This window comes from Mesorhizobium sp. M7D.F.Ca.US.004.01.2.1, assembly GCF_003997785.1.
In the GTDB taxonomy this organism is placed as follows: domain Bacteria; phylum Pseudomonadota; class Alphaproteobacteria; order Rhizobiales; family Rhizobiaceae; genus Mesorhizobium; species Mesorhizobium loti.
Genome location: NZ_RZRQ01000005.1, coordinates 1 through 55,155, shown reverse-complemented (window position 1 = coordinate 55,155; position 55,155 = coordinate 1). Strand labels below are relative to the sequence as shown.

At 63.9% G+C, this 55,155-nt stretch carries 55 protein-coding genes and 1 pseudogene (1 of these 56 only partly in view); 31 read left to right on the top strand and 25 right to left on the bottom strand.

The genetic code is table 11. The features are described from left to right. Together EN993_RS02570 and EN993_RS02565 are read left to right on the top strand one after the other, a co-directional pair. Positions 1-805 carry the 3' portion of an ABC transporter substrate-binding protein gene (locus tag EN993_RS02570; protein ID WP_109661782.1) on the top strand. It extends 455 nt beyond the left edge of the window, so 805 of the gene's 1,260 nt are visible here — the last part of the coding sequence; its start codon lies beyond the left edge, outside the window; it ends in the stop codon at positions 803-805. Between the two features lie 142 nt (positions 806-947). After that, the gene (locus EN993_RS02565; RefSeq protein WP_109661784.1) at positions 948-2,351 is read left to right on the top strand and encodes an FAD-binding oxidoreductase; all 1,404 of its coding nucleotides are present in this window, start codon (positions 948-950) and stop codon (positions 2,349-2,351) included. A 13-nt stretch (positions 2,352-2,364) separates the two neighbouring features. Here the strand turns inward: EN993_RS02565 and EN993_RS02560 are convergent, their stop codons facing one another. The 8 genes from EN993_RS02560 to EN993_RS02525 form a co-directional block, all read right to left on the bottom strand. Then, positions 2,365-3,165: an ABC transporter permease gene (locus EN993_RS02560; RefSeq protein WP_127262300.1), complete on the bottom strand. Its 801-nt coding sequence runs from the start codon at positions 3,163-3,165 to the stop codon at positions 2,365-2,367. After that, on the bottom strand, positions 3,162-4,034 hold the full coding sequence (locus tag EN993_RS02555) for an ABC transporter permease (protein WP_127262299.1): 873 nt from the start codon (positions 4,032-4,034) through the stop codon (positions 3,162-3,164). Before EN993_RS02555 ends, EN993_RS02560 begins: the two co-directional genes overlap by 4 nt. Continuing rightward, positions 4,031-5,134 carry an ABC transporter ATP-binding protein gene (locus tag EN993_RS02550; RefSeq protein WP_127262298.1) on the bottom strand — a complete coding sequence of 368 codons (1,104 nt, stop codon included), beginning with the start codon at positions 5,132-5,134 and terminating at the stop codon, positions 4,031-4,033. Before EN993_RS02550 ends, EN993_RS02555 begins: the two co-directional genes overlap by 4 nt. A 76-nt stretch (positions 5,135-5,210) precedes the next feature. Further along, positions 5,211-6,236 (bottom strand): ABC transporter substrate-binding protein, encoded by a 1,026-nt coding sequence (locus tag EN993_RS02545; RefSeq protein ID WP_127262297.1) that lies wholly within the window; start codon positions 6,234-6,236, stop codon positions 5,211-5,213. Between the two features lie 52 nt (positions 6,237-6,288). After that, the gene (araD1, locus tag EN993_RS02540) at positions 6,289-7,287 is read right to left on the bottom strand and encodes an AraD1 family protein (RefSeq protein ID WP_127262296.1); all 999 of its coding nucleotides are present in this window, start codon (positions 7,285-7,287) and stop codon (positions 6,289-6,291) included. Positions 7,288-7,319: 32 nt separating this feature from the next. After that, a complete protein-coding gene (locus EN993_RS02535) occupies positions 7,320-8,096 on the bottom strand; it encodes an SDR family oxidoreductase (RefSeq protein ID WP_127262295.1) in 777 nt (258 codons plus the stop codon). A gap of 11 nt (positions 8,097-8,107) precedes the next feature. Then, on the bottom strand, positions 8,108-9,835 hold the full coding sequence (locus EN993_RS02530) for an IlvD/Edd family dehydratase (RefSeq protein ID WP_127262294.1): 1,728 nt from the start codon (positions 9,833-9,835) through the stop codon (positions 8,108-8,110). Beyond that, on the bottom strand, positions 9,832-10,575 hold the full coding sequence (locus EN993_RS02525; RefSeq protein WP_126071050.1) for a FadR/GntR family transcriptional regulator: 744 nt from the start codon (positions 10,573-10,575) through the stop codon (positions 9,832-9,834). Before EN993_RS02525 ends, EN993_RS02530 begins: the two co-directional genes overlap by 4 nt. A gap of 109 nt (positions 10,576-10,684) precedes the next feature. Here EN993_RS02525 and EN993_RS02520 point away from each other — a divergent pair, with 109 nt between their 5' ends. Next, on the top strand, positions 10,685-11,614 hold the full coding sequence (locus EN993_RS02520) for an aldose 1-epimerase (RefSeq protein ID WP_127262293.1): 930 nt from the start codon (positions 10,685-10,687) through the stop codon (positions 11,612-11,614). A 34-nt stretch (positions 11,615-11,648) separates the two neighbouring features. Here the strand turns inward: EN993_RS02520 and EN993_RS02515 are convergent, their stop codons facing one another. From EN993_RS02515 to pcaQ, 8 genes are all read right to left on the bottom strand, one after another. Beyond that, entirely contained in the window at positions 11,649-13,094 is a 1,446-nt protein-coding gene (locus EN993_RS02515) for an aldehyde dehydrogenase (RefSeq protein ID WP_127262292.1), read from the bottom strand. Positions 13,095-13,128: 34 nt separating this feature from the next. Next, a complete protein-coding gene (locus tag EN993_RS02510) occupies positions 13,129-13,914 on the bottom strand; it encodes a coniferyl-alcohol dehydrogenase (protein WP_126071051.1) in 786 nt (261 codons plus the stop codon). Positions 13,915-13,916: 2 nt separating this feature from the next. Then, on the bottom strand, positions 13,917-14,978 hold the full coding sequence (locus tag EN993_RS02505) for a branched-chain amino acid ABC transporter permease (RefSeq protein WP_127262291.1): 1,062 nt from the start codon (positions 14,976-14,978) through the stop codon (positions 13,917-13,919). Further along, positions 14,975-15,871, bottom strand: coding sequence for a branched-chain amino acid ABC transporter permease (locus tag EN993_RS02500; protein WP_127262290.1), 897 nt, complete (start codon positions 15,869-15,871; stop codon positions 14,975-14,977). Before EN993_RS02500 ends, EN993_RS02505 begins: the two co-directional genes overlap by 4 nt. Continuing rightward, positions 15,868-16,596, bottom strand: coding sequence for an ABC transporter ATP-binding protein (locus tag EN993_RS02495; RefSeq protein WP_127262289.1), 729 nt, complete (start codon positions 16,594-16,596; stop codon positions 15,868-15,870). Before EN993_RS02495 ends, EN993_RS02500 begins: the two co-directional genes overlap by 4 nt. Beyond that, on the bottom strand, positions 16,593-17,336 hold the full coding sequence (locus EN993_RS02490) for an ABC transporter ATP-binding protein (protein WP_127262288.1): 744 nt from the start codon (positions 17,334-17,336) through the stop codon (positions 16,593-16,595). The genes EN993_RS02495 and EN993_RS02490 overlap by 4 nt, the downstream gene beginning before the upstream one ends. Positions 17,337-17,357: 21 nt before the next feature. Then, on the bottom strand, positions 17,358-18,674 hold the full coding sequence (locus tag EN993_RS02485) for an ABC transporter substrate-binding protein (RefSeq protein WP_127262287.1): 1,317 nt from the start codon (positions 18,672-18,674) through the stop codon (positions 17,358-17,360). A gap of 142 nt (positions 18,675-18,816) precedes the next feature. Next, the gene (gene pcaQ / locus EN993_RS02480) at positions 18,817-19,734 is read right to left on the bottom strand and encodes a pca operon transcription factor PcaQ (RefSeq protein WP_127262286.1); all 918 of its coding nucleotides are present in this window, start codon (positions 19,732-19,734) and stop codon (positions 18,817-18,819) included. Between the two features lie 93 nt (positions 19,735-19,827). On the opposite strand from pcaQ, the gene pcaD reads away from it, so the two are divergent. The 6 genes from pcaD to pobA are packed head-to-tail and all read left to right on the top strand — an operon-like array spanning position 19,828 to position 24,640. Continuing rightward, positions 19,828-20,637 (top strand): 3-oxoadipate enol-lactonase, encoded by an 810-nt coding sequence (pcaD, locus tag EN993_RS02475; protein WP_127262285.1) that lies wholly within the window; start codon positions 19,828-19,830, stop codon positions 20,635-20,637. After that, positions 20,630-21,037: a 4-carboxymuconolactone decarboxylase gene (gene pcaC / locus EN993_RS02470; protein WP_109661814.1), complete on the top strand. Its 408-nt coding sequence runs from the start codon at positions 20,630-20,632 to the stop codon at positions 21,035-21,037. The genes pcaD and pcaC overlap by 8 nt, the downstream gene beginning before the upstream one ends. Next, positions 21,027-21,782, top strand: coding sequence for a protocatechuate 3,4-dioxygenase subunit beta (gene pcaH, locus EN993_RS02465; RefSeq protein WP_127262284.1), 756 nt, complete (start codon positions 21,027-21,029; stop codon positions 21,780-21,782). The genes pcaC and pcaH overlap by 11 nt, the downstream gene beginning before the upstream one ends. Further along, positions 21,782-22,396 carry a protocatechuate 3,4-dioxygenase subunit alpha gene (gene pcaG / locus EN993_RS02460; protein WP_127262283.1) on the top strand — a complete coding sequence of 205 codons (615 nt, stop codon included), beginning with the start codon at positions 21,782-21,784 and terminating at the stop codon, positions 22,394-22,396. The genes pcaH and pcaG overlap by 1 nt, the downstream gene beginning before the upstream one ends. Positions 22,397-22,415: 19 nt before the next feature. Beyond that, on the top strand, positions 22,416-23,468 hold the full coding sequence (locus EN993_RS02455) for a 3-carboxy-cis,cis-muconate cycloisomerase (RefSeq protein WP_127262282.1): 1,053 nt from the start codon (positions 22,416-22,418) through the stop codon (positions 23,466-23,468). Then, a complete protein-coding gene (gene pobA / locus EN993_RS02450; protein ID WP_127262281.1) occupies positions 23,468-24,640 on the top strand; it encodes a 4-hydroxybenzoate 3-monooxygenase in 1,173 nt (390 codons plus the stop codon). The genes EN993_RS02455 and pobA overlap by 1 nt, the downstream gene beginning before the upstream one ends. A 10-nt stretch (positions 24,641-24,650) precedes the next feature. On the opposite strand, the gene EN993_RS02445 is transcribed toward pobA, so the two are convergent. After that, a complete protein-coding gene (locus EN993_RS02445) occupies positions 24,651-25,121 on the bottom strand; it encodes an NUDIX domain-containing protein (protein ID WP_127262280.1) in 471 nt (156 codons plus the stop codon). Between the two features lie 172 nt (positions 25,122-25,293). On the opposite strand from EN993_RS02445, the gene EN993_RS02440 reads away from it, so the two are divergent. After that, positions 25,294-25,827, top strand: coding sequence for a sterol desaturase family protein (locus EN993_RS02440; protein ID WP_127262279.1), 534 nt, complete (start codon positions 25,294-25,296; stop codon positions 25,825-25,827). Between the two features lie 21 nt (positions 25,828-25,848). Here EN993_RS02440 and rsgA read toward each other — a convergent pair whose 3' ends face one another. From rsgA to EN993_RS02420, 4 genes are all read right to left on the bottom strand, one after another. Then, positions 25,849-26,886, bottom strand: a complete 1,038-nt coding sequence (rsgA, locus tag EN993_RS02435; protein WP_127262278.1) for a ribosome small subunit-dependent GTPase A — start codon at positions 26,884-26,886, stop codon at positions 25,849-25,851. A 144-nt stretch (positions 26,887-27,030) separates the two neighbouring features. After that, positions 27,031-27,906, bottom strand: a complete 876-nt coding sequence (locus EN993_RS02430) for a carbohydrate ABC transporter permease (protein ID WP_127262277.1) — start codon at positions 27,904-27,906, stop codon at positions 27,031-27,033. Next, positions 27,903-28,793: a sugar ABC transporter permease gene (locus tag EN993_RS02425; RefSeq protein WP_127262276.1), complete on the bottom strand. Its 891-nt coding sequence runs from the start codon at positions 28,791-28,793 to the stop codon at positions 27,903-27,905. Before EN993_RS02425 ends, EN993_RS02430 begins: the two co-directional genes overlap by 4 nt. Before the next feature lie 9 nt (positions 28,794-28,802). Next, on the bottom strand, positions 28,803-30,095 hold the full coding sequence (locus tag EN993_RS02420) for a sugar ABC transporter substrate-binding protein (protein ID WP_127262275.1): 1,293 nt from the start codon (positions 30,093-30,095) through the stop codon (positions 28,803-28,805). Positions 30,096-30,417: 322 nt separating this feature from the next. On the opposite strand from EN993_RS02420, the gene EN993_RS02415 reads away from it, so the two are divergent. From EN993_RS02415 to EN993_RS02380, 8 genes are all read left to right on the top strand, one after another. Further along, the gene (locus EN993_RS02415; protein ID WP_127262274.1) at positions 30,418-31,689 is read left to right on the top strand and encodes an extracellular solute-binding protein; all 1,272 of its coding nucleotides are present in this window, start codon (positions 30,418-30,420) and stop codon (positions 31,687-31,689) included. 50 nt (positions 31,690-31,739) lie between these two features. After that, on the top strand, positions 31,740-32,672 hold the full coding sequence (locus tag EN993_RS02410) for a sugar ABC transporter permease (protein ID WP_127262273.1): 933 nt from the start codon (positions 31,740-31,742) through the stop codon (positions 32,670-32,672). Further along, positions 32,669-33,526 (top strand): carbohydrate ABC transporter permease, encoded by an 858-nt coding sequence (locus EN993_RS02405; RefSeq protein ID WP_127262272.1) that lies wholly within the window; start codon positions 32,669-32,671, stop codon positions 33,524-33,526. The genes EN993_RS02410 and EN993_RS02405 overlap by 4 nt, the downstream gene beginning before the upstream one ends. Continuing rightward, positions 33,523-34,263, top strand: a complete 741-nt coding sequence (locus EN993_RS02400; protein WP_127262271.1) for a PIG-L family deacetylase — start codon at positions 33,523-33,525, stop codon at positions 34,261-34,263. Before EN993_RS02405 ends, EN993_RS02400 begins: the two co-directional genes overlap by 4 nt. After that, positions 34,260-35,135: an ROK family protein gene (locus EN993_RS02395; RefSeq protein WP_127262270.1), complete on the top strand. Its 876-nt coding sequence runs from the start codon at positions 34,260-34,262 to the stop codon at positions 35,133-35,135. Before EN993_RS02400 ends, EN993_RS02395 begins: the two co-directional genes overlap by 4 nt. Beyond that, complete coding sequence (locus EN993_RS02390) at positions 35,132-35,902, top strand: GntR family transcriptional regulator (RefSeq protein WP_109661848.1); 771 nt, start codon at positions 35,132-35,134, stop codon at positions 35,900-35,902. Before EN993_RS02395 ends, EN993_RS02390 begins: the two co-directional genes overlap by 4 nt. A gap of 36 nt (positions 35,903-35,938) precedes the next feature. Next, a complete protein-coding gene (locus tag EN993_RS02385) occupies positions 35,939-36,730 on the top strand; it encodes an SIS domain-containing protein (protein ID WP_109661851.1) in 792 nt (263 codons plus the stop codon). Positions 36,731-37,180: 450 nt separating this feature from the next. Further along, positions 37,181-38,215, top strand: coding sequence for a LacI family DNA-binding transcriptional regulator (locus EN993_RS02380; RefSeq protein ID WP_126068252.1), 1,035 nt, complete (start codon positions 37,181-37,183; stop codon positions 38,213-38,215). Positions 38,216-38,218: 3 nt separating this feature from the next. On the opposite strand, the gene EN993_RS02375 is transcribed toward EN993_RS02380, so the two are convergent. The 3 genes from EN993_RS02375 to EN993_RS02365 form a co-directional block, all read right to left on the bottom strand. Then, positions 38,219-39,163 (bottom strand): alpha/beta hydrolase, encoded by a 945-nt coding sequence (locus EN993_RS02375; RefSeq protein WP_127262269.1) that lies wholly within the window; start codon positions 39,161-39,163, stop codon positions 38,219-38,221. A 10-nt stretch (positions 39,164-39,173) separates the two neighbouring features. Further along, on the bottom strand, positions 39,174-40,322 hold the full coding sequence (locus EN993_RS02370; protein ID WP_127262268.1) for a Gfo/Idh/MocA family oxidoreductase: 1,149 nt from the start codon (positions 40,320-40,322) through the stop codon (positions 39,174-39,176). A 268-nt stretch (positions 40,323-40,590) separates the two neighbouring features. Continuing rightward, entirely contained in the window at positions 40,591-41,352 is a 762-nt protein-coding gene (locus EN993_RS02365) for a DeoR/GlpR family DNA-binding transcription regulator (protein WP_126068254.1), read from the bottom strand. Between the two features lie 162 nt (positions 41,353-41,514). Between EN993_RS02365 and EN993_RS02360 the strand changes: the two genes are divergently transcribed. The 12 genes from EN993_RS02360 to EN993_RS02305 all read left to right on the top strand — a co-directional run bounded on the left by EN993_RS02360 (position 41,515) and on the right by EN993_RS02305 (position 53,113). Beyond that, entirely contained in the window at positions 41,515-42,315 is an 801-nt protein-coding gene (locus EN993_RS02360; RefSeq protein ID WP_023756676.1) for a class I fructose-bisphosphate aldolase, read from the top strand. Positions 42,316-42,318: 3 nt separating this feature from the next. Beyond that, complete coding sequence (locus EN993_RS02355; RefSeq protein WP_127262267.1) at positions 42,319-43,302, top strand: PfkB family carbohydrate kinase; 984 nt, start codon at positions 42,319-42,321, stop codon at positions 43,300-43,302. Between the two features lie 56 nt (positions 43,303-43,358). Then, on the top strand, positions 43,359-44,504 hold the full coding sequence (locus EN993_RS02350; protein WP_127262266.1) for an ABC transporter ATP-binding protein: 1,146 nt from the start codon (positions 43,359-43,361) through the stop codon (positions 44,502-44,504). A 110-nt stretch (positions 44,505-44,614) separates the two neighbouring features. Beyond that, complete coding sequence (locus EN993_RS02345; RefSeq protein ID WP_127262265.1) at positions 44,615-45,862, top strand: sugar ABC transporter substrate-binding protein; 1,248 nt, start codon at positions 44,615-44,617, stop codon at positions 45,860-45,862. A 138-nt stretch (positions 45,863-46,000) separates the two neighbouring features. Further along, positions 46,001-46,897: a sugar ABC transporter permease gene (locus EN993_RS02340; protein ID WP_109661869.1), complete on the top strand. Its 897-nt coding sequence runs from the start codon at positions 46,001-46,003 to the stop codon at positions 46,895-46,897. Between the two features lie 5 nt (positions 46,898-46,902). Then, positions 46,903-47,745 carry a carbohydrate ABC transporter permease gene (locus tag EN993_RS02335; RefSeq protein ID WP_109661871.1) on the top strand — a complete coding sequence of 281 codons (843 nt, stop codon included), beginning with the start codon at positions 46,903-46,905 and terminating at the stop codon, positions 47,743-47,745. 63 nt (positions 47,746-47,808) lie between these two features. Next, positions 47,809-48,630: a sugar phosphate isomerase/epimerase gene (locus tag EN993_RS02330; RefSeq protein ID WP_127262264.1), complete on the top strand. Its 822-nt coding sequence runs from the start codon at positions 47,809-47,811 to the stop codon at positions 48,628-48,630. 11 nt (positions 48,631-48,641) lie between these two features. Then, on the top strand, positions 48,642-49,718 hold the full coding sequence (locus EN993_RS02325) for a Gfo/Idh/MocA family oxidoreductase (RefSeq protein ID WP_127262263.1): 1,077 nt from the start codon (positions 48,642-48,644) through the stop codon (positions 49,716-49,718). Then, positions 49,718-50,536, top strand: coding sequence for a sugar phosphate isomerase/epimerase (locus EN993_RS02320; RefSeq protein WP_127262262.1), 819 nt, complete (start codon positions 49,718-49,720; stop codon positions 50,534-50,536). The genes EN993_RS02325 and EN993_RS02320 overlap by 1 nt, the downstream gene beginning before the upstream one ends. Beyond that, positions 50,536-51,369, top strand: coding sequence for an alpha/beta hydrolase (locus EN993_RS02315; protein WP_127262261.1), 834 nt, complete (start codon positions 50,536-50,538; stop codon positions 51,367-51,369). Before EN993_RS02320 ends, EN993_RS02315 begins: the two co-directional genes overlap by 1 nt. Then, the gene (locus EN993_RS02310; RefSeq protein ID WP_109661881.1) at positions 51,366-52,088 is read left to right on the top strand and encodes a ribulose-phosphate 3-epimerase; all 723 of its coding nucleotides are present in this window, start codon (positions 51,366-51,368) and stop codon (positions 52,086-52,088) included. The genes EN993_RS02315 and EN993_RS02310 overlap by 4 nt, the downstream gene beginning before the upstream one ends. Next, positions 52,085-53,113 carry an ROK family protein gene (locus EN993_RS02305; RefSeq protein ID WP_127262260.1) on the top strand — a complete coding sequence of 343 codons (1,029 nt, stop codon included), beginning with the start codon at positions 52,085-52,087 and terminating at the stop codon, positions 53,111-53,113. The genes EN993_RS02310 and EN993_RS02305 overlap by 4 nt, the downstream gene beginning before the upstream one ends. Positions 53,114-53,181: 68 nt before the next feature. Here the strand turns inward: EN993_RS02305 and EN993_RS02300 are convergent, their stop codons facing one another. Next, positions 53,182-54,510, bottom strand: coding sequence for a dicarboxylate/amino acid:cation symporter (locus tag EN993_RS02300; protein ID WP_109661885.1), 1,329 nt, complete (start codon positions 54,508-54,510; stop codon positions 53,182-53,184). 310 nt (positions 54,511-54,820) lie between these two features. On the opposite strand from EN993_RS02300, the pseudogene EN993_RS02295 reads away from it, so the two are divergent. Further along, a pseudogene (locus EN993_RS02295) lies at positions 54,821-55,155 on the top strand (sensor histidine kinase); the annotation flags it as partial.

The following is a 55,155-nucleotide window of genomic DNA, read 5'->3' as shown; positions in this document are numbered from 1 at the left end:
GGACGCGCTGCAGGGCGTCGCCGCCGCCAAATATGCCGTCGACAAGGGCTTCAAGAAGCTGTCGATCATCCACGTCAACAACGACTTCGGCGTCAACATGGTGGCCGAATTCTCGCGCGCCTACAAAGCGCTCGGCGGCACCATCGTGTCCGACACGCCTTACAATGAGAAGCAGTCGAGCTATGCATCGGAAGTCACGGCGGCGATGGCCGGCGAACCGGACGGGCTCTATCTCGTCAGCACGCCGGTCGACGGCGCCACGGTTGCCCGCACCTGGATCTCGCAGGGCGGCGTGCAGAAATTCCTGCTCAATGACGGCATGAACAGCCCGGACTTCATTGAATCTGTCGGCGCCGATTATCTGAAGGAAGCCTACGGCACGTCGTCCGGCACCAGCCCGACGGCCTCGACGGAGTATTTCACCAAGAACTACAAGGAATTCTCCGGCATCGAACCGACCAATCCAGCGGCCGACCGTTCCTATGACGCCGGCGCGATTGTTGGTCTCGCCATCGCCATTGCCGGTTCGGAGGATCCGGCCAAGATCAAGGACGCCATGTACAAGGCGGTCGATCCGGCCGGCACGCCGATCTTTGCTGGCAAGGAAGAGTTCGCCAAAGCGCTCGGCCTGATCAAGGACGGCAAGCCGATCCGCTACGAAGGCGTCATCGGCCCGGTCGCCTTCGACAAATATGGCGACATCACCGGCCCCTTCCGCCTGTGGAAGATCGTCGACGGCAAGGTGGCGACCGACGGCGAAATGACCACCGACGACGTCAACGCCCTGCAAGCGAAGCTTCAGTAAAACGACTTGTCGTCCGGCGTCGATCCGATCTCATCGCGATCGATGCCGGACGGTCGGCCAGCCCCACATTGTCACGACCGATCATGCGGCGTTTGCACCGATCAGAGTTTGACCAGAAGCCGATCATGAATAGGATTGGCCGATGTCACCCGAAACACAACAACTTCTATCTGCTCTCGACAGTCGGCTGGGCGCCGGCGGCTTGCTCGCCGGTCCGGAGGTGGACCAGCGCTATCGCGACGATCCCGACGGCATGCTCGGCGCGCTTCCCGAAGCGGTGCTGCGCCCGCGTGATACAGAAGGTGTCGCGGCAGCACTTGCCGCATGCAACGATCTCGGTCAGCCAATTGTCGTCCAGGGTGGACGCACCAGCCTGGCAGGCGCCGCGCGTGTGCAGCCGGGTGAGGTGGTGCTGTCGCTGGAGCGCATGACCGGCCTTGCCGTTCCGGATCGCCAGGCTGCCAGCATCGTCGCCGAAGCGGGCGCGACATTGCAGGCGGTACAGGAGGCAGCCGACGGCGCCGGGCTGATGTTCGGCGTCGATATCGGCGCACGCGGTTCGGCCACGATCGGCGGCAATGTCGCCACCAATGCCGGCGGCATCCGTGTGCTGCGCTACGGCATGTACCGGGCGCAGGTTCTGGGGCTGGAAGCCGTGCTTGCCGACGGCAGCGTGCTGACGTCGCTCAAGGGCCTGCCCAAGGACAATTCCGGCTACGACCTCAGCCAGCTCTTCATCGGCACGGAAGGAACCCTCGGCGTCGTCACCCGCGCCGCGCTCAGGCTGCATCCCAAGCCGGCGTCCGAGGTCAACGCTTTCTGCGCGCTCTCCTCGCTCGACGCGGCGATCGCCCTGCTTGGGCTCCTGCGGCAAAAGCTCGGTCCACTCCTGTCCGCCTATGAGGTCAACTTCGCACCGCTCTATGACCTCATGGTCGCCAGCATGGCAATGCCGGCGCCGCTGCCGGCGGGCTCGCCCGTCTATGTGCTGGCCGAGATCCAGGGCAACGAGCCGGAACGCGACGGCGAGCGCTTCGCCGAGGTGTTGATGCAGGCGGTCGAGGATGGCGTCATCGACGATGTGGTGGTCTCGCAGTCGCCGCGCGAATTCCGTGCCCTCTGGGACGTGCGGGAGGACGCCAATCGCGTCCTGTTTTCGATCAAGGGTCTGATCGGCGTGGACATCAGCATCCCGCTGGCGCGCATGGGAACGTTCCTGGAAGAGGCGGACGCTGCCATCCATGCCATCGACCCTGGCGCCGACATCTATGTCTTCGGCCATCTCGGCGATGGCAATCTGCACTATCAGGTCCTGACGGTCGATCCGGCGGCGGCCTATGACATCGTCTATCGCGGCGTGGCGGCGGCCGGAGGTGGTGTTTCGGCCGAACATGGTATCGGCCTCGACAAGAAGAAGTGGCTGCATCTGGTGCGCAGCGATGCCGAGATCGCCACCATGCGGCGGCTGAAGGCAGCCCTTGACCCCAGGAACATCCTCAATAGGGGACGGGTCTTCGACCTCGGTCCATCAGCCTTGCCTCGATGATATCTGCCTGCACTCAAGTCCGTTCGGTCGCGACTTGCCTGGGGATGAGAAACCGGGCGGCGAGCACGCAGAGCAGCACGGTGAACATCAGGATCAGTGCCACCAGCGCATTGATGTCGGGTGAGAAGCCAAGCCGCATCATCGCCCACAGCCTGACCGGCAGCGTACTCTGGGTGCCGGTGACCAGGATGGTGATCATCGTCTCGTCGAACGACAGCGCGAAGGCCAGGATGGCGCCGCCAACCATGGCGCTCGACAGGTTCGGCAGGATGATGCGCCAGAACGTCTGCCAGCCCGTGGCGCCGAGATCGTAGGACGCTTCGACCAGCGTGCGGCTCATCGACTGCAGCCGCATCAGCACCGTGCGATAGACGATCGCCAGCACAAAGACCGTGTGGCCGATGACGACCGTCAGCAGCGAGCGTTCGAGGCCGATTTCGCGGAAGAAGATCAGCAGCGCCAGGCCGCTGATGATCGGCGGCATCAGGAACGGCAGGAAGATGATGAACTGCAGGAGCGAACGCCCGGAACGCCGGCTGTGATAGTAGAGTGCCAGCAGCGTTCCGCTGACCACGGACAGGACGACGGTGCAGACGCCAACGATCAGCGTGGTACGCAAGGCGGCCAATATGTCGTGATTCTCGGTCAGCGCGACATAGGTTGCAAGGGTCGGCGACGACCAGTCGACATTGCCATGCGAAATGGTGAAGAACGACGACACGATCGGTACGAACAGCGGGCTGTAGAGCAGCACCGCGACCAGTGTCGTGATCGCGGCCAGAAAGATGGTGGACAGTCGGGGCAGGGCGCTCATACCGAAATCCCCCGGTTGCGCCCGAAGCGTTCGCCGATGAGGATTGCCGCGATCACCACGACGGCCAGCGCCACCGACAGCGCTGCGCCGAAGGGCCAGTTATAGGCCGTGCCGAACTGGCTGTAGAGGATGCGGCCGAAGGTGAAGCCGCTGATCCCGCCGACCATTTGCGGCGTCAGGAAATCGCCGATCGCCAGCACGAAGACGAAGCTCGCCGCCGAAGCGACGCCGGGCAGGCTGAGCGGCAAGGTGATGCGCAGGAAGGTCTGCAAGCCGCTCGCGCCGAGATCGTCCGAGGCGCGCAGCAGCACCTGCGGAATCCGCTCCAGCGACAGGAAGATCGGCAGGACGGCGAAGGGGATCAAGAGCAGGGTCAATGTCAGCAGGATGGCGTTCATGTTGAACACGAAAAGCGTCGACGGTTCCTGCAGGATACCGAGCGCCACCAGTGCCTTGTTCAGGAAGCCGTTGAGGCCGAGGATACTGCGGATCGCATAGATCTTGATGACGTAGCTCATCAACAGCGGCACCAAGAGCAGCATCAGCAAGGCGTAGCGCCAGCGGCCTTTCAGCGTCGTCAGGAAATAGGCGGCGGGATAGGCAAGCAGGATGCAGATGATGGCCACCGAGACGCACAGCACGATGGTGTTCCAGAACACCGGGAGAAAGACCGGATCGGTGAAGAATCTGGCATAGTTGCCCAGTGACAACCCGTAGACGATCGTGCCCTGGTCGACGCTGAAGAAGCTGTAACCGAGGAAGATCGCCAGCGGCACCAGGACAAAGATCACCGGCAAGGCAAACGCCAGTACTGTCACCGGCAGCGACAGTCGTCTTTCCGCAGGCAGCGTCGAGTCGGCTTTGCTCATGCCAGCACCAGATGGCCTTCATGCGGCGCAAACGAAAGCGATACAGCCTCGCCGGATTTGAGCGCGCTGCCGTCGACCCGGCTCGGCACGCGCAGCCGCAAGCGTTGCGCGGCATTGTCGGCGCCAGCCGTGATGGTGGCGACGGTCGATGAGCCGGCAAAGGCCATGTCGGAGATCGTACCGGGAAAGCGGTTGTCGGTGTCCTTTGCATCCGCAAGATACAAGGCCTCGGGGCGGAATGCAGCGTAGGCGCTGGCGCCATCCGTCGCGGCTTTCAAATGCGGCTGGTTGCTGATCGAGCAGACCAGGCGCCCGAGCGCCGTCTCGATCGATCGCAGCTCGCCCTGGATCGGTCCGAGTTTCCCGGCCACCAGATTGTTCTCGCCGAAGAAGCGCGCGACGAACTCGCAATTCGGCTTGTAGTAGAGGTCGTGCGGCGTGCCGAGCTGGCGGATATGGCCGGCCTCCATGACGCAGATCCGATCGGCCATGCCGATGGCTTCTTCCTGGTCATGGGTGACGAACAGGAAGGTGGTCTTGATTTCGCGCTGGATAGATTTCAGGAAGACTTGCATCTGCCGGCGCAGTTCGAGGTCGAGTGCCGCCAGCGGCTCGTCGAGCAGGATCAGGCGCGGCTGGCAGATCAGCGCACGGGCGAGTGCGACGCGCTGGCGTTGGCCGCCGGAGAGCTGCGCGGGAAAGCGGTCGGCGAAACGCCCGAGCTGGACCAGGTCGAGGGCCTCCGCGACACGGCGCGCGATTTCCTTGCGCTGGATATGGCGAACCGAAAGCCCATAGCCGACATTGCCGGAAACGGTCAGATGTGGAAACAGCGCATAATCCTGGAACACGGTGTTGAACGGCCGTCGGTTGATCGGCATGCGGCTGATGTCCTGGCCGTCCAGCCGGATCTCGCCTGAGGTCAGCGGCTCCAGCCCGCCGATCAGCCGCAGGACCGTGGTCTTGCCGGAGCCCGAAGGCCCGAGCACGGTGAGGAACTCACCGTCCCGGATCGACAGGTCGATGTCGTGCAGCACGGGAACCGTGCCGTAGGATTTCGAGACGGACCGTAGCGTCAGCAGGTCGGTGTTCTGGTTCATGAAATACTCTCGCATACGCTTCGGCGGTCCGGAACCTCCGGACCGCCGGGTCCTTCGAAGGCATAGAACGGAAAGGTCAGGGCGTGGCCTTGACCTCGTTCCATATGTCCGAACGCTTGAGCGGGTCCTCGACATTGTTGAGCCAGACCAGCTTGTCGTTGCCGCCGGCGCTGCTCGACTCGACCACGGTGTTGCCGAAGCCGGTGCGTTCGGAAAGCGCGCCGCTGACCTTCTTGCTCAGCATGAAGTCGATCCACTTCTCGGCCGCCGCATTGTCGCGGACACCCTTGGAAATGACCCAGTTGTCGAGCCAGGCAAGCGCACCCTCGCTTGGATTGACGTAGGCGACATGAGCGCCGATCTTCTGCAGCGCCTTGACCTGCTGCTGGCCGTAATTGGCCCAGATCAGGGCCACATCATTGTTCTGGTAGATCTGCTGCGCCTCGTCGGCGGTGGTGTAGAAGCTCAGCACGTTGCGCTTGAGTTCGACCAGCTTGGCCTTGACCGCCGCCATCTGCTCTTCGTTGAGGTTGAACGGATCCTTGTAGCCGAGCGTCAGTGCGGTGAACGAGAAATTGTGCTCGCCATTGTCGTAGGCCAGAACCTTGCCCTTGTATGCCGGGTCCCACAGAACCGACATCGAGGTCGGCGCCGGCTTGACCTTGTCGGTGTCGTAGATCAGGCCGATGGAGTCGAAGCAGAACGGAATGCCGTAGACCTTGCCGTCCTTGGTGACGCCGCTCACCGCCGTCAGATCGCGGAAGCGCGGCAGCACTTCCTTCTGGTTGGCGAGCTTCGTCACGTCGATCGGCGACACCAGGTCGGCCTTGATGTAGCGCTGCAGCTGGGCGGTGTTGACGGCGAAGACGTCGAAGTCCTGGCCTTCGCTGCCCTTGATCTTGGCCCAGATCTCGTCATCGCTGCCGATGAACACGACATCGACGCCGATGCCTGTTGCAGCGGTGAAGTCCTTGACCCAGTCGGCATCGGCGTAGCCGTCCCAGGCCAGAACCCGCAGGTTCGCGGCGAGCGCCGCCGATGTCATCAGGCCGATGCCGAGCCCGATCGTCGCCATTCTTAGAAACAGTTTTTTCAGTCCCATTTTCAATCTCCCATTGTCATTCTGGTGGACCGCAGTTTCCGGACCTTCGCCGTCACAGCTGGGTGACAGCGACCAGTCCCTCGTCCGGCACCGACACCATCCGGTTGCGCAGTGGCTTGCCGAATGTCTGTGCCTGGATTTCATACTCGTCGCCGGAAGCCGTCTTGACGCCGGAGGCGTAGCTCATCACCGCCGCGCCGAAGAAATAGGCATGCAGGTCGCCCGCCCTGCGGTGCATCGGGTAGCGGAAATGGAAGTGTTCGAGATTGCCGATCGAGTGCGACATGTGCGCTTCGCCCGACAGGAATTCCTGCTCCCAGATGACAGCGCCGTCGCGCAGGATGCGCGAATGGCCGCGCACTTCTTCGGGCAGGTCGCCGATCAGCAGTTCCGGACCGATCGAACAGGAGCGAAGCTTGGAATGGGCGAGGTAGAGGTAGTTCTCGCCCTCCGTCACGTGGTCGGAATATTCGTTTCCGAGCGCATAGCCGATGCGATAGGGATGGCCGTCAGGCCCATTGACATAAAGCCCGACGATCTCGGCTTCCTCTGCACCTGCTTTCGCGAATGCCGGCATCGGCAGCGGCGCGCCGGGCGGCACAACGCAGGTGCCGACACCCTTGAAGAACCACTCCGGCTGGATGCCGATCTTGCCAGCGCCAGGCTTGCCGCCCTCCAGCCCCATGCGGAAGATTTTCAAGGAATCGGATTCGTCGGCACCTTCGCCATGGGTCAGAATATGCATCTGGTTGCGCGCAGCGGCACTTCCCGTATGGGTCAGGCCCGTGCCGGTGACCAGGAAGCGCGCCGGTTCCGGATGGTCGACCGGAGCGAGCACCCGGCCATCGCGCAACAGCTGGTCGTAGTCGATCGTCGCGGTGCCGGTCCGTTTCTCGACCAGCGCTGCGATCGACGTGCCCTGGGCGATTGCCGCTTCGGCCAGCTCCAGCACGGAGCTGGTCTTGTCGAGCGGGTGCAGGTGGTTGCCATCATCCGACACACGGCCAACCCGTCTGCTGCCGTCGGCCATTCTGAACTGAACAAGACGCATGAACTAACCTTCTTCCTTTGAAACCGTACGGGTCACACCCAGCCCGCATCGACGATGAACTGCTGACTCGTGCACATGCGGCTGTCGTCGGCAGCGAGGAACAGCGCCATGCGCGCGATATCGGAGGGTTGCAGCCGGTCGGGCAGGCACTGCCTTTCCGCGATCTGGCGTTCGCCGGCCGGGTTCAGCCACAGGCGCATCTGGCGCTCGGTCATCACCCAGCCCGGCACCATGCAGTTGACGCGGATCCGTTCGGGGCCAAGTTCGCGGGCCAGCGCCCGTGTCATGCCGTAGACAGCGGCTTTCGCGGTGACATAGGCCGGGCAATCCGGATCGCCGACCATCCAGGTGATGGAGCCGAAATTGATGATCGAGCCGCCGCCCAACGTGCTCATCTGCGGACGCACCGCCTGCGCCGCGAAGAACTGGTGGCGCAGATTGACCGCCATGCGGTCGTCCCAGTAGGCAACCGTCACGTCCTTGGTCTGGTGGCGGTCGTCATTGCCGGCATTGTTGCACAGCGCCTGGATTGGGCCATTGTGCTGCTTCGCCTGCACGGTTGCCGCCTGCAACTCTTCCACGTTGCGCAGGTCGCAGGGAATGAAGAGCGGTGCGGCATGTCCCTCGGCCGCGATCGCGTCGACCAGGCGTTGGGATGGTTCTTCGGCCATGTCGACGAAGGCGACGCGGCTGCCTTGCGCGCAGAAATGGCGCACCAGGCTTTCGCCGATGCCGCTGCCGCCGCCGGTTATGAAGACGCTGCGGCCCTTGAGGCTTGGATAGATCGCGTAGCCGATTTCATCCGTCATCGCGCGCCTCTCTAGTGCGAATGCCGAGGAATGCCGGCATCGCGCCGGCCGACGAGAAAGTCGAAATCGCAGCCCTTGTCGGCCTGTAGAACGCGCTCGACATAAAGGCTTTGATAGCCGCCCTCCGGTGGCGCTGGCGGCTGCCAGTCACGCCGGCGGATTGCTAGCTCCTCATCCGATATCAAAAGCTCCAGCCGGCGGCCGGCGACATCGAGCTCGATGAGATCGCCGTCGCGCACCAGCGCCAGCGCGCCACCTGCGGCTGCTTCCGGTGCCACATGCAGAACCACGGTGCCGTAGGCGGTGCCGCTCATGCGCGCGTCCGAAATGCGCACCATGTCGGAGACGCCTTGCTTCAGCAGTTTCGCCGGCAGCGGCATGTTGCCGACCTCGGCCATTCCGGGATAACCGCGCGGCCCGCAGTTCTTGAGCACCATCACCGAGGAGGCGTCGATATCCAGCTCCGGGTCGTCGATGCGCGCGTAGTAGTGCTCGATGTTCTCGAACACCACCGCCTTGCCACGATGCTGCATCAGCTCGGGCGTTGCCGCCGACGGCTTGATGACCGCCCCGTCAGGCGCCAGATTGCCACGCAGGATCGAGATGCCGCCTTCCTTGGTCAGCGGCTGGCTCAGCGGCCGGATCACCTCGCTGTTGTAGTTGGGCGCGCCGTCGATCAATTCACCGATGGTCTTGGCGCTGACGGTCATGGCGTCGCGATGAAGAAGCCCCACTTCATCAAGCGACGCCATGACCGCAGCTAGCCCCCCGGCGTAGTAGAAATCTTCCATCAGGAACCGGCCTGACGGCATCAGGTCGACAATGGTTGGAACGTCGCGGCCAAGTCGGTCCCAGTCGTCCAGGCTGAGATCGACACCGACCCGGTTGGCGATGGCGATCAGATGCAGCACCGCATTGGTCGAGCCGCCGATCGCGCCGTTGACGCGAATGGCGTTCTCGAACGCTTGCCTGGTGAGGATCTGCGCGATCGTCACGTCCCTGCGCACGAGATCGACGATCTGGCGTCCGGCCATCTGCGCGAGCACGCCACGGCGTGAATCCACAGCCGGGATCGCGGCATTGTCCGGCATGCCGATGCCGAGCGCTTCGACCATGCTGGCCATGGTCGAGGCCGTCCCCATCGTCATGCAGCTGCCCGCCGATCGGCTCTGGCCCTGCTCTGCGGCGAGGAAGTCGGCGACCGGCATGCGACCGGCCTTCACTTCCTCGGCGAATTTCCAGACATGGGTGCCCGAACCGATATCCTGTCCGCGGAACTTGCCGTTGAGCATCGGCCCGCCGGAAACAGCGATGGTCGGCAGATTGCACGACGCAGCCCCCATCAGCAGTGCCGGCGTGGTCTTGTCGCAACCGACCAGCAGGATGACGCCGTCGATCGGATTGCCGCGGATGGACTCTTCGACATCCATGCTGACCAGATTGCGAAACAGCATGGCGGTGGGGCGCATGTTGCTCTCGCCCAGCGACATCACCGGGAATTCGAGTGGCAAGCCGCCGGCTTCATAGACGCCGCGTTTGACGTGATCGGCCAGCGCGCGCAGATGGGCATTGCATGGGGTCAGTTCCGACCAGGTGTTGCAGATGCCGATCACCGGGCGGCCGTCGAAAGCGTCGGCGGGAATGCCCTGGTTCTTCATCCAGCTGCGGTGCATGAAGGCGTTCTTGCCCTCGCCGCCGAACCAGGCCTCGGACCGCAGTTTGCGTTTGGTGTCGGTCACGATGTCTGTTCCCGATCCTGGCGGCGCTTGTTGCGGTTTTCGACGCTGCGGCGCACGTCTTCCTCGGCATTGTCGATGAGCACCAGCAATGCCTTTTGCGCGCCGGCCGCGTCGCCGGATGCAATCTTCTCGGCTACTTCCCGATGCAGCGGCAAAGAATGGCGCTGCCCGTCCGGATTGTCGTTGGAGAGGCGAAAGCTCATCACCAATGCGGTTTCGACCAGTGCCGCCAGCGAGCCGATCAGCTCATTGCCGGTCATGCGCAGAATGGTCTGGTGGAACAAAAGGTCAGGCTTGGCGAAGCGATCGCCGTCGTCGACAACGGCTTCCATTTCAGCCAGCGCGGCATTGATCTCGGCAATCTGTGCCGGTGTGGCGCGCTTGGCGGCGAGCGCGGCCGACATCGGCTCGATGGCCCGGCGCAGCTCGAACAGCGCCCGGACATCGTCGGCGCTGACACCGCTGGCGTAGCGCCACGACAGGACGTCCGGATCGAGGAAATTCCAGTCGGAGCGGGGACGCACCCTTGTGCCGGTCTTCGGCCGCGATTCGACAAGCCCCTTGCCGGCCAGAACCTTGATCGCCTCGCGCAGCACCGTGCGGCTGACCCCCAGCATCTCGCTGGAATCGTCGGCATTGGGCAGTGCCTCGCCGGGCAGGAAATCGCCTTGCACGATGCGCAACCCGATCTGCTCGACGACGGTCGCATGCAGAGCGGTGGAGCCGCTGGCGACCGCCACCGCAATCCTCGACGTTCGCGCCGTGCTGAAAGATTTCTTATTCTTCATACTATTCATATGATATGTCTTATAGGCGTGGCGATTGGAGTCAAGGGATGGGGGAGTGCCGATGACAAAGAATTCCGCTGCCGTTGCCGAGCAGCACCAAGAGCTGGTCTCGATCGGCGATGGCATTGCGACTGTGGAGATTGCCCCTGCCGCCGGCGGCGCGCTGGCGTCGTATCGCTGGCGGCAAAACGGTTCCGTCGTGGATTGGCTGCGCCCTGCGGATCCGGCGGCGATCGACAGCCGCGATGCCGGCGCCATGGCCTGCTTCCCGCTGGTTCCCTATTCCAACCGCATAAGGGGCGGCCGCTTCGAATTCGCCGGCCGCACCGTCGAACTGCCGACCAGCTCCGACGATCCGCACCATGAGCATGGCCATGGCTGGCGTCGGCCATGGACGGTCGTGCGGCACGAAGCCAGCACCACCATCCTATCCTATCGCCATGCCGCCGATTCCTGGCCGTGGAGCTATGAAGCAAGGCAAGCGATCTCGCTGGTCGATGGCGGGCTGGTCATTGCCCTCTCGCTGCGCAACCTCTCGGACACGCCGATGCCGGCAGGCTTCGGGCTGCATCCCTATTTCCCGTCGACACCGTGGACGCATGTCCAGGCGTGGGTGTCCGGCATGTGGGAGACCGATGCGGAAATCTTGCCCACCCGGCACGTCCTGCCACCCGCTGGCGCCAACCCGACTATGGGCTTCGACGTGTCGGAGACGGACTTCGACACGGTCTTCACCGGATGGGCGCGCCGCGCGCGGATCTCCTGGCCGGAGCATGGACGGCAGCTGGACATCGAGGCCGAGGCGCCGCTCGATTTCCTTGTCCTTTACACGCCGCCCGGTGAGCCGTTCTTCTGCGCCGAGCCGGTCAGCAACATCACCGATGCCTTCAATCGCAGGAGTGACGCGGGCATCGACACCGGCTGCATCGTACTGGCGCCCGGGCAGATGCGATCCGCAAGCGTTCGCTTCACGCCTTCGCAGGCGATCTGATCGCCCAAGTCGAACCGCCCAATGCTGGGCCGGGTCAGAACGGATAATGCTGGCCCGGATCCTCGATCGTCACCCAGCGCAAATCGGTGAACTCGGCGATCGAGGCCTTGCCGCCGAAGCGGCCATAGCCTGAGCCCTTGACGCCGCCGAACGGCATCTGCGCTTCGTCGCCGACGGTCGGGCCGTTGATGTGGCAGATGCCGGCCTCGATGCGCGCGGCGACGGCAAACGCGCGCTTGATGTCGCGGCTGAACACGGCTGACGACAGGCCGTATTCGGTGTCGTTGGCGACACGCACGGCCTCGTCTTCGCCCTTGACGCGGATGATCGGCTTGACCGGCCCGAAGGACTCTTCGGCGTAGACGCGCATCGCCGGCGTGACATGGTCGAGCAATGTCGCCTCCACCACGGTGCCGGTGCGCTTGCCGCCGGCCACCAGCTTGGCACCCTTGGCGACGGCATCGGCAATGAGTTCCTCCATCTTGTCGGCCGCTTGGCTGCTGATCAGCGAACCGAGCACCACATGGCCGCGCGGGTCGCCGGCCGGCAGCTGCGAGGCGCGGGCAGCCAGCTTGGAGACGAACTCGTCGGCGATCTTTTCGTCGACGATCAGGCGCTCGGTCGACATGCAGATCTGGCCCTGATGCATGAAGGCGCCGAAGGTGGCGGCGTTGACCGCTGCGTCGATGTCGGCATCGTCCAGCACCAGCAGCGGCGCCTTGCCGCCGAGTTCGAGCAGCGCCGGCTTCAGGTGCCGACCGGCGAGTTTGGCGATGATCCTGCCGACCTTGGTCGAGCCGGTGAAGTTGACGCGCTTGACCGAGGGATGCGCGACCAAAGCTTCGACAATGCCGGCGGCATCCCTGGGATCGTTGGTGACGACATTGATGACGCCCTTGGGCAGCCCGGCTTCGACCAGCACCTGGCCGATCAGCCGGTGCGTACCGGGGCACATTTCGGAGGCCTTCAGCACTACGGTGTTGCCGCAGGCGATCGCCATCGCCACGGCGCGGGTGCCGAGAATGACCGGCGCGTTCCACGGCGCGATGCCGAGGCAGACGCCGGCTGGCTGGCGGATTGCCATGGCCAGCGTGCCCGGCTTGTCGGAGGGGATGATCTCGCCCGAGATCTGCGTCGTCATCGCCGCCGCCTCGCGCAGCATGTTGGCCGCCAGCATGACATTGAAGCCGGCCCAGGGACCAGTAGCACCGGTCTCTTCCATCATCAGCCTGGTGAATTCGCCGACCTTCGAGGCCATCACGTCAGCAGCCTTTGACAGCAAGGCGCGGCGCTCGCCAGGCCCGGTCTTCGACCAGGCCGGAAAGGCGACCGCGGCGGCTTCGACCGCGGCATTGGCGTCGGCGATGCTGGCTGCGGCGGCGCGCGTCGCCAGTTTGCCGGTGAACGGGTCCATGCGGTCGTAGGAGGCCGAGCCGGACGCATCCCTTTTGTCGCCGTCGATCAGAAGTCCGATGTCCATGATTGTCTCCATCGCCCCGATTGGAGCTTCGTGATTAGAAGCCGAACATTTCGGCATTGATCGATGCTTCGAGGCCGCCGTCGACCGGCAAATTGGCGCCGTTGATCCAGCGCGCGCCGTCCGAGCACAGGAACAGCACCACCGGTGCGATATCGCCGGACGTGCCGGCCCGCCCGACCCTGGCAATGTCGCTGTCGACACGGGCGTCGCCAAGCACGGTTCGGAACTGTTTCAGGATCGGTGTCTCGACCGGGCCGGGGCTCACCGCATTGACGCGGATGCCACGGCGTTTGAACAGATCCTGATGCGCCGCGCGGAAGGTCCACAGCAAGAGCAGTTCCTTGGAGACGGGATAGCCTTCCTCGTTCCTGACCGCGTGCGTGCAGACCACGTCGGCAACATCGGGGAAACCTTCGATGCTGACCATCGAGGCGGCGCGGTTGAGATTGGCGCGCCAACCATAGCCGGCAATCGACGCAACGTTGACGATCGCGCCGCCTTCACGAAGTCTTGGCGCCAGGCCTTCCGACAGAGCCCGCAGCCCGAAGAAATTGACCGCCAGCGTCGACGCTGCGCCGGTATTGCCGGAGAGCCCGGCGACGTTGCAGAGCGCGTCGAGGCGCTGCGGCAGGCGAGCAATCAGCTCGTCGACACCGGCCTTCGACGAGATATCGGCCTTGACGAAGCTGCCGACCGGAGCAGTCGGCTCACGCACATCGACGCCGATCACGTCTGCGCCAAGCTGAGCGGCGAGTTCCGCCGTGCGCGCGCCGATGCCGGAGGCGACACCGGTGATGAGGATCGTCTTGCCGAAAAGCATGGTCATGCCTTCTCCCGATATGGTGTGGCTTGCTGTGGCGAAGGCATTGCATCGCCATCGGTGGCGGCTGGGAACCTCACGCGGTAACCGACCGGCAGCAGGCGGAGCCCAAAACGCTCCTCGATCGTCCCCCACAGGCCGCGCGGCAGGAAAAGCGAGAACAGCACGGCGGTGGCGCCGAGCCCGACCAGATACCAGACACCGGTGCCGCCGAACCACGTCTCGATGAGGAAGAACACCAGCGCGCCCAGAATGGCGCCCTCGAAAGTGCCGATGCCGCCGACCAGCACCATGAAGATCATGTAGGCGGTCCACTGGACATTGAAGTAGGTCTTGGGCTGGAAGGTGATCGAGGTCGCCAGCCACAGCGCCCCGGCAATGCCGATGCCGAAGGCGGCAAGCACGAACAGCAGCCGCTTGGTGCCGGTGACGCGCACGCCGACCGAGGCGGCTGCATCCTCATTGTCGCGGATCGCCCGGATCGCAGCACCTGTGCTGCCGCGCAGCAGGCCAAACAGGATGGCGAGCAGCGCGGTCATCGATGCCAGCGCCAGCCAGTAGATCGCTGCCCGCCTGGCGCTGGCGTCGTAGGCGTTGAGCGAGATCAGCGATGTTCCGGTTTCGCCCTGCACCAGCCGGTCGAGATTGACCAGAAGATGCGTCAGCGCCGCAATCACCCACATGCCGATGGCGAACTCGCCGTTCCTCAGCCGCAGCATGAACAGCGAAAGCGGCCAGGAGACGGCGCCAACGATAATTCCGGAGGCGAAGAGCGCCAGGAATGGATTGAGGCCGGCATCGGCCAGCCGGATGGCGAAATAGGCGCCGAGCCCGAAGAACACCTGCTGGCCGACCGAGACCAGGCCGCCGAAGCCGGCCAGCGCATTCCACATCGCCGCCAGGATCACATAGACAAACAGGGCGGTCATCCTGTCGACCGCGCCAGCCGACAGGAACTGCGGAGCAATCGCCAGTAGCGCGATGATAACCGCGACCGCAATCGCGGCGATGCGCGACGTCGCCGTGCCGCGCTCGATGACGGGGGATGTCGAAACGGCGCTCACGTCGGCTTCCTCGTGGGCAAGCGCAGCAGGCCGCGCAGGCCGAGGCCCGAAGTGGAGAGCCGAATGAACAACACGATCAGGAACGCGACATGGCCGCCGATCAGAAAACCTTGCGGATGCACTTGCGCGCCGAGCGTCTGGGCAAGCGCCAGCACGATGCCGCCGATCAGCGTTCCCCACAGCGACCCAGCGCCACCGATGACTGCCGCCTCGAAAGCGAACAGCAGTTGCGGCGCGCCGGCATAGGGATCGAAGGTGGCGCGCATGCCGAGAAACGCGCCGGCAAGGCCGACCGTGACCATGGCGATGGCAGCGGCGATCGCATTGGCGCGGCGCGCATCGACGCCGACCAGGCCGGCGGTGTCGGGGTCCTCCGACGTGGCGCGGATCGAGCGGCCAAGCCTTGTGTGGGTGAGGAACAATTGCAGCCCGCCCAGCAGGATCACGGCACTGGCGAACATGATCACAGCGAGCTTGCCGACATAGATGCTGCCCGGCCATTCCCAGGAATCATAGGACAGGCTACCGATATAGGGCGCCAGCGAACGCGTATCGGCGCCGAACTGCTCGAACAGCAGATTGTCGATGACGATGGCCAGGCCGAACGTGGTCAGGATCGGCAGCAGCGCACCGCCGCGTGCGCTGCGTTCGAGCAGGAAGCGCTGCAGCGCCCAGCCCATCGCCGCCATCAGCGGAAGCACGATGAGCAGGCCGACCAAGGGCGAGATGTGGAACCGCGAGGCGAGCCACCACAGCGCAAAGGCGGCGAACACGGCAAGGCTGCCATGGGCGAGGTTGATGATGCGCATTACCGAAAACATGAACGACAGGCCGCAGGCGATCAGCGCGTAGTAGCCGCCGAGAAGGATGCCCTGGATGATCTGGTTGCTCATGCGGGAACGCTCCCGGGGCTTTTCCGGTGCAGGCCGAAATAGGCCTTCGTCACATCCTCGCGCGAAACCGCCTTGCTCGGCCCTTCGAGCGCAACACGCCCTTCGAGCATGCAGATGACCCTGTCGGAAACCGCGAGCGCGCGGTTGAGGTCCTGTTCGACTAGGATGATCGTCGTGCCTGAGGCGATCAACCCTTGCAGTGCTGCATAGACGCGATCAACGATCAGCGGCGACAGGCCGAGCGAAACCTCGTCGAGCAAAAGCACGTCGGGATTGCTCATCAGCGCGCGGCCGATCGCCGTCGCCTGCTGCTCGCCGCCTGACAGATGGCCCGTCTTGGCGTGGCGGCGCGGCTTCAGATTGGGGAACATCTCGAGCACCTTGTCGACGCTCCAGTCGCCTGGCCGGCCAGCGGTCTTGCCAAGCAGAAGGTTCTCCTCGACCGTCATCTGCAGGAACAGTTTTCGCCCCTCAGGCACCAGCGCGATGCCCATGCCGACACGCTTGTGCGATGGCACGTCGGTGAGATCGGCGCCGTCCAGCATGACGCGGCCAGCCGCCGGCTGGTGCGCGCCGGCGATTGCCCTCAGCAGCGTGGTCTTGCCGGCGCCATTGGCGCCGACCAGCGCCAGCGTCTCGCCGCGTTCGATGCTGAAGCTAACGCCGCGCACCGCCTGCAGCAGGCCGTGCCGGACAACCAGGTCCTCGACCGCAAGCAGGCTCATTTGGGGCCTCCGCCGAGATAGGCACGGACGACCTCGGGGTCGGCCATCACCGTTTGCGGTTCGCCATCGGCGATGATCTTGCCGGCGTCCATGCAGATCAGCCGCTCGGCCACCTGCAGCAGAATGTGGACGATGTGCTCGATCCAGACGATGCCGATCTTGCGCTGGCGCAATTCCTTGATCGTGTCGACAAGCTCACCGGCTTCGCCATCGGTCAATCCGCCGCCGATCTCGTCGAGCAGAAGCAGCGTTGGTCTGGCCGCTAGTGCCCGCGCCAGTTCCAGCCGCTTACGGTCGAGCAGGCCGAGCGTTTCGGCGCGCCGGTTGGCAACGCCGAGCATGCCGCACAGTTTCAGCGAGCCGAGCGCCTCCTCATAGGCCTCGTCGCGGCCAAGGCCTGCGCCATGCGAGGCGGCAACGAAGACATTCTCGAAGGCGGTCATGCCGCTGAACGGTTTCGGCACCTGGTGCGTGCGCACCAGGCCGAGCCGGCAGCGCTGCGTCGCCGCCAGTGGCGTCACGTCGCCGCCCTTGAAGCTGACCGTGCCGGAGCTTGGCGGAAAAGCGCCGGCAAGCACGCTGAGCAGCGTGGTCTTGCCGGCGCCGTTCGGGCCGACGATGCCGACCGCCTCGTCGGCTTCCATGGAGAAGTCCACCGCATCCAGCACCACAAGCGCGCCGAAGCGTTTGTGGATACCGGCGGCAGCGAGGATCGCCTGTTGTTGCGGATGGGTCACCAGGCGATCCTCGTCAGCGGTCCATCAGCCGTTGTAAGGCAGAAGCTTGGCTTCGACAGGCACGTTGGGATCGGTGGCGTTCTCGGTCACGACGTAATCGAGCGGGAACTTGCTGCCTTCCTTGGCGGCCACCCACTGCGTGCCGATAATCGGGCCGGGCGAGACATTGGCCACCGGCCCGCTGGTGAAGTCGACCTTGCCGACCATCGTCTCGGTTTTCAGCGTGCTCAGCGCCTTGGCGACCGCCGCCTTGTCCTTGGCGTCGGTGCTTGCCTTCAGCGCCTCGAAGCCGGCGTCGAGCAGCGACATCGAAGCGCCGAGCTGCTGCGTCCACTGCTTGCCGCTCGCCGCCTCATAGCCGTCGGCCAGCTCGGCGCCCGAAACGCCGGTCAGTGGCGATTTGTAGGGGAATGCCTTGTGCCAGTAGGCGGCGCTCGAAATCTTCATGCCGAGATCGCCGAGCGCTTCGATATCGGACGGGAACAGGCCGGTCTTGGCGACCTGGCAGATCTTGATCTGCTTGATCAGGCCCTGCTGCGCCGCCTGGCGCCAGAAGGCGGCGAAATCCGGCGGGATCGGGAACGAGTTGAAGATCTCGACGCCTTCCTGCTTGAACAGTGCGATCTGCGCGGAATAATCGGTCGTGCCGGTTTCATAGGCGCCGGGATCGACAATGGTGAAACCCTGCTTGGCCAGCAGCGGCGCCAAATGGGCGCGGATGGCATTGCCGTCGGCATCGTTGGGATACATGACGCCGACCTTCTTGTTGGTCTTGATCAGGTTCCATTGCGAGATATAGGCCTTGAAGAACTCGCCGACGCCGAAGCCGAAATGATAGGTCCATTTGAACGGCGAGGGTTCGCCCGGCTTGGCGCCGCGGCCGAAATACCAGGCCTCCCACGGCATGACCGTCGACAGGCACGGCACGCCGGCGGCCTCGCAGGCGTCGGCCACTGGATTGATCACCTCGGGCGTCGACACCGCCAGCATCAGGTCGATGGCCTGGTTGTTGATCAGGTCCTTGGCCAGCTGGCCCGCGCGCGACGGATCGGATTGCGTGTCCTGGTCGAGAATCTCGACGTTGTATTTCTTGCCGCCTATCTCAATGCCACCGGCCAGCGCCTTGCGGGCCAGATCGAGCACGTAGCCGTCGGTCTGGCCGAACCCGGCGAGCGGCCCGGTGCGCGGGCTGACGAAGCCGACCTTGAGCGTGTCGCCCGCCTGGGCAAAGGCGCCGCGGCCGCCAAGCGTGAGCGCTGCGCCACCGGCGATCGATGTGGCGATGAACTGGCGCCGCGAAATGCCGCCAGTCATGGATCTGCTGCCGAGTGCGTGCGTCATATGTTCCTCCCTTTGTGGTCCTCCATCGTCACAGTGCACCAGCGGTTTGGTTCGGTAAAATGATATTTTGCGGTGTTTCATTAACCCCTGGGTTAGGAAAAACCCCAACCGAGACCGCATCCGGATCGGATATTCTCAGGCGTCAGCTGCCTTGTCGTGCCGCTTCGCGGATGGTCTGCAGCAGTATGGAGAAGGCCGGTGAGGGCGCCGTGTCGGTCCGCATCGTCAAGCCAACCGGTCCTTTGGTTTCCTCGGTGTTGACCGGCAAGGCGACGAAAGCGCTGCTGCCGAGTTCGTTGGCAACGACGCCGGCCGAAATGATCCAGACGGCATTGCTCTGCCGCAGGAAGGCGCGGCCGAAGGAGTCCGACACGGTTTCGATCTCGGTTGCCGGCGCCGTCATGCCGTTGGTAATGAACAGGCGGTCGACGAAGGGGCGAATGACCGATTCCCGCGTCGGCATCAGCATCGGGAATTCGTCGAGCCGTGCGAACACATCCTGTCCCGGATCGAGCAGCGGATGTCCCGCTCGCACCACGAACAGCACCGGTTCGGAATAAAGGTGCTCGAAGAAGAAGCCGGTCATGTTTTCCGGCGCCGCCAACCGTCCGACGACGAGATCGAGTGCGCCGGTGCGCAACTGTTCGAGCAGCACCGCATTCTCGCCGGTGACGATCTTGATCGCCGCACCGGTGCCCTCCTTGAGGAACAGGCTCATGGCAAGCGGCATCACCCGCGCCGACACCGTCGGCAACGCGCCGATGCGGATCGGATGCCGGTTGACTGCTCCGTCCTGCCGAACGGAATCGACGCCTTGCTTGAGTGCCGTGATCGCCGTGCCGGCATGGCGAAGGAAGATCTCGCCGATGCGCGTCAGCCGGATGCCGCGGCCGTCACGCTCGACCACCGCCACACCCAGCGCCTCTTCCAGTTCGCGCAATGTCTTGGTCACCGCCGGTGGGCTGACATGCAGCAAGTCAGCCGCTCGCGCCACGCTTCCTTGTCGCGCAACTTCAAGGAATGCCTGCAGGTGACGGAACCGGATGCGGCTCTCGGACATGGATTTGATAACCCCTGAGTTAATGAAACGGCGCAAAATATCATTTTACCGAACCAAACGCCTTGTGCAATGTGGGGGCGGAGGACCGAAATCGTGCCATTCGTCACCATTGGCGGCATCACGCTGCACCATCGCCACATCAAGGCGACCGGCAATGCGCGCCCAATCATATTCATCAATTCACTCGGCACCGACTTCCGGATCTGGGACGAAATTGTCTCGGCGCTTGATGGTGAAATGCCGCTACTGGTCTATGACAAGCGTGGCCATGGGCTGTCCGATATCGGCGACATCAGGTCGATCGACGATCATGTCGATGATCTCTCGGCGCTCATCGATCATTTCGGCTTGAGCAAGGTCGTGCTGTGCGGCCTGTCGGTCGGCGGCTTGATCGCACAAGGCTTCTATCGCAGGCGCCCGGAAATTGTCGAAGGCCTGATCCTGTGCGACACGGCCCACAAGATCGGCACGGCAGAGAGCTGGAACACACGCATCGCGACAGTCGAAAGCAAGGGCATCCAGGCCATTGCGGATGGCGTGCTCAAAGTGTGGTTCACCCCCGCCTTCCACGCGGCGCGTCTGGCCGAGCTCGACGGTTATTGGAACATGATGACCAGGCAAGCGCTCGCCGGTTACATCGGGACTTGCGCTGCCGTTCGCGATGCGGATTTCACCGATGCCGCACGCCGCATCGCGGTGCCGACGCTCTGCGTCGCCGGCGACCAGGATGGCTCGACGCCTCCCGATCTCGTCCGCTCGCTGGCCGAGCTGATCCCCGCCGCGCGCTTCGAGATCATCCGCGACGCCGGGCATATTCCTTGCGTCGAACAGCCTCAAGCGCTGATCGCCCTGATCCGCGGTTTTATCGCATCGCTTGCCCCTGGAGCAGAAACCCATGGATGAAGTCCCCGGCAACGCTGCCAGATATCGCGCCGGTCTCGCGGTTCGACGGTCGGTGCTCGGCGACCGCCATGTCGACCGGGCCGAGGTCGCCGCCACCGATTTCGACCAGCCTTTCCAGGAGTTGATCACCGAGGCCGCCTGGGGAACCGTGTGGGCGCGGCCGGGCTTCACCAAGCGTGAGCGTTCAATCGTCACGCTGGCGCTGCTGGCAGCACTCGGCCATGATGAGGAGGTCGCCATGCATGTGCGCGCCACCGTCAACACCGGTGCTTCGCGCGACGATATCTGCGAGGCTTTCCTGCACGTCGCCATCTATGCCGGCGTGCCGGCAGCCAACCGTGCCTTCAAGATCGCCAAGGACGTGTTTTCGGAAATGGACGGAAGCCAGAATGCCCGCTAAGTCCGGCTCGAACCGGAGGCCTGAGACCGGCGCCTTCTTCCAGCGCGACCGGACCTGGCATCCGCCTGTTCTGACGCCGAACTACAAGACCTCCGTGCTGCGCTCGCCGCAGAAGGCGCCGCTGTCGTTCGACAACACGCTGTCGGAGATTGCAGGCCCGGTCTTCGGTCACGCCATGCTGGGCGAACTCGATGCCGACCTGATCCACAATTTTGCCAGGCCCGGCGAGAGCGCGCTCGGCGAGCGCATCGTCGTCTATGGGCGGGTGCTCGATGAACGCGGTGTTGGTGTGCCCGGCGCGCTGCTCGAATTCTGGCAGGCCAATGCCGGCGGCCGCTATCGCCACAAGAAGGACGGCTATCTGGCGCCGCTCGACCCGAATTTCGGCGGCTGCGGCCGCACTATTACAGGCGAGGATGGCGGCTATGCGTTTCGCACCGTCAAGCCCGGTCCCTATCCCTGGCCGAACGGGCCGAACGACTGGCGGCCCTCGCATATCCATTTCTCTGTCTTTGGCCACGGCTTCGCGCAGCGGCTGATCACACAGATGTATTTCGAGGGCGACCCGCTGATCTGGCAATGCCCGATCGTGCGCGGCATCCCCGACAAGGCGGCCATCGAGACGCTGATCGCTGCGCTCGACATGCAAGCGACGATCCCCTTCGACGCGCGCGCCTACAAGTTCGACATCGTGCTGCGCGGGCGCCGCGCGTCACTGTTCGAAAACAGGCCGGAGGGCAATTGATGGCTCAATCGCTCGACCGGCTCAGGGAAAGCCCCTCGCAGACCGCCGGACCCTACGTCCATATCGGGCTGACGCCCAATTTCTGCGGCATAGGCGGCGTCTATCCCAGCGATCTCGGCGCCACTATGGTCAACGACAAGACCAAAGGCGAGCGCATCGGCTTGCGCATCCATGTGCTCGATGGCACCGGCACGCCGCTCAGGGACGCGCTGATAGAGATCTGGCAGGCGGATGCAGACGGGCTCTACAATTCGCCGACCGACTTGCGCGGCGCTGCCGATCCAAATTTCTTCGGCTGGGGCCGTTGCCCGACCGACATGGACACCGGTCTGTGCACGTTCGACACGATCAAGCCGGGCCGCGTGCCTTCGAGTGATGGCCGCCTGATGGCCCCGCACATCACCCTCTGGATCGTCGCGCGCGGCATCAATCTCGGCCTGCACACACGGCTGTATTTTTCCGACGAGGAAAAGGCCAATGCCGGGGATTCGATCCTGGCGCGCATCGAGCATCGCGTTCGCGTGCCGACGCTGATCGCCGAGCGTCAGGGCGACACCTACGTCTTCGACGTCCATCTCCAGGGGGAGAAGGAAACGGTCTTCTTCGACAGCTGATGCTCAGGAGACGTGCGACATGACCGTATCGCCCTTCGACCATCCACTGCTCTCCGCACTCCTCGGTGACGAGGAAGCGGCGAGGCATTTTTCCGTCGAGGCCGAAATCAAGGCGATGCTGGCCTTCGAACGGGCGCTGGCGCAAGCAGAGGCCGAAACCGGGTTCATCACCAGAGATGCCGCGGCAGCGATCGTGGCCGCACTGGCCACATTCCGGCCCGACACCGCCTTGCTGCGGGCCGGTGTCGCAAAAGACGGCGTCATCGTGCCGGAACTGGTGCGCCAGATCAGGGCGGCGGTCGGCGAACCGCATGGCCAGAAAGTGCATTTCGGCGCGACCAGCCAGGATGTCATCGACACCGGCTTGATGCTTCGGCTGAAATCCGTCGTCGAGCATCTCGATCTGCTGTTGACCGAAACCGTCATGCGCCTCGCTTCGCTCGAAGAGCGTTTTGGCGGCAGGGCGCTGACCGGAATGACGCGCATGCAGAAGGCGATTCCGATCAAAGTTGCGGATCGCGTGACGGCGTGGCGGGCGCCGCTGCAACGGCACCAGGAGAGATTGTCCGAACAGTCGAGACGCCTGCTGGTGGTGCAGTTTGGCGGGGCCGCCGGCACACTGGAGAAGCTAGACGATAAAGGGCCGGCGGTGCGCGCAGCCCTTGCCGCAAAACTCGGCCTTGGCGACGCACCGCAATGGCATAGCCAGCGTGATGCACTCGCCGATTTTGCCGGCCTTATGTCGCTGGTGACCGGCAGCCTCGGCAAGTTCGGCCAGGACATGGCGCTGATGGCGCAAGGTGGAACCGACATCGAACTCTCAGGCGGCGGCGGCTCGTCGGCCATGCCGCACAAGCAGAATCCCGTGAAGGCAGAGGCACTGGTGGCGCTTGCCCGCTTCAACGCCACGCAGCTTTCCGGGATGCATCAGGCGCTCGTGCATGAGCAGGAGCGCTCGGGCGCGGCCTGGACGCTGGAATGGCTGCTGCTGCCGCAAATGGTCGTCGCAACGGCCGCGTCGCTGCGCCTTGCCGCCGAGCTGACCGGACAGATCGAAAGTCTGGGCCACTGATGCGCACACAAATCGTCATCATCGGGTCCGGACCGTCCGGCCTGCTGCTCGGGCAGCTTCTGGCCGGCATCGGCGTCGAGACGGTCATTCTGGAACGGGCGAGCCGCGAGCACGTGCTTGGCCGCGTGCGGGCAGGGGTGCTCGAACAGGGCACGGTCGAACTGCTGGAACAGGCCGGTGCGGCAGCAAGGCTGCATGCCGAAGGGCTGCCGCATTCCGGCATCTCGCTCGCCTTCGACGGACGCCTGCACCGCATCGACCTCGAGGCACTGACCGGCGGCAGGCATGTCACCGTCTACGGCCAGACCGAAGTGACGCACGATTTGATGGACAAGCGCGACGCGGCAGGACTGACCACGATCTATGAGGCGGCAAATGTCGCTCTGCACGATTTCGATGGCGCCGCACCTTTCGCCACTTATGACCGGGACGGCGTCACGCATCGGATCGATTGCGACTTCATTGCCGGCTGCGACGGCTACCACGGCGTCAGCCGGAAATCGGTGCCTGAGCGTGCGCTGAAAACCTTCGAGCGGCAGTATCCGTTCGGCTGGCTCGGCGTGCTGGCCGAAGTGCCGCCTGCCGATCACGAACTGGTCTATGCCAATCATGAGCGGGGTTTTGCGCTGTGCTCGATGCGCTCGACGCATCGCAGCCGCTACTATGTGCAGTGCCCACAGGACGATCGCGTCGAGGCGTGGTCGGACGATCGCTTTTGGGACGAGTTGCGCCGCCGCTTGCCGGAGCAGACGGCGGCAAATGTCGTCACCGGGCCATCCTTCGAGAAATCGATCGCGCCGCTGCGCTCCTTCGTTGCCGAGCCAATGCGCTTCAGCAAGCTTTTCCTGGTTGGTGACGCCGCCCACATCGTGCCGCCGACCGGCGCCAAGGGCCTCAACCTCGCTGCCAGCGACGTGCGCTATCTCTTCCCAGGTTTTCGCGACTTCTACCGCGACAAAACCATGGCTGGCATTGATTGCTATTCGCAAAAGGCGCTGGCACGGGTCTGGAAGGCCGTGCGCTTTTCCTGGTGGATGACGATGATGCTGCACCGCTTTCCCGACACCGGCGACTTCGGCCAGCGCATCCAGGAGGCCGAGCTCGACTACCTCGTGCAGTCGCATGCTGCATCGACCGCACTCGCCGAGAACTATGTCGGCCTGCCTTACTGAGGGCTGCGGATCATCCGGCGCCTTGCTGCCTGGCAAAATCCAAAAGCATCGGGCGCTGCCCCTTGAGGATCTTCACTTCGGCCTCGGGCAAGGTGAACCAGCCTGCTCTGTCGACCTCTGGGAACGCCTTGAGGGATCCCGATCTTGGCGGCCATTCCATGGTGAAGCTGTTGCTCTTGATGGTGGTTACGTCGATGTCGATGGTCGCCTCGACAGACCAGGCCGAGACGATCTTGCCGCCCGGTTGCCTGTAGTCGCCGAGCCGCGCGAACGAGCCATCGACCTTGACGCCAAGCTCTTCCTCTGTCTCGCGTTGCGCTGCCGTCAACTCGTCCTCATTCTCGTCGACAAGACCCTTCGGTATCGACCACGCACCATCGTCCTTCTTCGCCCAGAACGGTCCGCCTGGGTGGACCAGCAACACCCTGAGATCGCCGTCGCTGCGGCGATAGATCAGCAATCCCGCGCTGCGTTTTGCCATTTTATACGTCCGTCTGCGAAGCCGGCAGCCTGCCGATGGTCCTCGAATCGTTGACGCGAACCTTGCACCAAGGGATTGCGACGCTATGTCTGGCACGTCTGCATTGCACCTCACTCGCGAGTCCGGCAATCTGACACCATCGCTTATTTGGCGGCACGAAGGCTAGGTGACGATGCAACTCGGTCTTATTGGCTACTATAGCGACTTCGTGGTGTATCCGCTGGTGATCGCCGTGCTGGCAGTGGCCGGATTGCTCGAGGCCGGCGAAGAGAGTGCGCCAGGCTGGATAGGCACGGTCCTCGCCTGTCTCGGCCTCTGGACGCTGACCGAATACCTCCTGCACAGGTTCGTCCTTCACCACATTCCCTACATCAAGGACCTGCATGATCGTCACCATGTCGAGGAGCGCAGTTCGGTGGGCACGCCGACCTGGCTCAGCCTCGGGGTGCATGCCCTGGTCGCGTTTGTTCCCGTTTGGGTGGTCTCGGACTTCGCAACCGCGAGCGCGGTAAGCTGCGGGCTGATGCTGGGGTACCTCTGGTACATCAGCGTCCACCACATGATTCATCATTGGCATCCCACCCATCCGAGCTACCTCTACACGCTCAAGCGCCGCCACGCCCTGCATCATCACATCGACGAATCGGTTAATTTCGGTGTTACGTCAGCACTTTGGGATCGGGTCTTCGGTACGGCGCGGCGCTGAAGCCAGTTCAGCCTCGGCCGTTCAACGCCTTTTGCCGCGACCCCCGGGTGACTTGGCGCCGCGAGGGCCGCTCGGAACCGGCGTGTTGTTCTGGTTCTCGTCGGACAGCTTGCGCCAGCGGGCAAGGCGCTCCGGATCGAGCGTCCCGGCCTTCAGGGCTGCCTGCACAGCACAGCCTGGCTCATGCACATGCGTGCAGTCGCGGAACTTGCACAGCGGCGCGAGCTCGGTGATTTCGGCAAACAGCGTGTCGATGCCATAGCCGACATCGCTGACCTGCAGCGTCCGCATGCCCGGCGTGTCGATCACCCAGCCGCCGCCGGCAATGGAATGCAGCGATCGCGACGTGGTGGTGTGGCGTCCCTTGGAATCGTGCTCGCGAATGCCTCCGGTCTGTTGCGGCGATTGCTGCGCCGATCCGGCCAGCGTGTTGACCAACGTAGACTTGCCGACCCCGGAGGAGCCGATCAGCGCCACCGTCTGGCCAGCACCACACCAGGCAGCCAAGACGGTTGCCGCATCCGATGTGCGGGGATTTAGCATCACGACCGGCAATCCACGCTGCAACGCCGCAGCCTGCCTTTCATACGCCTCGGCGTCTTCAGCGGTGTCGGCCTTGGTCAGCAGGATCACCGGCGTCGTTCCGGCCTCATTGGCCAGCGCCAGATAGCGCTCGAGCCGGGCGGGATTGAAGTCGGCATTGCACGAGGTGACGATGAACAGTGTGTCGACATTGGCCGCGGCAAGCTGCGGCACCCTGCCGCCCTGGGTGCGGCGTTCCAGCACCGTCTTGCGGGTCAGGCGGCGCTGGACCAGGTGCTCATGCCCATCGACCAGCACCCAGTCGCCGACGGCATAGTCACCGGTGTTCGCCTGTGCCGGCAGCGTCAGATCGACCGGCCCTGCCTGGGAGAGGCCGGTCAGGCGGTCGCGATGGACCGTGGCGATCCGCGTCGGGACGAAATTGGCGTCGCCGGGTTCGAGCTGGTCGCCGAAAAATTCCGTCCAGCCCAGGCTGGCGAGCGATGGCGTGGAGTGATCCGTCACGGCTTTGACCACAGCGTCGCGGACATTAGACAGTATCCCTGGCAAAATCGAAGGAGAGGCGGACCACGACCTCGGGCGGGCGATTGCCCTGCTGTATGGGCGGCATGACGGCATTTGGCAAGCAGGGCCGTGGTCCGAGCGGCAAGCTTCTGCAGCTTATCCCTTGATCGCGGAGCCGACGATGGAATCGACGAAAAAGCGCTGCAGGAAGACGAACAGCAGCAGCGGCGGCAGTACGGCGAGCGTGGCGCCGGCCATCACCAGGCCGGTGTTGACCGCGCCCCTGTTGTAGCTGAGCAGGCGGCTGAGGCTGATGACGATCGGATAGGCGTCCGCATTGCCCTGCAGCACGGTCAGCGGCCACAAATAGCTGTTCCAGTGATAGACGAAGGCAAACAGCGCCAGTGCCGCGATCGCCGGCGCGACGCTCGGCGCCACAATCTTGAACAGGATCAGCAGCTCCGACGCGCCATCCATGCGCGCGGCGTCGATCAGATCGTCCGGCACGCCAGCGATGAATTGGCGCATCAGGAAGATGCCGAAGGCATTGGCGAGATTGGGTACGATGATGCCCGCCAGGCTGGCGTTGAGCCCGATCGATCCGACGAGGCGGTAGAGCGGGATCAGCGTCACGATCGGCGGCAGGAACATGGTGGCGATCAGCACCGAAAACAGCAGCGACTTGGCGGGGAAGTGGTATTTGGCGAAGGCGTAGCCGGCCATCATGCTGGTGAGGAGGATGCCGGCGGTCGTGATCGAGGCGATGACCAGAGAGTTCCACATCGAGCGGCCGACATTGACCACGCCCGAAACCTTCTCATAGGCGTCGAGGCTCGGCGTGCCGGAGATCCACACCGGTGGCACCTGCATGCTCTCGGCCGGGGTTTTGAGACTCGACAGCACCATCCACAGCAGCGGGAAGGCCGAGGCGACGGCGACCAGCAGCATCAGCGTTGCCAGCAGCGCCTTGCGGCCCGACGGGCGCTTGCGCGGCAGCCGGGTCGACGATCCGGTAAATGCGCGCGCGCTCATTCGTCGTTCTTCCGGTTGGCGAAGGCAAACAGCGCGCAGACCACGACGATCAGCGACAGCATCAGCATCACCGCCATCGCCGACCCCAGCCCGCCCTGCGCGCGCTCGATGCCGACGCGGCGGATGTGGTAGGTCAGCACATTGGTCGAGCCGACCGGCCCGCCCTGCGTGATGAGCGCAACCGGCTCGAACACCTGCACGGCGTTGATGATGGCGATGACGGCGCTGAACAACAGCGTGCGCCGCAGCAGCGGCAGGGTGATGAAGCGGAACTGCTCGCGCCGGTTGGCGCCGTCCAGCTTTGCCGCCTCATAGAGGCTGCCGGGGATCTGCGTCAGCCCGGCGATCGCCAGCACGGTGAAATAGCCGACCTGCTGCCAGACATTGAGGAAGACGATCGACAGCAGCGCCGAACGCGGCGAGGACAGCCACGGCTGCGGGCCGATGCCGATCAGGCCGAGCATCTGGTTGAGCGGCCCTTCGCTCGGCGAATAGAGTTTTGACCAGACCAGCGCCACCGCGATCATCGGCACCATGTAGGTGGCAAACAGCACGGTTCTCAGCGCCGTGCCGCCGGCGACGTCGCGCTGATAGACCATCAGCCCGAACACAACGGAAAGCGGCAGGATCAGGATGACCGACAGCGCTGTGTAGATCGCGGTGTTGGCAAGCGCGCCCTTGAAGTCACGGCCGACCGAGGTCGGGCCAAAAATCTCGCGGAAATTGTCGAGGCCGATGAAGCTTGCACTGGAAAACGGTGTCTGCGTCGACCAGTCCTGGACAGACAGCCAGACGGTGAGCAGCATCGGCAAGAGGACAAAGACGCCGATCAGCGTCACGGCGGGCGCCAGCATGATGCCCGCCGAGGCACGGTACCTGTTGATCATGGCTCCAGTCTACTTGGCGGCGCGCTCCAGGATAGAGGTGGCGTCGGCCTGCGCCGTAGCCTGCGCATCCTTGGCCGAGACCTGGCCATACTGCAACGCTTCGAGCGTCTGCTGCAGGGATTCGCTGAACTCCTGACCGCCCGGCACCACCGGGAAGGGCTTTGCATCGGCCAGCACGCTGACATAGCCGGACAGGAACTCGGAGCCGAGCTTGTCCTTGTGTGCCTCGATATCGGACAGGCGCGACGGTAGGATGCCCATCGACATCAATATGTCGGACATCGCCGAGGCGCCGTTCTCGCCAGACTTCGGATTGTTCAGCCAGGCTAGGAAATCCCAGGCCGCCTTCTGCTCGGCCGCGCCGGCATTGGCGTTGACCACGGTCATCCAGGAATAGGAGATCGAATGCGGCTTGTCGCCGCTCGGGCCGACCGGGATCGGCGCGGTGGCGATATCAGTGAACTTGTCGCCCATGCCGCTCTTCAGCGCGCTCTCCCACCAGTTGGCCATGATGATCATGCCGGTCTTGCCGGAGACGAAATTGTCGAGGAACGGGCCGGTTGTGTTGGCGTCGGCCGTCGCCATGGCGGGCACGCTGGCGCCCGACTTGATCAGGTCTTCGTAGAGCTGGAAGGCTTCAGTGGCCTGCGAGCTGTCCAGTACCGGCTTGCCGTCCTTGACCAGATCGCCGCCGTTGGACACCAGCAGCGAGGCGAAGGGGTGGACGACGCCCGCCGCCCAGGAATTGATCATGCCAAAACCCTGCTGGCCGGCATCCTTGTTGGTCAGCTTCTTGGCCGCGTCCTTGAACTCGTCCCAGGTCTTCGGGGCAGCAGTGATACCGGCCTGCTTGAACAGCGCCTTGTTGTAATTCAGCGCGTAGACGTCGATCTCGTTGGGAATGCCGTAGAGTTTGCCGCCGACCGAGGCGGCGCTGACGACGCCCGCCGGCCAGGCGTCCTTGACCTCGCCGGCGACCACATCGGGGGCAGGCGCGACAAGCTTGTCGCGGGCGAGTTCGGGCAGCCACAGATCATAGATACCGCCGATGGTCGGGCCGTCCGAGCCGCCGCCCTGGGAGCGCAGCGTGGTCAAGAGATCGCCGAACGGAACGGCGCGTACGGTGACGCTGACGTCGGGATTGGTCTTCGCATAGTCCTTGGCCGCCGCTTCCAGCAGCGCGACGGTCTCGGGCGACCAATGCGTCAAATAGGAGATGTTGACCGATTGCGCCCAACTGGTGACGGGCAGGAGCGCCAGGCTCGCGGCCAGGGCCAGTTTCGAAGTCCAGGCAACAGACATTCCTCATCCTCCACTTGGCATATCGATCGCGATGACGTTATGACAACATGAGAGGATGGCGCAAGTGTCTGTTTGCGAAAAAGCTATGGATGACATCGAGCAGAATTTCCTTGCAGCAGCTTCGGCAGGAAATTTATGTATATTTAACAGTGAATTATGTCGAATTCTTGGGCGAAAGAGCCTGCCGTCGCCGTTTCGCAGACGCACCAGACCTCTTGCGAATGGCACTATGTCGTTATAATGACTTTTCCGAGCGATTGACTCTTTCGCGGTGCCGAAGCGCCGCGAAACGCCAAGGACTGAGAGCAATGGGAGACTGGCAATGAGCATGCTTTCGATTCACCGACGCGCCGCACTTGGCCTGATCGGCGGCCTTGCCGCCGCTTGCGCCGGCATCTTTTCCACCGTGCCGGCGAGGGCCGACAGCACCGTGACGCTATGGAGTTGGCGCACCGAGGACGAAGCCGCGATGCGCCGCATCTTCGACGCCTTCGAGGCCAAAAACCCCGACATCAAGGTCAATATCCAGTTCACGCCGGATGCCGATTACCAGAATCGGCTGAGCACGGCGCTACGCGGCGGCCGCGGTCCGGATATCGCCCAGCTCAAGGCCTATGGCGAATTGCAGCCCTTTGTCGATGCCGGCTATCTCGATGCGCTCGACGACAGCGTGCCGGAGCTGAAGAACATGGCGGACGCGGCCCTTGGCGGCGCGCGCGGCCGCACTGACGGTAAGGTTTATGGCGTGCCTTATTCAGTGCCGATGATGGGTGTGTTCTACAACCAGGACATCTTTGCCGCCCAAGGCATCGAGATACCCAAGACCTACAAGGATTTCGTCGCCGCCTGCGACAAGCTGAAGGCGGCCGGCATCACGCCGATCGCCACCGGCGGCGCCAATGGCTCGGCCTGGGAACTGGAGATCGCCGTCGGTGTCGTCGGGCCCACCATCTACGGCCCCGGTTTCTACGACGAGATGATGACCGGCAAGGCGACCTTCGAGGACCCGCGCTATGTCGCAGCACTAAAGCGCTTCGCCGAGCTGAAGCCTTATTTCCCGGATGGTTTCGCCGGCATCGACTACACCACCGCGACGCAGCAGTTTATCGGCGGCAAGGCGGCGATGTTCCTTGGCGGTTCGTTCGAGAACGGCAGTTTCAAGGCGCAGAACCCGAAGCTGAAATTCTCGATCTTCCCGTTCCCCGCCGATGATGCGGGGGCAAAACTCTACACCTCGGCCTTCTCCGACGGTTCCTATGGCCTCGTTTCCGAAAGCGCCAACAAGGAAGCCGCCACCAAGGTGCTGGGCTTCATGGCCTCGGCCGAATTCGCGCAGATGTTCGCCGATGAGCTCGGCTGGCCGCCGGCCCGCACCGATGTCACGGTGAAGGACCCGGTGCTGGCTGAGATGATGGAGATGTCAAAGAATTCGACGCCCTACCTGACGCTGGTCGGCTTCCGCTGGCAGTCGCCGACGGCCTCCTCGGTGCTGCAGTCGGAGATCATCGACATGGTCGAAGGCAACATCGCGCCGGAGAAGCTGGCGGCCGACATGCAGGCCGCTGTCGCCACCTGGTTCAAGCCGAAGCAGTAGGAGTCGGCCGGTCGCATCGTGGCCGGCCTCTCACGGACAAAAAACAGCGCATGAGCAACCTTCGCCGCACCAGCAGCCTTCGCCGCACGCAGCAGCGCATGGCCGTGCTGTTCATCCTGCCGGCGTTGGCGGTCTATGCGCTGTTCGTCCTCTATCCCTTGGCGATGTCGCTATGGGGCAGCTTCTTCATCTGGAAGGGGCTGCGCATGGTCGAGTTCGCCGGCCTGTCGAATTTTTCGCGGCTGTTTATCTTCCCCAGTGGCGCCCGGCTCTACGGCGCGCTGTGGCACAACACCGCCTGGTTCTTCGGCATCATGGTCTTCCAGAACGGCATCGGCCTGCTGTTCGCCTGGCTGCTGTTCCTGCACGACAGGGGCGCTGCCTTCTTCCAGTCGGTCTTCTTCTTCCCGGCGGTGCTGAGCCCTGTCATCGTCGGCGCGCTGTGGCGCCTGTTGCTGGCCCCGGGCGGCGTCGTCGAATGGGCGCTCAACGGACTCGGCCTGCATCAGGGCAGCCTGACCGTGCTCGGCAATAGCCATACGGCGCTCACTATGCTGATCGCCGTCGACGCCTGGAACTGGATGGGCCTGCCGGTGCTGATCTATACCGCCGGCCTGCGCCAGATTTCCGGCCAGATCTTCGAGGCGGCAAAGCTCGACGGCGCAGGCAATGCGCGCATGCTGTTTTCGATCGCGCTGCCGCTGCTGATGCCGGCCATCGGCACGCTGACGACGCTGTCGTTCATCAACACCTTCAACCAGTTCGACATCGTCTATGTGATGCAGGGCGTGCAGGGCAATCCGAGCTATTCGACCGACACGCTGGTGACCTATTTCTACCGGCTGGCCTTCGGCGCGGAGGGGGCGGTCGGCATCACCGATATCGGCCTGGCTCTGGCGCTGGGCACCATGCTGTTCCTGATCCTCAGCATCGGCACGCTCATGATGCTGCGCTTCTTCGACCGCCGCACGGTGCAGCTATGAGCGCGCTGGCGATTTCGCAAAGGCCCGCCATCTCGCGGCGAATTGCGCGGCTGCCTGGATGGACTGTGCTGGTCGTGTGGGCGGCTGCCGTTCTGCTGCCGCTCTACATTCTCGTTATCTCCTGCTTCAAGACCACGGCCGAGATCTACGACAACCGGCTCGGTCTGCCCAAAAGCTTTGCCTTCGACAATTTCGTCAACGCCTGGACGCGTGCTCACCTCGGCCAGAACTTCGTCAACAGCCTGATCGTCACCGGCGGTGCGGTGGTGCTGACCATCGTCGTCTCGGCCATGGCCGCCTATCCGCTCAGCCGCTATCGGCTCGGCTGGAACGGCCTCATGCTCGGCCTGTTCCTGGCCGGCATCATGCTGCCGATCCGGCTCGCCTCGGTCGAATTGTTCACGCTGATGCGCAATCTCGACTTGCTCGATTCGCTGACCGGCCTGATCCTCGTCTATTCGGCGATTCGCATTCCCTTCGCTGTCTTTATCTTCGCCAATTTCATGCGCGTGCTGCCCTCCGAACTCGACGAGGCGGCGCGCATGGATGGCGCCGGCGAGATCCGCATCCTGTTCCAGATCATCCTGCCGATGGTGAAGCCGGCAGTGTCGATCGTCGCTATCTTCACCGCGATCGCGGTTTGGAACGACTTCTTCTTCCCGCTGATCTTCATCTTCGACGACCGCTACAAGACCGTGCCGCTGGCCATCAGCGTCTTCGTCGGCCAGTTCCGCACCGACTGGGGCCTTGTGTTCGCCTCGCTGGCGATCTCCATGGCGCCCATCCTGATCATGTATTGTCTGCTGGCCCGCCAGATTCGCGAAGGCGTCGGCGCCGGGGGAGGCATGAAATGATCGAGGACAGGATCTACGCCGCAAGCTCCATCCTGGTGGTGGGCGCGCACGCCTTCGACGCCGAGGTCATCGCCGGCCCGCTGGCCGCCGCTGCCGTCAAGCGCGGTGCGACCGTGACCTTCCTGCACCTGACCATGGGCGAACAGGGACACCCCTGCCTCATCCCCGAGCACTATTGCGTGCAGAAGGAAGAGGAAGCGGGCAGGGCGGCTGCCCGGCTCGGCGTCACCATGCGTAGCCTTGGCCAGCGCGACGCCTTCCTGCCTTCAGACGACCAGACGGCGCTCGAGGTGTGCGACGTCATTCGCGAGTTGAAACCCGAGATCGTCATCACCCATTGGCACGGCAGCTGGCACAAGGACCACCGCGCCGCCGCGCATCTGACGCAGACCGGCATCTTCTTCGCCGCCCTGCCGACTGTTGCGAGCGACCATGCGGCGCATACACCGCAATTGCTGTTGTTCGGCGAGAACTGGGAGGACGATGACGGCTTCCGGCCGGAGCATCTCGTCGATGTCAGCGACGGCTTCGAGGCGTGGAGCGAAGCGGTCCAGGAATACGAGCTAGCGCGCGGCCTGAGCAGCTTTCCCTATGTCGACTATTACAGCGCGCTCTACCGGCTGCGCGGCTGCCTGCGCGGCACGCGCTATGCGCAGGCTTTCGCGGCGGCGTCGCATTCGTGGAATGCCGGCAGCGGTCTGTTCTCACCGCCGTTCGGCAAGGGGCCTGGCCGATGACGCGGGTTCTGGCCATCGATCTCGGCGGCACCAATCTGCGCGCCGCCGTCCATACCGGCGATGTGCGAATGCTGGAGGCGCTAAGCCGCGAACCGGCGCCGGCAAACCTCGACGCCTTTGTCATCCGCATCCGCGCGCTGTGCGCCGAGGCGGGTGCGGTGGAGGCGCTGGGCATCGCGGTGCCCGGCCTGGTCGAAGGCTCGATCTGCCGCTGGGTCCCGAACCTGCCCTGGCTCGACGGTGTCGATGTCGCGAGACTGTTTCCGGGCCTGCGCATCGCGCTCGGCAATGACGCGCAGATCGCCATGCTCGCGGAAGCCGTCGAAGGCAGTGCGAAAGGCATGTCCGACGCGATCCTGCTGGCGATCGGCACCGGCATCGGTTCCGCCGTGCTGGCCAACAGCCGCATCGTCGCCGGCGCCCGTGGCGGCGCCTGCTCCTTCGGATGGGCCTGCGCCGACACAGAGGATCAAGGCGAGGAGCGCAGCGGCTGGCTGGAGCGCGTCGCCTCCGGCCGGGCGCTCGACGCCCTGGCACAACAGATCGGCTTGGCGGATGGCGGCAGGCTGATCGACGCCGCCCGGGCCGGCGAGAAGGCGGCACTTGCCGCATTGGAGGCGCCGGCGTGTCGGCTCGGTACTGCGCTGGCCGGCGCCGTCGCGCTGCTCGATCCGCAGGCGGTGCTGATCTCCGGCGGCCTGGCGGAGGCGCTGGACATGATCCGGCCGCCGCTGCTTGCCGCGATGCAGCGGCAACTGCCGCCGCATCTCAAGCATATTGTTCTGCGACCGGGTCAATTCGGTTCTCGCGCGGGTCTCGTCGGGGCGGCGCTGGCCGGGCTCGCGGGAAGCGAGTGGAGGCAGGTGCGATGAGCGAAGCAAGCTTTCAGCAACCGGATCGCAGACGACCGGAGCCGCTCTGGTATCAGGTCGAAGAAGCGATCCGCGCCATCGTCAAGAGCGGCGAATGGGCGACGGGCGATCAGATCCCGGCCGAAGACAGGCTGTGCGCCCTGTTCGGGGTCAGCCGCATCACGCTGCGCCACGCCTTGCGCAATCTCGAGGAGGCCGGGCTGCTGCGGCGCGAGCATGGCCGCGGCACCTTCGTGCGCTCGACCACGCTGGTCGCCGGCACCCGCGAGCTGACCAGCTTCACCCAGGAGATGGGCAATATGGGCGTGGTCGCCGGCTCGCGCCTGCTCGATTGCGGCCTGACCACGGCCAATGCCGCGGCGGCCGGTGCGCTGGAGATCGAGGAGGGCGATCCGGTGGTGCGCATCCGGCGCCTGCGACTCGGCAACAGCGAACCGATCGGCATCCAGACGGCGCAGCTCTCGGCCGTGCGCGTGCCTGGTTTCCTCGACGCCGGCTTGCTGCAGGGATCGCTCTACGAGGCGCTGGAGCGCCATTACGGCATCGTGCCGGTGGCGGCGCGCGAGAATTATCGCGTCGGCGCCGTCGGTGCTGCGGATGCCGAATTGCTTGATCTCCCGGTTGGCAGCCCCGCCTTCGTCGTCGAGCGCATCACCACCGACGAGCGCGGTCCGTTCGAATTCACCGTCTCCATCATGCGTGGTGACCGCTACGAAATCCGCTCGACGCTGCGCGCCGGGCGCGTCCCGTCAACCCCAAGAAGCTGATCCATCCCAAGCCGACACTTAAACAGGAGTACCCACGTGTCCGATCTCTACATCCACCGTCTCGCAGCCCTCATCGACCAGGCGGCGAAAACCAACGAAGAAGCCTTCGGCCAGGCCGCCAGCCGCTTTGCCGACACGCTCGAGGGCGGCGGGCTGGTCCATCTCTACGGGTCGGGCCATTCGGTGCTGCCGGTGCAGGAAGTGTTCCCGCGCTACGGCAGCTTTGTCGGCTTCAATCCGCTGACCGACCCGCGCGTGATGTGGCACAACGTGCTCGGCGCCGGCGGCGTGCGCGAATTGCTGTGGCTGGAGCGGACCGAGAAATACGCCGAAAAATTCCTCGACCACCAGCCGCTCAACAAGGGCGATTCGATCATCATCTTCGGTCACAGCGGCCGCAATTCGTCCGGCATCGACACAGCGCTCTATGCCAAGAAGCGCGGCATCTTCGTCGTCGCGGTGACCAGCAAGAACAACCTCGACAAGCCGGCGACGCACTCCTCCGGCAAGCGGCTTGCGGACGCGGCCGACCTCGTCATTGACACCTGTTCGCCGATCGAGGACGCGATCGTGCCGGTCGAAGGCTGGAGCCGTCCGGTCTCGGGTTCGTCGACCGTGCTCGCCATGATCCTGGCGCACGAACTGATCGCCCGCACCGCGGAAGCGCTGTCCAAGCGCGGCATCGAACTGCCGGTCTTCGCCTCGCCGACAATTGCCGGCGTGACGTTGCACGATACCGACGTCATCTACGGCGTCTACCGCGAGCGCATGCTGGAGGCGCAGAAGAAGCACCTGCCGACCTTCCAGGCGACGATGCGCGGCGAATGATCGAATGATGATTGCGATCGGGAGGCGCCGCATGCGCCTCCCGATCGATTGCTACCGTCCCAGCAGGTTGCGGGCCATTTCACGGCCCGACCACGCCCACACACCAGAGAAGCCCGCGCCCGCACGTCAACCGCATTCTTCGCGGCGGCGCGCCTGCCCGCCCGTTGCGCCGGCTTGGATCTCTCGCACTCCTGTCCCCAGCCAATCAGCAGATTCCTGACCTTCGCCGAGATACCCCAGTCACGATCGCCTGATGCTTGCATCGGCGCGCCAGTTGATTTCGGGGCGTCAATAAATAATTTGACGTACGTAATGTTTTTGCGTTGTATTGGGAACTGTGAAAATTTGACTGAATAAGTTCGGTCAAGCATTGCCGCTCCCGGGGCAACGGCCGCATGACTGTTACGGCCGGATCGGTCCGGCAGGCGAATGGGGAAGGGACCGGTATCGATGGCGGAGAAGACGCACCGCACGATGGATGACTTCGCCCAGGCATGTGGAGTGTCACGGCCGACGTTGTCCAAATATTTCGACGATCCCGCGAGCGTGAAGCCGGCGACGCGGGCGCGCATCGAAGCGGCGCTGCGTTCCTCGGACTATCAGCCGAACCTTTTCGCCCGCAACCTCAACCGCAAGCGCACCCGCAACATCGGCATCGTCGTGCCGACGATCACCGATCCATTCTACGCCGAGATGGTCAGCCGCATCGAATTTCGCTGCCGCGACGAAGGCTATTGGCCGATCGTCATCTCCTCGCATGGCTCGCCGAAGCTGGAAGCGGAGTCGGTCAGGACGCTGCTGTCGCTGAAGGTCGCCGGCGCGATCATCGCCCCGCTCGGCCTTGCCTCCGACCGCAGCGTTTTCGACAAGCTCGGGCAGGACATTCCGATCGTCTATTTCGACACCTATATCGAGGGCGATACGCCGTTCGTCGGCAATGACAACCGGCAGAGCGTGTCGACCATCGTCGACTATCTGTGTCGCTCGGGCGAGCCGCCGGCCTATCTCGACATTCCGCATGTCAACCACAACTCCGGCGAACGCCAGGAGAGCTACATCGTTGCGATGGAGACCGCCGGGTTCAAGCCGGTCGTCATCGAGGCCGCACGCGATTACACCTGGGACTTCGAACGCATCGGCTACGAGCAGACGGAAAAAATGCTGGAGGCCGGGACCTTGCCGGGCCGTACCATCCTGTGCGCCAATGATCGTCTCGCCTTTGGCGTGATGGCGGCCGCCTACTCGCGCGGCCTGAAGGTCGGCCGCAGGCCCGACTGCGACCTGCGCGTTGCCGCGCATGACGACCATCCGCTGAGCCGCTACACCTGCCCGGCGCTGACCACCATGGCGCAGGATTTCACCGCCATGGCCGGGCGTAGCGTCGAGATCCTGCTGGCCTTGCTGGACGAGGCCGATCCGCCGAAGCAGGGCCTGGCGCGCACGGTCAAGCTTGGCGCCACCCTGGTGATGCGTCAGTCGGCCTGATCGTCAGCGACCCCTCTCGAATTGGCGCCAGGCAGCCACCGCCTCGGCCACCGCTTGCCGGGCAGCGGGAATGTGGCGCCCCATCGAGATGAAGCCATGTATCTGGCCCGACCACTGCCGCAGGATCACAGGCACGTCCGCGGCTTGCAGGCGCGCCGCATAGGCGGCCCCTTCGTCGGCGAGGATGTCGCAGCCGGCCAGCGCCACGAAGGCCGGCGCGACGCCGGCAAGATCAGGCGCCAGCAAGGGCGAGACGCGCCAGTCCATGATGTCGTCGGGCGTTCGCACATAATGGTCGCGGAACCATGCCATGGTGGTTGCGGTGAGCCCGAAGCCTTCGCCGAAACGCCGGTAGCTGTCCGATGTCTGCCGTGCATCGGTGTTGGGGTAGATCAGGATCTGCGCGGCAAGCGGCGGCGTCAGACCATCGCGGGCGAGCAGCGCCAGCACGGTGGCGAGATTGCCGCCGGCGCTGTCGCCGGCAACGCCGATGCGCGCTTTGTCGATGCCGAGAGCGGCGGCGCTCTGCGCCATGAAGCGAAGTGTCGCCAGGCAATCCTCCAGCCCGGCGGGAAATTTGTGTTCCGGCGCCAGGCGATAATCGGGGCAGACAATGACGGCGTTGCCGAGATTGGCCATTGAGCGGCAGATCTCGTCATGCGAATCGAGATTGCCGATGACCCAGCCGCCGCCATGCAGATAGAGCAACGCCGGCGCCCCGCTTTGCGGTGCGCCGGCGCCGCGATGGATGCGGACGGTGATGGGGCCGTTCGGCCCGTCGATCTGCCGTTCCAAAGTCGTTGCGACCGGTTCGTGCTCGCCCTGCAGCGTCGGGAACGAGGCGTTGTAAGCGGCGCGTGCTGCCGCCACGCTACCGTTCTCGAACGGCGCGCCGCCGGCCGCGCGACCGATGTCGAGGACGCGCAGCGCATCCGGATCGAGCGTCATGATCATACCCTCAGGCCAGCAGGTCGCTTGCCTCTTCCTCGGTCAGCAGGGCCGGCTGGACGATATCGCCCGAGACGGCGACCGAGCCCCGTGTTTCACCGGAGCGCAGGATCGCCTCCATGATCTCCAGCACATGCAACGCAAGGCTGCCGGAGGCGCGTGGCGTGTTGCCGGTTTGAAGCGAGCGCACCAGATCGGCGACACCGAGCATGCGGTAGTTGGCGCGGTCGGGCGCCGCATAAGGCCAGTTGCGGGCGCCATAGAGATCGCCCTCGCTGGCAAAATCCTTCCACTCGGTGCCGCGTTCCGACAGCGACACGGTGCCGCCGAACGTGTCGGGGTCGGGCAAGCGCAGCGAGCCCTCCGTGCCGTGCAGCTCGATCGGATGATTGGAGTGGCGAAAGACATCCCACGACGCGACGAAGGTGACGGTCGCACCAGAGCGGAACTCGAGCAACGACAACACGTTGGTCGGCGTGCCGACCTTGAATGTGGTGTTCTTGAATGGCCCTTCGGCTGATATCAGCCGCTCCTCCTGGCCGCGCGTCGCCATCGCCATGACGCGCTCGACCGGGCCTAGCAGATTGACCAGCATGGTCAGGTAGTAAGGCCCCATGTCGAACACCGGGCCACCGCCCGGCTGATAGTAGAATTGCGGGTTGGGGTGCCAATGCTCCATGCCGCGGCCCATCATGAAGGCGGTGCCGGTGACCGGGCGGCCGATGGCGCCCTCGTCCATCAGCCGGCGGGCGCGGCGTCCGGCTGCACCGAGAAAAGTGTCGGGCGCCGAGCCGAGCAGCAGGCCGCGTGACCTCGCCTCGTTGACCAGGCGCTGTCCATCGGCGGCCGAGGTGGCGAGCGGCTTTTCGGTGAAGACGTGCTTGCCGGCCGAAAGTGCGGCCAACGAAATGTCGAAATGCGCCGCCGGAATGGTCAGGTTGAGGACAAGATCGATCTCGGGGTCGGCCAGCAGCGCATCGACGCCGAGCGCCCTTATACCATATTCCTTCGCCCGCACCGCCGCCATGTCGGCCGAAATATCGGCGCAGGCGCGCAACTCGATGCCGCCGAAGAGGGCGGCATTGCGCAGATAGGTCATCGAGATGTTGCCGCATCCGATGACGCCGATCCCGAGTTTCGTCTTTGATTTTCCGTGCATTTTCGATCGTACCTCCCAACGCGGTCATCGTCTGTCGAATCCGTCCAGCCGGTAACGGATCGCTTTCGCAAAGGGCTATACAACATTTTAAATATTGACGCGCGTAAAATTTTTATACAACATGCGAAAATGCTGGCGCGATATCGGGAGGCTGCCAGCCCTAGGAGGAGAAAATGATAGACATGAAAAAACGGCCGACCGCCGCTGCGGATTCCGTGGGTTGTGAGCGCAATGGATATTTCCGTCACGGCCAGGGACCGCGACGGGGTCAGGCATAGATCACCTTGGCCCCGGTCCTATCAAGCTGGCTGCGTATCGGGCCGGACAGGCCATCGTCGGTGATCACAACATCGACGCTCGACAGGGAAAAGGCCTTGGAGGTCCCGCTGACGCCCCATTTGCTCGAATCCGCAAGGAGGACAACGCGCCGGGCCATGCGCACGAGGTTTCGCTTCGTTCGCGCCATGTCTTCGTTCACGTCGACCACATCCAGTGACGAGTCAATCGCATGCGCTCCAACAAAGACCTGATGCGCTACCAAGCCGCCGAGAGCCGTGTCGGCATCGGTGATCAGCGTGCTCACCGTGTCTGGATAGACCCGGCCACCGATCATGTGAACGTCGAGCCCGGGCCGATGCATCAGGTGCTGCACGATATTCATCGCCGTGGCCGCGACCACGACATTGCTGAGCGGAGGTAACAGCATGGCAACCTGCATCAACGTCGAGCCGCCGTCGAAGATGACCGATTGGTTGTCCTCGAACAGTTCTGCCGCTGCCCGGGCGATGCGTTTCTTTGCATCGAGGTTTGTTTGCATTCGCCGGGCGAACGCGGCCGTGGTCGAATCTGTGGTCCGGGTCACCGCGCCTCCACGGGTCTTGGTCAGCAGTCCCTTGCGGTCCAGTATCTCGAGGTCGGAGCGCACCGTGACTTCCGACACGCCAAAATCGTCTGACAGGTCCTTGATGCGAACCTGTCCGCTGCGTTGCACTTCACCCAGGATCGATTGGCGTCTCTGCTCTGACAACATTGCCCTGTCCTTGCCTCCATGCGCCAAGCGATCGCCCTGGCCTCGGTTCACTCTACCAAAAATATGCGAATTCGAAAGCTTTCGAAAGATTGCATTTATCATTTCTTTCGCAAACACTGGGTCTAGGGTTTTTAAATCAATCGATTGGAGAGTTTTGGACTCATGAGCCTCGGAACCAAGGTGCGCCTGGCGCGCCTCTTCTCACACCCATCGGGAAATCTTTTTGGCGGCGCGGTCGACCACTTTGTCGGCTATGGCGACGTGCGCAAAGGAGGTCTTGCCGACCTGCCGGGCGCGCTTGCACGCGTCATGGTGGGCAAACCCGACTACGTCAGCATCCAGCCTGGCACCGCGCGTCATCTATGGCCGCAATACGCGGGCAAGGCTTCCCTGGTGATCCAGGCCGGCTGCTTCACCCCAGACGATCGCATCAGTGAACTGATTGCAACGCCCGAGGATGCGGTGCGCGCTGGCGCCGATGCGTTGGCCGTGGCCATTCCGGTGCGCGGCGCGACCGAGGGCAAATACATACGCTGGCTGACCGATTCGGTGAATGCGGCGGCCCGTTACGGCATGCCGGTGGTGGCGCATATCTACCCTCGCGATTTCACCGACGGGGCAAAAATCGTCTTCACCCCCGACGAGATCGCCTATGCGGCACGCATCGGCTACGAGTCCGGCGTCGACGTGATCAAGATCGGTTATACCGGCGATTTCGAGTCGTTTCGAGAGACCGTTCGGACCTGCCCGGTGCCGGTTGTGATCGCCGGTGGTCCGAAGACAGACACGCTGCTCGGCGCCCTTCAGCAGACGGCGGACGCCATCCGTGCCGGCGCGCGCGGTGCCGTGGTGGGCCGCAATCTCTGGGGGCATGGCGATCCGGAAAAGGCAGCGATTGCCTTTCGGGGCGTCATCCATGACGGCCTTTCGGCGCAAGACGCCTTGGCGAAGGCGGGTGCCTGAACGATGCCAACCGTCCCTTCAATCCTCGGCTTCGGAGCTATTGCGATCGACGACATCGTCTATGTCGATCAGCCGTTGTCGGCGGGCAAGGGGAAGGTCCTGCAAAGTGCCCGAGCTTTCGGGGGAAATGTCGCGACGGCACTTGCCGCCGTCGCGCGGCTCGGCGGAACCGCCGGGTTCGTCGGATGGCTGGGCAGTGCCGCGGATGACGCCGTGCTGTGCGATCTCGCTGCGAGCGGCGTTGAAACCGTGTTCGCGCCGCGCCACCCGCACGCGCGCCCGGTGCGCTCGCGCATCACCGTCGGTTCGGATGGGGAGCGGTTCATCGCGTATGACGACGAAGCGATGCTGGGTACCGCGCCGGACTTTCCGGACGAAGTCCTCAGCCGCGCGACCGTCCTGATCGTCGATAGCTATGCGATCCGGTCGCTGGATGTCGTGGCTCGGGCTAGCGATCTCGGCCTTGCGATCCTCGGCGATATCGAATGGAGCAGCGGCCCAGCCACGGAGCGGCTGATCGGGCTCTGCGACCACCTCATTCTTCCCCTGGGCTTTGCGCGGACCGCTACGGGCTGCCGATCGCCCGCCGAGATGCTTGATGCATTGTGGTCGCCGTCGCGATCCGCCGTCGTTCTGACCGATGGCGGCAGGGGCGTGTACTATCGCGGACGCGACGAGACAGGGCTCTGGCACCTGCCTCCGCACCGGGTTGCAGTCGTCGACTCGACCGGCGCCGGTGACTGCTTTCACGGCGCCTATGCCCATGCATTGACGCGCGGTGCCGACACCGCAGGCCGGGTCGCATTCGCCGCCGCGGCGGCCGCCCTTTCGATAACCGGGCGGGGCGGGCGCGAGGCACTTCCGACCAACGACCAGGTCACGGAACTCCTGGCATCGACGAACGCGCCGTCGGCAGTCGAACTGAAATATGCGCGGCTCGATACCGAAACATTGCCCGAACTATCCGAGGAAAATATTCGCAGGTGAACATAGGCCGAGGACAATCATAAAAATCAGTGGCTTAGACTTGTGGAGGGAGGAATATGGCAGAAGTCGTTCTTGAGAATATCTGCAAGACATACGGGAACAATTTTCACGCAATCGACCAGTTGAACCTGTCGGTCGAGGACGGTGAGTTTTTGATTCTCGTCGGGCCTTCCGGCTGTGGCAAATCCACCGCGTTGCGGATGATCGCGGGATTGGAGGACGTCACCAGCGGCAGCCTTCGAATCGGCGGCGTCGACGTCGTCGACATGCCGCCCAAGGACCGCGACATCGCGATGGTCTTCCAGAGCTACGCCCTCTACCCGCATATGACGGTGTTCGAAAACATCGGCTTTTCGATGCGGCTGGCAGGCAAGTCGAAGGCCGAGCGCAAGAAGCGCGTGGACGAGATCGCCAAAACCCTTCAACTGACGTCTCTGCTGGACAGCAAACCCGCGAACCTTTCAGGCGGACAGCGTCAAAGGGTTGCCATGGGCCGCGCCATGGTGCGCGAGCCGGCAGCCTTTCTCATGGACGAACCCCTTTCCAATCTGGACGCGAAACTGCGTGTTCAAATGCGCGCCGAAATCACCAGCCTGCAAAAGCAGCTCGGCGTCACGACCATATATGTGACCCACGACCAAACCGAAGCCATGACGATGGGCGACAGGGTCGCGGTGTTGAAAGGCGGCGTGCTGCAGCAGGTCGACACACCCAAGAGGCTCTATGAATCGCCGGTGAACGCCTTCGTTGCCGGCTTCATCGGGTCTCCTTCGATGAACCTTTTCGAGGCGACCCTGACGGGCGACGAACTGATGCCCGGCGCGTTAGCCATCCGGCTGCAGGATGCAGCCTTCGTGCGCAGGCCGGGCTTGAGGTCGTATGCGGGGCGCAAGGTCGTGTTCGGGATACGACCGGAGGATCTCTATGACAGCAGCCTCGAATCCGGCCGCAAGTATCAGACGATACCGGCAAAGGTGACCTCGATCGAAGAACTTGGATCCGAACAAATCGTCCATCTCAACATCGATGCGGTCCGAGTGGACTCCGGCGACCCGGACGCAGTGCAGGATTTCGGCCTGGCGTCGAACGCGGTGGCGAAATTCGAACCGGTCAGCACAGTCCGCTCCGGCTCGGAAATCCGGTTGGCCCTGGATGACGCCAAGCTCCATTTCTTCGATCCCGAGACGCATCTGGCGATCTGAATATCCGCGGCAAGGCCCGCAGGCGAGGGTGAGGCGCCTGCGTAAGAAGACTTCTGAATAACCAGACGATCGTCCGCATTGTGCGGTCGATCCCAAAGAAGGAGGAGAAAATGATGTTTCGTATTAAACCCGTGATGCTGAAAATAGCCGCGGCCGCATGGTTGCTTGGCGCAACCGGCGCCATGGCGGACACGACGCTGGAATTCACCCAATGGTGGGAGCCCGAATTGCCGGCTGGCTCGCTCAGGGCAATCATGGATGACTTCGAGGCCGCAAACCCCGGAGTCAAGGTGACGCTGGTCAGCGGCCCCTACGCGACCACGCGAGACCAGATCTCGGTTGGTGCTGCAACCGGAACGCTCAGCGACGTCGTCGGTCTCGACGGTGCCTGGGTGAACAATCTGAATGCGCAGAACGCACTCGCCGACATGAATCCGATGATGGATGCGAGCGGTTTCGACAAGAGCCAGGTCGCGGACATCATCAAGGTGGACGGCAAGGCGGTGATGTTTCCCGTGGCTTCCTTCGTCTATCCGGTCTTCGTGAATTTGGACCTCGCCGCCCAGGCAGGCGTGACCAAGCTGCCGTCGACCCGTGCGGAGTTTCTCGAAGCCGCCAAGAAGATGACGAAGGCCGACAAGAACCAGTATGGCTGGGTGCTGCCCCTGTCGCTGCAAACGCCATCCGGCGTCCAGAACGACATGATGTCGTGGGTTTGGGCTTCGGGTCAGTCGATGATGGCGAACGGCAAGCCAGACCTTGAGGGCAAACCGGTGGTGGATATGCTCACCTTCGTCAAATCACTCAACGACGCCGGCACCATCTCGCCCGGCATCGCCACCAAGACCGAGCAGGAAAAGGTCGAGGAGTTCGTCAACGACCGCGTCGGGATGATGATCGACTCGCTCGCGCATGTGAACCTCATCCGCAAGCGCAATCCCAAGCTGAACTTCGACCTCATCCCGGTCCCTGTCGTGGAAAACTATACCGGCAAGCGCGGCCTTCCCTATGCCTCCTGGGGCATCGGCATCTCTGCTGCCTCGAAACATCAGGAAGAGGCCTGGAAACTCGTCCAATATCTGATGAGTGAAAAGGTGAACGCCAAGCTCGTGTCGCTTGCAAACGCCTTCCCGGGCAACGTCAACGCCAAGCCCGACTTCGTGACCTCGGACAAGGCTTTCGGCAAGGCTTTTGAAATCTTCAAGACCGGTTATCTCGCCAATGAGTTCACGGGCCTACCGGTGGCTGAAGACCTGATGACCCAGTTCGACGTGCAAGCCCAGAAGATGCTCGCCGGCGAGCAGTCTCCCGAACAAGCCGCCGCCGCCGCTCAGAAGGGCTGGATGGCGAAATTCTGATCGGCCTGTTCCCGTTTGCTATCTTCGACCGGGTGGCCTGACTTCGGGCAGGCCACTCGGCAACAACGGATCGGCAATTTGAGATGAACCTGTTTTTGAAGCTTACCTTCTCTTGAAGGCGTATCCCAAGGTTGGCACATGACCCGGCAAAAACGCTCCCACCACAAGCTGAAACGAGCGGTCGCACCCTACCTCTATCTGTCGCCTTCGCTGCTCATCATCGGGCTGCTGATGCTGCTGCCGATGGTGACGGTGATTGCCTACTCGTTCCAGAACAGTGCGGTGCTGCGTCGTGACCCATCCTTTGCCGGACTGAAACACTACCAGGCGATCTTCGACGACCCCGTGTTCTGGGCTTCGCTGTGGCACACGCTCTACTTCACATGCATGAGTGTCATTTTCCACATGACCATCGGCATGGCCTTCGCGCTCATGCTGAACAGCGACCGCATTAATCCGACGCTGCGCAATATTCTGCGCGTGCTCTACATACTGCCCTGGCTGTTCACCGCGGTGATTATCGCCGTGATCTGGCGCCTCCTGCTTGAGCCGAACGGTGTCGTGAATAGCATTCTCATGCAAATCGGCATCATCGGTTCCAAGGTCGAATGGTTTTCCTCGCCTCAGACCGCGCTGCACGCCGTCACCTTTGCCAATATCTGGGCGGGCTATCCGCTCTTCATGGTCAGCCTGCTCGCGGGTTTGCAGGGCATTCCCAAGGATTTCTACGAGGCCGCCGATATCGACGGGGCGAAAGCCTACCAGAAGCTGATCTTCATCACCATCCCGCAGCTGATGCCGATCATCATCAGCATCTCGCTGCTCGACTTCATCTGGACCATGCAGGTCTTCCCGTTAATCTGGATAACGACGGGCGGTGGCCCGATCTACTCGACCGAGGTCCTCAGCACCTACACGTACAAGCTGGCGTTTTCGAGCTACAACCTGTCACAGGCGTCGGCGAGCGCCGTGGTCATCCTGCTGATCTCTCTCGGCCTGACGCTGTTCTACATCCGTTATCAGAAGGCTCGGTAGTCACCATGAGGAAACGAAACTCTGGCAAAGACAAGCTGATCACCGTCGCGCTGCATGTTGCTCTTGCGGCTGGACTGTTCTTCGCAGCCTTCCCGATCTACTGGATGCTCAGCAGCTCGTTCAAGTCGAACACCGAAATCTTTGCCCTGCCACCAACCATCCTGCCAAAGGCCTTCACGCTGGAAGCGTATGCAGCCATCCTTGGCGACCCGGTAAAGCTGCGTTTCTTCTTCAATAGCTATTTCGTGGCGGGATCGGTGACCGTGCTGACGGTGCTGATCGCCTTGCTGGCGGCCTACGGGTTCAGCCGCTTCAACTTCCGCGGCAAGGGCAGCCTGAACACAATCATCATCAGCACGCAGACGATTCCGCCGATCACACTTTTGATCCCCTTCTTCGGGCTTGTCGTCTCATACGGTATCTTCGATACCTACGTCGCACTGATCCTGACTTACCTGGTGTTTACACTGCCGTACGCGATCCTGCTGATGACGGGATATCTGAACACCTTGCCCCGCGATCTCGATGAAGCCGTGGCTGTCGATGGCGGCACCAGTTGGACAGCGCTTTGGCGGGTGATCGTCCCGATTTCACTGCCTGGTATCGTGGCGACGTCGGTCTACACCTTCCTGTTGTGCTGGAACGAATTTCTCTTTGCGCTGACGCTGACGAAGTCAACGTCCATGCGCACCGTCCCGATCGGCATCCAGCTGTTGATGGGGCAGCACGCCTTCGAATGGAACCAGATGATGGCGATGAGCGTGCTCGGCTCGCTACCGCTCTTGCTCATCTACCTCGTTGCCCAGAGGTACTTCCTCGCCGGCATGACCGCAGGCTCGGTCAAGTAGGATGTCCTTCCCACGGCGACGCAGAGTGGCATCAAGCAATAAGCGGCATCAAGGAATGAAAGTATGAACGTGAAAGACCTCAAAGTCGGCTGCCAGACCTTCACCTGGGAAATGCTTGGCAAGGCCTGGACCGGCGGCCCCGACGATCTGCTGAAGGCGATCGCCGATGGCGGCTATGCCGGCATCGAGATCACCGACACCATGATCGGCCACTATGCCCGCAAGCCAGCGGAATTCGCCGCCGCGCTGAAGGCGTCCGGTTTGATGCTGGTCTCCTTCGCCTTCGGCTCGAACAGTGGTTTTACGCTGAAGGAGAAGATCGGCACCGACCTCGATACCGCCAAACGCTGGATCGACTTCGCCGCTGCCTTCCCAGGCGCGCTGGTGTCGATGGGCTCTGCGACGGTGGTCTCCGACGGCCCGCGCGACGGCAAGTTCGCCATCGCCGCCGAGGTCTACAACAAAGCCGGCGAACTCGGGCGCAAGGCCGGCGTCCAGGTCGCGGTGCATCCAAGTTCGCACCACAACACGCTGCTGTTCGACCGTGCCGACTACGACACGATCTTTGCCTTGCTCGACCCCGATCTGGTCGGCTGGGTGCCGGATACCGGCCATATCCTGCGTGGCCACAAGGACATGTCCGATACGCTGCGCACCCACCGCGACCGCATCCGCTACATCCACTTGAAGGACGTCGATGCCAACGGCACCTGGGCCATGCTCGGCAAGGGCGTCTGCGACACGCCTGCGGTGATCGAGATTGCCAACACCGCGCCACGCTTCAACGGCTGGCTGGTGCTGGAGGAGGAATCCGAAACGGCCGCCGCCGATCCCGCCGGCGCGGTGAAGACCAACCGCCAGACGATGCGCTCCTACGGCGCCTGAAGAACGAGACGATGATCAAGAAACAGGACAGACGCCTCAGGGTTGGCGTGCTCGGCTGCGGCCCCATCGCGCAGTTCGCGCATCTGGAATCCTGCGTCAAGGCCGGCAATGCCGACCTCTACGCCATCTGCGACGCGGCACCCGACCTGCTCGCCCGCATGGGCGCCACCTACGAGCCGCAGAAGATCTATGCCGACTATGATGCGATGCTCGCCGATCCCGAATTGGAAGCCGTGATCGTCGCCACCTCGGACGCCTATCACGTGCCGATGTCGATCAAGGCGCTCGATGCCGGCAAGCATGTTCTGTGTGAAAAGCCGATCGGCACCTCGGTCGAGGAAGGCGAGGCGCTGGCGCAGGCGGTCAGGCGCTCGGGCAAGGTGCTGCAGGTCGGCCACATGAAACGCTTCGATCCGGCGCTGGAGGCGGCGCGCGACTTCGTCCACGACGAGATCGGTGAGGTGCTGGCGCTGAAGGCCTGGTATTGCGATTCCACCCACCGCTACACCAATACCGATGCCGTGCAGCCGCTGCCCGTCACCAGCAAGCTGGCGAGGAAGCCGGCGGGAAATCCGAAGGCCGATCTCAGGCAGTATTTCATGCTGGCGCACGGCTCGCATCTCGTCGACACGGCGCGTTTCCTGTGCGGTGATATCGTCGCCGTGCGCGCCCGGCTCAATGAGAAATTCGGCGCCTATTGCTGGTTCGTCGAGACCGAGTTCGCCAGCGGCGCGCTCGGCCATCTCGACCTGACCGTCGCCGTTCGCATGGACTGGCACGAAGGCTTTCAGCTCTATGGCGAGAACGGTTCTGTCATCGCCAGGACCTTCAACCCCTGGTACTTCCGCGCCAGCGAGGTCGAGATCTTTCACGAGAAGACCGCCACCGCCCACAAGCCGCTCGGCGCCGACGGCCATTTCTTCCGCCGCCAGCTGGAAGGCCTTGCCCAAACGGTGCTGGAAGGCGCGCCGATGCGCGGCGCCAATGTCGAGGACGGCATCGCCTCGATCCGCGCCATGGTCGCCATCGCCCGCTCGGTCGAGACCGGTGAACGGGTCGAGCTCGCTTCGGTTTCGGGAGCGGTGTGATGCGTCTCGGCATCTTCGCCAAGACTTTTCCGGGGATTGAGCCGGCTGCGGTGCTCGCGGCCGTCCGGCAGGCGGGCTATGAGACGACGCAGTTCAATCTCGCCTGTGCCGGCCTGCCGTCGATGCCGGATGCGGTGTCGGCGGAAGCTGTCGCTTCCATCCGTGCCGCCGCGCAATCGACCGGTGTTTCCCTTGCGGCACTGTCGGGCACCTACAACATGGCGCATCCCGACAAGGCCGTCCGCGACGATGGCCTTCGGCGTCTCGCCGTCGTCATCGAGGCTGCTGCTGCCCTGGATATCCCGCTGGTCACACTCTGCACCGGTTCGCGCAACGCCGCCGATCAGTGGGCCTATCACCCCGACAATGCCACGCCGGCCGCCTGGTCCGACATGGCCGCCGAGATGGAGAAGGCGCTGGCGCTGGCCGACGCCACCGGCGTCGATCTCGGCATCGAGCCCGAGCAGGCCAACATCGTCACCTCGGCCAAGGACGCGACCAGGCTGATCGCGGAGATGGGATCGAAGCATCTGAAGATCGTGCTTGATCCGGCAAACCTGTTCGAGCACGCGACGCCGGACGAAGCGCGCGCCATCGTTGCCGCGGCGATCGACGAGGCTGCCGGCCATATCGCCATGGCGCACGCCAAGGACCGCTTTGGCGACGGTCGCTTTGCCACCGTGGGCCAAGGCATCGTTGACTTCCCGGATTTCGTCGCGCGGCTGAAGGCCGTGGGTTTCGACTGCGCGCTTGTCACCCACGGCCTGTCCGCCGACGAAGCTCCCGGCGTCGCCGCCTTCTTGCGGGGGCTCCTCTGATGGGCGCTGCGCCGGCGATCCTGCTTCGCGACGATGCAGCACTTCGTGTCTTCGACACGGGGCAGGGCAGGCTTCCCATCATCTTCCAGCATGGACTTGGCGGTGATGCCGTCCAAGTGGCGCAAAACTTTCCCGACGGCCCTTCATACCGCCGGCTGACCGTCGAATGCCGCGCGCAGGGCGGCTCCGGCGCCGGCACGACACGGCCCTTTTCGATCGCCATGTTTGCCGACGATGTGCTGGCCGCCGCGGATGCGGCCAGCCTCGATCGTTTCGTCGCCTGCGGCATTTCGATGGGCGCGGCCATTGCCTTGCAGCTTGCCGCCCGGCACCCGGACCGCGTCCTGGGTTTGGTCCTTGCTCGCCCTGCCTGGGCTTTCGATGCGGCGCCGCAGAACATGCTCCCCTATGTGGAAGTGGCGGAGCTTATCCGCAGCCGTCCATTGGATGAAGCGCGGGATATCTTCGCCGCTTCCGCGACTGCCGTACGCTTTCGCACCGAGGCGCCGGACAACCTTGCTTCCCTGCTCGGCTTCTTCGCGCGCGACAACGCCGCCGTTTTCGCCGAGGTGATGCAATCGATCGCAAACGATGGGCCTGGCGTGACACGGGCCGAAGCCGCTGGCTTCAAAACGCCCACGCTCGTCATCGGCACCGGCATCGATCTCGTACATCCGCTGGCGACCGCGCGCAGCCTCGCCGACGCCATCCCCAACGCTGCCTTTGCGGAGGTGACGCCGAAGGCCACCGACAAGGAGCGCCATTTCGCCGAAATCCGCGCCGCCATCGGCAGCTTCCTCAAAGATCGTTTTAACAACCAGGACCAATCATGATCTCGAAACCTCTCTCCGGCCCGGCCGCCATCGCCGCATTGCCACGCGATCGCATGATCGCCGAATTCTCGCTGTGGTCGGCCAATCTCGCCAATTTCGAGAGCGACCTCAGGCGTATCGAGCCCTATGTCGATCTTCACCACATCGATGTGGCGGACGGTCACTTCGCCCCGTCCTTCCTGTTCTTCCCCGACCTCGTCGCCCGCATTGCCGGGCTGACGGCCAAGCCCATCCATGTCCACCTGATGGTCGATGCCGCAATCGTCGAGGCGCAGACGCGCCAGTTCATCGAGTCCGGCGCCGACATGATCAGCGTCCATGCCGAGAATGGCGAAGCGGGGTTGCGCGCCGTGCGACTGGCACGCGAACTCGGCGCCGAGGCGGGCGTCGTGCTCAGGCTGGAGACCCCGGTCGAGACGGTGACGCCTTTCGTTTCCGAGGTCGCTTTCGTCACGCTTCTGGGAACCGCAATCGGCGTCAAGGGCCAGAGCCTATCGGATAAGGCCTGCGACAGGCTGGGCGCTGCCCGCGCCATCTTGAGAAAGGCCGGTCGCGAGGCGCAGGTGGTTCTGGCGGCGGACGGCGGCATCCGCCACGAGACCGTGCCGTTGCTACGTGCCGCCGGTGCCGAGACGGTGGTTCTCGGTTCGCTCGCCTTCGGCGACAAGGATCTCGCCGGCCGCATCGGCTGGCTGCATGGCTTGAAGGTCGCGGCATGACAACAGAAGCCGCCCTTGCGATCGATCTTGGTGGGACGGAGCTTCGTGCCGCCCTGGTCGACCGCGACGGCAAGATCCTGGCATTCGCTGCGGTGCCGACGCAGGCGCAGGCCGGCCCCGATGTGGTGATCGGCCAGATCGAGGCGCTCGCGGCGACCGTCCATGCCGAGGCACCGGCACTTTCGATCGTCGGCGTCGGCGTTGGTGCGCCGGGGCCGCTCGATCCGCTAGCCGGCATCGCCGTCGGTCCGCCGACACTCGCCGGCTGGCTGGACGTGCCGCTTGCCGACATCCTCGAGCGGCGGCTCGGCCTGCCGGTGCGGCTGGAGAACGATGCCAATGCGGCGGCGCTCGGCGAATGGCGCTTCGGCGCCGGCCATGGCGCTCGCTCGCTGGTCTTCGTCACGGTTTCCACCGGCATCGGTGGTGGCGTCGTTGTCGACGGGCGCATCCTGCACGGCCGCCGCGGCCTTGCCGCCGAGATCGGCCATATGACCATCACCAATGAAGGCGAGCGTTGCGTCTGCGGCGTCGTCGGCTGCTTCGAGGCCATCGCCTCGGGCACCGCGCTCGGCCGCCGCGCCAACGCCGCGACGGCTGTAGGCGACGGCTCGGCCTTGCGGCGGCTGTCGGCGGATGCGGAGGTGACCGGCCGCCATGTCGTCGAGGCGGCACGGCTGCAGGACGCTCTTGCTTTGGCCTTGCTCGAGGAGGAAGCGCGCTGGCTGGGCGTCGGCTTCACCAATCTCCTGCATCTCTATTCGCCCGACGTGCTGGTTGTCGGCGGCGGCATCGCCAATGGCCTCGACCTGATGCATCCGGTCATCGAGGCGACCATCCGGCAACGCGCCATGCGCGCCTATCGCGACGTGCCGGTGGTGCAGGCCCAGCTCGGCCGCCATGCCGGGCTGGTCGGCGCCGCCAGCCTCGTCCTGTTCGATGATGTGGGCACTTTGGTAGCCCGCAGGCCTGTCGGTCCAAGCACATATCCGGACACGCCGCTGACCAAGACCGGCGCCGTCTGACGTTGCGACCTGCATGACAAAGGCCGGAAGCAGCACGCCTCCGGCCTTTTACGCATTGACCGCGCGGATTACTCGGCGGGTACGATATCCGCCGGCAGGCTGTCATCCGCCGTGCCCGCCAGCGCTCTCGCCAGCTTGGCTTCGTCGAGTTCACCTTCCCAACGCGCCACCACCAGCGTGGCGACGGCATTGCCGACGAAGTTGGTCAGCGCCCGGCATTCCGACATGAAGCGGTCGACGCCGAGGATCAGCGCCATGCCGGCAACGGGAACCGCCGGAACCACCGACAGCGTGGCGGCAAGGGTGATGAACCCGGCCCCGGTGATGCCGGCGGCTCCCTTGGACGAGAGCATGGCAACCAGCAGCAGCAGGATCTGGTCGCCGATCGACAGGTGGATGTTGGTTGCCTGCGCGATGAACAGCGCCGCCAGCGTCATGTAGATGTTGGTGCCGTCGAGGTTGAAGGAATAGCCGGTCGGGATGACCAGCCCGACCACCGAGCGCTTGGCGCCGGCCTTCTCCATCTTTTCCATCAGCGAGGGCAGGGCGGCTTCAGACGAGGAGGTGCCCAGCACCAGCAGCAGCTCCTCCTTGATGTAGCGGATCAAGGACAGGATGGAGAAGCCGTTGTAGCGGCAGACAGCACCCAGCACGACGAACACGAACAGAAACGACGTCACGTAGAAGGTGCCGACCAGCATGGCGAGATTGATCACCGCGCCGATGCCGTATTTGCCGATGGTGAATGCCATGGCGCCGAAGGCACCGATGGGGGCGGCTTTCATCAGCACGCTGACCAGCTTGAAGATCGGCGTCGTCAGTGCCTGCAGGAAGTTGAGGACGGGCGTGCCCTTGTCGCCGACCAGCGCCAGCGCGATGCCGAACAGCACCGAGAAGAACAGCACCTGCAGGATGTCGCCGTCGGCGAAGGCGCCGACGATGGTCGTCGGGATGATGTTCATCAGGAAGCCGGTGACCGACTGGTCGTGCGCCTTGGCGGCGTAGGTGTTGACGGTCGAGGCGTCGAGTGTCGCCGGGTCGATGTTGAAGCCGGCGCCCGGCTGTACGACATTGGCCACGACCAGGCCGATGATCAGCGCCAGCGTCGAGAAGGTAAGGAAATAGAGCATCGCCTTACCGGCGACACGCCCGACCTTCTGCAGGTCGCTCATGCCGGCAATGCCCGTCGTCACGGTCAGGAAGATGACCGGGGCGATGATCATCTTGACCAGCTTGATGAAGGCGTCGCCGAGCGGCTTCATGCTTTCGCCGACGGACGGATAGAAATGGCCGAGCAGGATGCCGACGGTGATCGCGACGAGCACCTGCACGTAGAGTTGGGCATAGAAAGGCTTGCGCTGCGCGGAAGACGCGCCTGATTGGTCTGCGATGTGCATCGAACTCTCCCTGCCGGATGGGGCGGAATGCACCGCCCTGCGTGACTTCTCCCATCGCGGCGCTCCGGTCGCACGCCGCTAGCCAGGACTTTTGCAAGCGTCGTGCCAGATCGGGGGAAGGCCGGAATCCTGGCATTTCGGCCTTTGTTCAAGACCATGCGGGCAATGCCTGTGCGGATTTCCGCACAGGCAGCGTTTGCCTGGGCGGATTTTCGCATTACACTGGCCATAAGGCCGCGAGCAAAAAGGGAGAGGGCAGACGCCGCAGGCAGGCACCGATAGCGAATCCCAAGGATTTGCCGGCCATGAGTTGCTGCGCGAGGCGGTGGCCCGGCTGCGCAATGGCCGCTGGCTTGTCGTGGTCGTCGCCCTTGCCCTTCTGGCCGGCGCGATCGCCATCGCCGGGCGCATCGCCTCCGGCCAGGCGGCCGACAATCTGCGCGACACAGCACTTGCCGCTCTGCCGCTGGCGGCGGGAACCCTGACCGGCGAAATCGAAAAGCAGCGCCTGGTTCCATTGGTCCTTGCCCGCGACGATGCGGTGCGCGGCGCCCTGCGCCGGGCCGGAAAGATGGAAGAAAAAGCCCTCAACGACAAACTCAAGGCGATTGCCGGCGATGCTTCGGCGTCCGCCATCTATGTCAT

What these genes read in the sequence shown, in the direction of transcription:
- EN993_RS02565 (WP_109661784.1), top strand. Translation starts at nt 948, where the DNA reads ATGTCACCCGAAACACAACAACTTCTATCTGCTCTCGACAGTCGGCTG.
- EN993_RS02560 (WP_127262300.1), bottom strand. Translation starts at nt 3,165, where the DNA reads ATGAGCGCCCTGCCCCGACTGTCCACCATCTTTCTGGCCGCGATCACG.
- EN993_RS02555 (WP_127262299.1), bottom strand. Translation starts at nt 4,034, where the DNA reads ATGAGCAAAGCCGACTCGACGCTGCCTGCGGAAAGACGACTGTCGCTG.
- EN993_RS02550 (WP_127262298.1), bottom strand. Translation starts at nt 5,134, where the DNA reads ATGAACCAGAACACCGACCTGCTGACGCTACGGTCCGTCTCGAAATCC.
- EN993_RS02545 (WP_127262297.1), bottom strand. Translation starts at nt 6,236, where the DNA reads ATGGGACTGAAAAAACTGTTTCTAAGAATGGCGACGATCGGGCTCGGC.
- araD1 (WP_127262296.1), bottom strand. Translation starts at nt 7,287, where the DNA reads ATGCGTCTTGTTCAGTTCAGAATGGCCGACGGCAGCAGACGGGTTGGC.
- EN993_RS02535 (WP_127262295.1), bottom strand. Translation starts at nt 8,096, where the DNA reads ATGACGGATGAAATCGGCTACGCGATCTATCCAAGCCTCAAGGGCCGC.
- EN993_RS02520 (WP_127262293.1), top strand. Translation starts at nt 10,685, where the DNA reads ATGACAAAGAATTCCGCTGCCGTTGCCGAGCAGCACCAAGAGCTGGTC.
- EN993_RS02515 (WP_127262292.1), bottom strand. Translation starts at nt 13,094, where the DNA reads ATGGACATCGGACTTCTGATCGACGGCGACAAAAGGGATGCGTCCGGC.
- EN993_RS02510 (WP_126071051.1), bottom strand. Translation starts at nt 13,914, where the DNA reads ATGCTTTTCGGCAAGACGATCCTCATCACCGGTGTCGCCTCCGGCATC.
- EN993_RS02500 (WP_127262290.1), bottom strand. Translation starts at nt 15,871, where the DNA reads ATGAGCAACCAGATCATCCAGGGCATCCTTCTCGGCGGCTACTACGCG.
- EN993_RS02495 (WP_127262289.1), bottom strand. Translation starts at nt 16,596, where the DNA reads ATGAGCCTGCTTGCGGTCGAGGACCTGGTTGTCCGGCACGGCCTGCTG.
- EN993_RS02485 (WP_127262287.1), bottom strand. Translation starts at nt 18,674, where the DNA reads ATGACGCACGCACTCGGCAGCAGATCCATGACTGGCGGCATTTCGCGG.
- pcaQ (WP_127262286.1), bottom strand. Translation starts at nt 19,734, where the DNA reads ATGTCCGAGAGCCGCATCCGGTTCCGTCACCTGCAGGCATTCCTTGAA.
- pcaC (WP_109661814.1), top strand. Translation starts at nt 20,630, where the DNA reads ATGGATGAAGTCCCCGGCAACGCTGCCAGATATCGCGCCGGTCTCGCG.
- pcaH (WP_127262284.1), top strand. Translation starts at nt 21,027, where the DNA reads ATGCCCGCTAAGTCCGGCTCGAACCGGAGGCCTGAGACCGGCGCCTTC.
- pcaG (WP_127262283.1), top strand. Translation starts at nt 21,782, where the DNA reads ATGGCTCAATCGCTCGACCGGCTCAGGGAAAGCCCCTCGCAGACCGCC.
- EN993_RS02455 (WP_127262282.1), top strand. Translation starts at nt 22,416, where the DNA reads ATGACCGTATCGCCCTTCGACCATCCACTGCTCTCCGCACTCCTCGGT.
- pobA (WP_127262281.1), top strand. Translation starts at nt 23,468, where the DNA reads ATGCGCACACAAATCGTCATCATCGGGTCCGGACCGTCCGGCCTGCTG.
- EN993_RS02445 (WP_127262280.1), bottom strand. Translation starts at nt 25,121, where the DNA reads ATGGCAAAACGCAGCGCGGGATTGCTGATCTATCGCCGCAGCGACGGC.
- EN993_RS02440 (WP_127262279.1), top strand. Translation starts at nt 25,294, where the DNA reads ATGCAACTCGGTCTTATTGGCTACTATAGCGACTTCGTGGTGTATCCG.
- EN993_RS02430 (WP_127262277.1), bottom strand. Translation starts at nt 27,906, where the DNA reads ATGAGCGCGCGCGCATTTACCGGATCGTCGACCCGGCTGCCGCGCAAG.
- EN993_RS02425 (WP_127262276.1), bottom strand. Translation starts at nt 28,793, where the DNA reads ATGATCAACAGGTACCGTGCCTCGGCGGGCATCATGCTGGCGCCCGCC.
- EN993_RS02420 (WP_127262275.1), bottom strand. Translation starts at nt 30,095, where the DNA reads ATGTCTGTTGCCTGGACTTCGAAACTGGCCCTGGCCGCGAGCCTGGCG.
- EN993_RS02415 (WP_127262274.1), top strand. Translation starts at nt 30,418, where the DNA reads ATGAGCATGCTTTCGATTCACCGACGCGCCGCACTTGGCCTGATCGGC.
- EN993_RS02410 (WP_127262273.1), top strand. Translation starts at nt 31,740, where the DNA reads ATGAGCAACCTTCGCCGCACCAGCAGCCTTCGCCGCACGCAGCAGCGC.
- EN993_RS02405 (WP_127262272.1), top strand. Translation starts at nt 32,669, where the DNA reads ATGAGCGCGCTGGCGATTTCGCAAAGGCCCGCCATCTCGCGGCGAATT.
- EN993_RS02400 (WP_127262271.1), top strand. Translation starts at nt 33,523, where the DNA reads ATGATCGAGGACAGGATCTACGCCGCAAGCTCCATCCTGGTGGTGGGC.
- EN993_RS02395 (WP_127262270.1), top strand. Translation starts at nt 34,260, where the DNA reads ATGACGCGGGTTCTGGCCATCGATCTCGGCGGCACCAATCTGCGCGCC.
- EN993_RS02390 (WP_109661848.1), top strand. Translation starts at nt 35,132, where the DNA reads ATGAGCGAAGCAAGCTTTCAGCAACCGGATCGCAGACGACCGGAGCCG.
- EN993_RS02380 (WP_126068252.1), top strand. Translation starts at nt 37,181, where the DNA reads ATGGCGGAGAAGACGCACCGCACGATGGATGACTTCGCCCAGGCATGT.
- EN993_RS02375 (WP_127262269.1), bottom strand. Translation starts at nt 39,163, where the DNA reads ATGACGCTCGATCCGGATGCGCTGCGCGTCCTCGACATCGGTCGCGCG.
- EN993_RS02370 (WP_127262268.1), bottom strand. Translation starts at nt 40,322, where the DNA reads ATGCACGGAAAATCAAAGACGAAACTCGGGATCGGCGTCATCGGATGC.
- EN993_RS02365 (WP_126068254.1), bottom strand. Translation starts at nt 41,352, where the DNA reads ATGTTGTCAGAGCAGAGACGCCAATCGATCCTGGGTGAAGTGCAACGC.
- EN993_RS02360 (WP_023756676.1), top strand. Translation starts at nt 41,515, where the DNA reads ATGAGCCTCGGAACCAAGGTGCGCCTGGCGCGCCTCTTCTCACACCCA.
- EN993_RS02355 (WP_127262267.1), top strand. Translation starts at nt 42,319, where the DNA reads ATGCCAACCGTCCCTTCAATCCTCGGCTTCGGAGCTATTGCGATCGAC.
- EN993_RS02350 (WP_127262266.1), top strand. Translation starts at nt 43,359, where the DNA reads ATGGCAGAAGTCGTTCTTGAGAATATCTGCAAGACATACGGGAACAAT.
- EN993_RS02345 (WP_127262265.1), top strand. Translation starts at nt 44,615, where the DNA reads ATGATGTTTCGTATTAAACCCGTGATGCTGAAAATAGCCGCGGCCGCA.
- EN993_RS02340 (WP_109661869.1), top strand. Translation starts at nt 46,001, where the DNA reads ATGACCCGGCAAAAACGCTCCCACCACAAGCTGAAACGAGCGGTCGCA.
- EN993_RS02335 (WP_109661871.1), top strand. Translation starts at nt 46,903, where the DNA reads ATGAGGAAACGAAACTCTGGCAAAGACAAGCTGATCACCGTCGCGCTG.
- EN993_RS02330 (WP_127262264.1), top strand. Translation starts at nt 47,809, where the DNA reads ATGAACGTGAAAGACCTCAAAGTCGGCTGCCAGACCTTCACCTGGGAA.
- EN993_RS02325 (WP_127262263.1), top strand. Translation starts at nt 48,642, where the DNA reads ATGATCAAGAAACAGGACAGACGCCTCAGGGTTGGCGTGCTCGGCTGC.
- EN993_RS02320 (WP_127262262.1), top strand. Translation starts at nt 49,718, where the DNA reads ATGCGTCTCGGCATCTTCGCCAAGACTTTTCCGGGGATTGAGCCGGCT.
- EN993_RS02315 (WP_127262261.1), top strand. Translation starts at nt 50,536, where the DNA reads ATGGGCGCTGCGCCGGCGATCCTGCTTCGCGACGATGCAGCACTTCGT.
- EN993_RS02310 (WP_109661881.1), top strand. Translation starts at nt 51,366, where the DNA reads ATGATCTCGAAACCTCTCTCCGGCCCGGCCGCCATCGCCGCATTGCCA.
- EN993_RS02305 (WP_127262260.1), top strand. Translation starts at nt 52,085, where the DNA reads ATGACAACAGAAGCCGCCCTTGCGATCGATCTTGGTGGGACGGAGCTT.
- EN993_RS02300 (WP_109661885.1), bottom strand. Translation starts at nt 54,510, where the DNA reads ATGCACATCGCAGACCAATCAGGCGCGTCTTCCGCGCAGCGCAAGCCT.